Source organism: Clostridia bacterium, from assembly GCA_016887505.1.
Lineage (GTDB): Bacteria > Bacillota > TC1 > TC1 > UBA5767 > UBA5767.
In genome coordinates this window covers 519043-576713 of the sequence record CP069393.1, presented here as the reverse complement: position 1 = coordinate 576713, position 57671 = coordinate 519043, and the positions used below count along the sequence as shown (strand labels likewise).

Sequence of the window (57671 nt, the reverse complement as noted above, 5' to 3'; positions counted from 1 at the left end):
TGAGCACCATTTTTCAATTTTTTGTATTCACATCCTAGGGATGCTGCTCTTTTAATTAAGTCTTTAACCATTGGCATGGCATTCTCGTTAACACTAATCATTTTTTCACCTCATTTTTAAAAAGGGATGCCTAAGCATCCCTAATATTAAAGTAATTCTTCCGACCTTGCCAGAATCTCTTTTATCGCATTCAGGAAGCGAGCAGCTGGTGCGCCATTCACAATCCTATGATCGTGTGTCAAACTAAAGTTCATAACGTGGCTCATGAATATACCACCATCTTTTACAACTGGCTGTTCTACTAGTGTTCCAACACCCAGTATTCCGCTTTCAGGTGGATTCAGCACAGGTGTGAAGTACTTGATGCCAAACATACCCAAGTTGGTAATAGAGAATGTACTTCCACTCATTTCATCCATCGTTAAGGCATTTTCCTTGGCTCTCTTTGCTAAATCAGCCAATTCTACAGCAATCGCGCTCACACTCTTTTCATTTGCGTTTTTAATGCTTGGAACTACTAAACCGCCAGGAACATCAATGGCTACACCAATATTAATTTTATCCGTAGTCACGAACTCATTTCCAACGATGCTAGTTCTCAGAGATTGGTGCTCAATCATAGCCATCGCCACAGCCTTGATTAAAATAGCTGTGTAGCTAAGTTTCACATTGTTAGCCTTATAGGCCTCTTTGTGCGCTTTATAGGCTTTCACCATATTATTTACATCCATATCCATAGAAATGGTAGTCTGTGCTGTTTCTTGCAAACTACTCATCATGGATTTGGAAATTACTTTTTGCATTTCTGTCATCTTAACACGGCTGGCTTCAGGTTTTCCAAAGCTCATGCTTGGTAGGGATGTTTCTGCTGTACAAGCATTCAATTTACTTGCGGTGCCTGCTGCAATTCCAGCACGTATATCTTCACGTGTCACCATACCATGTCTTCCAGTGCCTTTTATGCTACGAATATCGATAGCCAATTCTTCTGCTAATACCGCCGCTTTGGGGGTAGCCTTCACATCTTCATTTAATGCCTTTGCAGTTGCAGGAGCGGGTTTTGCTGCTCCAGATGCAATATAATTTCTTACATCTTCCCTGGTGATATCGCCATGTCTGCCCGTTCCGACTATTGCCCGGTAATCGATGTTTTCTTTTTCTGCCAAATCCAAGGCCTTAGGTGTAATACGAACTTCACCAACAGGTTCTCTTGTTTCCACTTTTGCTACTGGTTTTGTCTCTTCTGCGGGAACTGCTTCATTCACTACAGGAGAGCCCTTTGCTTCTAATAAACCTGAAATATCCGCATCTTCATCAGCAATGATTGCAATGGGTTCACCACAGGCTAAGGTTTCTTCAGCTTGTGCCAAAATTTTTCTTACGACACCGCTGACTGGTGCTAGCAACTCATTGGACAATTTTTCGATGGCAATTTCACCGATCGCATCGCCTTCTTCTACTTCGTCGCCTTCATCCACAAACCATTCAGCTATGGTGCCTTCTTCCATATTGGCTCCATAACGCGGCATTTCTATGATTGTTCCGTCTGTTCCACCGTTTCCACTAGCTGTGGGAGCTTCACTTTTATTTGCATCAAAATCCGATACATCTACTCCGGCTTCACCAATTATAGCGATTGGTGCTCCACATACCAAGGTTTCTTCCGTTGCTGCAATCAGTTTAAGTACCGTACCACCAATCGGTGCCAATAACTCATTAGAGAGTTTTTCAATGGCAATCTCACCAATTGCTTCTCCCTCTTCAACTTCATCTCCAACTTCTACAAACCATTCTGCTACGGTGCCTTCTTCCATGTTAGCACCATAACGGGGCATTTCTACTACCACATAGTTTCCTGAACTAGTGGCCGTACTTGCCTCGTCCGCATTGTTGCCTAGTAGGCTTGAAATATCTTCATCTTCTTCACCAATAATGGCGATTGTTTCTCCACAGGCTAGTGTTTCTTCTTCTTTGGCTACAAGTTTTAGTACCGTTCCTGTAACGGGAGATTCTAGATCGTTTGATAATTTCTCGATAGCGATTTCACCGATAATGTCGCCTTCTTCTACGGTGTCGCCTTCTTCTACCATCCAGGAAGCCACGGTACCTTCTTCCATATTTGCGCCATATCTTGGCATAGTAATTACCGTTGCCATATTATCCTCCTTAATCAAGGAATCGCTAGCGGAGTTTTCCCGCCAGCGATTTACCTAATATCGTAAGGTTTGACCTTACATCAATCTATCTATCTTAAAATGTCATTACTTCGTGGCAAGCCTTGATTACTTCGTCATACTGTGGCAATACATAATCTTCTTGTACTGGTGCAAAAGGCACAGGTACATCCAAGGATGTTACACGTCTTATTGGTGCCTTCAGGTATTCGAAGATATCTTCTACTACCATAGCTCCGATTTCAGCGGCATAGCCCATTACTTTAGGTCCTTCTTGTACCACAACCAAACGTCCGGTCTTAGCAACGGAATCCACAATGGTTTCCTTGTCTAGAGGGAAGATGGTCAATGGATTAACGATTTCTACGCTGATGCCTTCTTTTTCTAATTCTTTAGCAGCTTTTTCTGCAAAGGCCATCATGGTCATAGCTGCGACCATTGTGATGTCAGTTCCTTCTTTAACCACTTTTGCCTTATATAACTCAATATCATAGAGTTCTTCAGGCACTTCAGCTTTTGTATTGTAAAGCAATTTATGCTCTAAGAATACTACTGGGTTCGGGTTACGGATTGCACTAACCAAGAGTCCTTTTGCTTCGTATGCGTTGGATGGTGCTACAATGACCAAACCAGGGATGTTCATCAACCAAGGTTCGATACATTGTGAATGGTGATAAGCACAACGAATTCCTCCGCCAGTTACCGCACGAACCACAATTTGTGCTGAAGCTTGTCCATCATACATATAGCAAAGTTTTGCTGCATTGTTGACTAATTGGTCATAACAAACACCAACAAAATCAGCAAACATCAATTCAGCTACTGGTTTAAGGCCACAGACAGCTGCACCATTACAAAGTCCTAAAATGGCTTGTTCTGAAAGAGCAGTGTCATATGCACGATGAGGCCATTTCAGCCAAATTCCTTTGGTAATACCAAAGTCACCGCCCATTTTAGCTACGTCTTCGCCTAAAATAAATACTGTTTCGTCCCGTTCCATCTCCTGATGCAGGGCTTCGTTTATAGCGCCGGAAAATGATATCTTTCTAGTCATTATCTTCCCTCCACTTCACGGTCCATGTAAACAAATTTCACTGCATCCTCAGCTTTGGGTGAGGGTGATTCCAAAGAGAATTTTACATAACCTTGAATTTCTTCTTCTACTTCAGCATGCAAAGCATCCAGCTCTTCTTCTGAATAACCGTGTACTTCCATCAGCTTTTTCTTGGCTAATACTAGTGGACATTTTTCCTTCCACGCTTCCAATTCGCCATCAGGTCTGTAGGCTGCGGGGTCTCCGGAGAAGTGACCCTGCCAGCGATAGGTCATAAATTCAATCAAAGTTGGGCCTTCGCCTTTTCTAGCACGTTCAGCAGCTTTTTCAACCACTTCGATTACAGCTTCGATGTCGTTTCCGTCTACTGTAAAGCTAGGAACTTCATAGCCTTCGCCCCAAGTAGCCAATTGCTTTTGTGGGTGTGATTCTGTGTAGTGTGTAGAAATTGCATACTGGTTGTTGATCAAGCAGTAAATGATTGGCAATTTCCAAGTAGCAGCCATGTTCATGGATTCGTGACAGGTTCCTTCTCCCAAAGTACCATCTCCCATGAATACTGCTGTTACATCAAGATCTCTATCGTCAGACTCCCAGCCTTCCATCTTGTTTGCTTTACGGTAATAAGAATCAAATGCTGTTCCTAAGCAAGTTACTACTGTTGAACCTTGAATGCCATTGAATCCCATATTTCTTGCATCCAAATCATTCACGTGCATTGAACCGCCACGTCCGTGGTTGATACCGGTTTCTTTTGCAAAAATTTCAGACATGCAGTTTTTTCTTCTCTCTTCTGGAGAAGAAAGAACGATAGCACCATGGCCACGGTGGTCAGGGAACTTGTAGTCAGTTTGCTTTAGTGCTTCTACTACACCAGCTTGTGCTGCCTCCTGTCCGATGGACAAGTGGATGAAACCAGGAATGGTTCCGTTTTGTGCGTACTTCTCAACTTCTTCCTCGAATCTACGGATTAGTACCATATCTCTATATACTTTCCATAGACGATCTTTTGTTAAAGCCATAACTTTACCCCTTTCTCTCTCTTTCTACTTAAGAAACGTCTCACGAATAACATCTTTGTTTAGCTTACCGCCAACAAAACATTTTCCGGTTCGAACATTGTGTATCTGTATTTTCGCAATGGAGTGGAAATCGTGATCAATATAGTAAAAATCTTTGCCTGCTGCTTCAAACACAGCCTCAAATGGTTCAGGATAATACGGCGAGGATGTATTGGAAACTAGTTGGTGTACAACCTTGGCAATTTCCACATCGTCTGCATCCACCCAAAACTCAACTTCTCCGCCATATAGAATAGCATCATTGATACGACCCATCGCTTTCACTTCATCATTTACTACTGGTGCGATGGGACCACTACCCCAACAATTTACAACTTTTTCTACAGGGAAACCCTTTTCATGCATTTTGTGACAAACCTGCTCTAAAATTCTAGCTGTGACCTGAATAGATCCAACCAGACAAGCGCTTGGCGCGAGTAGCAGATATACATTTTTAGGGTCTACACCACATTCTTTAGCAACTTCTTTCGCAATATCATCGGAAGGAAGTTTTATGTCCTGGATGCAAAGAACCACTTCTTCATTATGGTCTCTGTAATCTGTCATCTCAAAATACATATCACTTTCAACTACAGCCTGTGCTCTCGCAGGACCAGATCCTATGGTTGCAAACTCGCCTGAGCCCAACTGCCAACCCGCAATTTGTGAACCCAAGCAAGCGATGAGAGGGCTTTCGGTAAAAATTTCCAACCCTGCAAATGAAATCTCATCGTCTAGTCTCCAACGACCTAACTGTACTGTGGCCATATCTCCTGTGGTTACACGAGTAAACAGAAGTCCAGCCTCCCAGCTTCCTTTTACATTCAATCCCATGTCAATCAAAGTTGCACCACAATCCATCTTATGCACTTCAACACCAAGCTTTGCTTCGTAAGGTATTATTTCCTCTTTGACGATTTTAGCCGCCATTTGGTTGATACTTACTTGTTTAGCCATAATACCTCCTAGTAGTGGTTGCCAAATACGTCAATAGCTGCGCCTTTGATAGGAGCTGCTTCATCTGAAGCTAACCATGTAACTACTTTTGAAACTTCAGGTGGCTGCATCATATCTTCTAGAGGAATGGTCACAGATGCATGTTCATTCATTCTAGCACGAGTATACTCTGTGTTGGTCATGCCCAAATATATGGCATTCACATTGATGTTATCGAATTTAACTTCTTCTTGTAAGGTATGCGTAAAGCTTACCAAACCGCCTTTAGCTGCAGCATATCCACCAAATCCTGGGAAATATACTTTAGCAGATGCTGATGCAATATTAATAATCTTGCCATATTTTCTTTCAAGCATATAAGGAAGACAAGCTCTGGTACAATAGAAAGAACCATTCAAGTCCACATTAATCTGCAAGTCCCAGTCAGCTTTGCTCATCTCAGATACTTCTACTGCTCTATGTACAGCTGCATTGTTGATGAGAATATCAGCTGAGCCAAACTTAGCTACCACTTCATCCACCATAGCAACCACACCCTCGTAGTTGGTGATATCCAAGACATAAGTAGCAACTTTGCCACCTTGTTCTTCAATCTCAGATGCTACATTTTTTAAAGTGTCTGGATTCATATCCACAGCAATTACTTGTGCGCCGTCTGCAGCAAAATCCTTGGCATACTGAGCACCAAGTCCTTGTCCTGCTCCAGTTACGATTGCAACCTTACCATCAAACCTTTTCATACATACCTCCTCGTGGTTTCCCACTATTGTTTTTTTGCAAAAACTATTTAAGATAGATTTCGTGTGTCTTTAGGCAATTACAGACATGTCGTTCAAGAAATCCATCTACATCATCGATACGTTTTTGTTCTACTATTTTCAATAAAAGCTTGTGATCTTCTATAAGAGTGATGAGTGATTCAGGATTGCGTAACACGGATTCCTGATAATAGGCTTCGTGTATACTAATGCTTTCCATCACATCTAATAGCTTCGGCAAATCTGCCGCTCCATAAATATGATTGTGAAATTCATCAGATAGGCGAGCATACTCATCTACATCTTTATTTTTAATAGCCGATATACAATCATCCAAATTCTTATTCAAGGCTTCAGTATCAACCTCTGTTCCTTTTTGAATAATCTGTTGCAATGCCAGTCGTTCCAAAGCAGAGCTGATTAACAATATTTCATTGATTTCCTCAAAGGTGAGTTCCTTCACTCTAAATCCCACCGCGGGTAACATCATTAAGTACCCTTGTGAAGTAAGAATTTTCACTGCTTCACTTACAGGAGTTCTACTAACCTTCAATTCTTCAGCTATTTCAACAACAGTATACGTCTTATCTTTAACCATCTCACCAGAAAAAATACGGTCCTTCAAAACCCTATATACGTATTCACCTTTGGTCAGACAATGGATATTCGCAGTCATAATCATCTCCTCCTGTATGATGCATGCAACATACTGTATTAGCATTATACCGTAATTATCTCTAAATGAAAAGACCTCTAGAACAATAACAATCGTTAATTTTCCAATTATTGTTATATATTGCTTCGACTATTTCATCTTTTGAGCCACAACGGATCTACTCTTAAAAAGGCTCAAATCTTCCCTACACCAATCAACTAGTTGATCCCTTTTTCTTCCTTGTCAGAATCTAAATTTTTCCTAGCCTCATCCTTCCCTAGCGTGAATGCAAAAAGGCTAAGAATGATAATACCGGCACCTACAAACTGTTCTGGCAATGGCAACTCATCAAACAGGAAATAGGCTCCAATAATGGATACTACTGGAACAAATAGTAACATCGTAGCGGAGAAAGAAGCCTTTATGTATTTGAGTGACCAAGAAAATATGCTATGTCCTAGGAGTGTCGGAAAAATAGCCAAATATAGGAATATCAGGTAGTTGCTTTTGGGAAAACCTGTAAAGGTTCCTTCCATAATCATTGTACATGCTGCTAAAAAAATGGAACCAAAAAGATAGACTACAAAAGTATAGTTCAAATTGGAAATAGTACGCCGAACTCTTCTACCAATTAGCATATAAATGGATAAGGTCACTGATGACATCACCGAAAGTAGAATGCCTATATATTCATTTGATGCAAAGGATAAGGAACGGTAGGTTAAGAGTATTGCACCTACAAAGGTCGCCATCACACAGATTGTCTCTTTCTTCGTCATCTTGTCGTTTAGAAAAAGATGCCCTCCCAAAAGTGTAAAAACAGAACTAGCATCTACTATCACTGTAGCATTTGCCACAGTCGTATAATCCAGGGCGACAAACCAGCCAAAAAAGTGTACCCCCAATATTAGTCCACTCAATATGGATAGCAATAGTTCCTTTTGGGGAAAATATGTATTTCGGTTGTTTTTGGCTACCACCACGGGAAGCATAATAAGCACTGTAAAAAACAATCTAAAAAAAGCAGTTGTAATCAAAGGTGCACTAGCTGATTTTACAACAAGGGCCACCACTGACACAAACATCACACCCATTACTACCATCAATTTTACAAATTTAGTATCCATACCTTATCTCCTGCCTCTTTACAATTATGTCAAATAAATTTAGTCAAGCTTATCCTTCTTCAGCTCGTATCATTAAACAAACTTAATTCAATGTTCTATATCTTTTTTACAATATGCATATGGAATGCATCCGCAAATTCTAGGTATTCAGTATACCCTTCCACTATGGTGACCAACTGATGACCTGACTCAGCTAGAATTTTCTCATAATATTTTTCTCTTTCTTGCCCTTTTTGCATGAAATTACATAGAACTCCATCCGTTTTTAATTCCGATAAAATCCGTAGCAACAATTCTTTCTCTTTTTTTCGGTCTTTAGTATAAAAATGAAACATTGAATCTAATAGAACCATATCATAAGACTCATCAATACGATACGTGTAAACATCTCCAATTATTCCTCTTACTGCCAAATTTTCTAGCGCTGCCGTTCTATTCATTTGCGAAATGCCAACACTTGATATATCTACACCCGTTACTTGGTATCCCATACGAGCAAGCACAAGAGAATCTCTGCCCTGACCACATCCTAAATCAAGCACCCTGCACTTCGGTTCATAATTGGAAAAGAAATCCACTAGTCCCGAATAGGGTTTACCAAAATAGTTTTCATTCTGGTAATGCTTGTCATATACAACTTTCTTCATTTATTATCTCCCTATATCTCCGCAACATAAAAACTATCCTAGCTTTATCTTCGGTGAATTTGCTAAGCCTCCTTCAACTGTTTTATATATCTAAAAAAACCCCTTCCGAGGAAGGGGTAGACCTTTTGTGTTGCCACGATTCTATTCACTTGCTGTCAGTTATTGCATCTCTTCTCTAGTTCTTTCGATGATGCAACCAGCGTGGTCGAAAATACCGCCGAGTGGCGCACTGGGTTTCTTGACAGTTACGCTCACTTTAGAAGCTGGCGTATCAGCAAACACTTCTTCAATAATACGGTAGGCCATGCGTTGAATCAGCTTGTGTTCCTCACCTTCAACAACCTTCTTAGCTGCCTTAAACAGAGCCACATAGCTTATTTCCCAAACAAACTCATCTTTTTCACACATGTCGGTCATATCGATTATTGCTTCAATATCGATGATGAACTCTTGTCCAAGTTTGTTTTCTTCTTGAAAATAACCGTGTGTTCCCCAAAACCGCATATCTTTGACAAACAATACATCTTCTTTTCTCATTTCATTTTCCCCCTCATTGTTTTTTGCTATAATACCCATAGAACCTCAAAGGAGGACTTCATGAATATTCGTGAAATAGCAAAACTCGCAAACGTTTCCGTTGCTACTGTATCAAGAGCAATGAATAGACCGGAAAAGGTTAAGCCGGAAACTTTGTTAAAAATCAGAAAAGTCATGCAAGAAAACAACTATACAGGCAATCCATTCGCGAGAAACCTGATTAATAGCAGAACAAAAAGCATTACTCTTCTAATCAATAGCATCGATAACCAATTCATGATGGATATCACTCAAGGTGCAGAAAAAGTTCTGTTCGAAGCTGGCTATATGCTGAGCATCATCAATATCAGTAAAAGCATGGATAAGATGGCCAACTTTATGGATTTTCTACAAGAAAAACGACCCAACATTTTTATGGATGGTTTAATTTTAGCAGGTTCTTATCTACATGAAAAGGATTATTGTAGCTCAATACAAAGCATCCTTCAATGTCCTCTAGTAGTTATTGACAAGGGCCCCCTTGAAAATATCACAACCGTATATGTGGAAGAACGAAGCGCTATGAAACAAGTTGCATCCCATTTTGCCGAATCACAAGTTCAAAATGTAGCTATTATTCCTGGTGAAATGGAATTTTTATTCAGTAAACGCCGTTGTGACCTTTTGGTTGAGGAGCTCAAAAAGAAAAATATTACCGTACTACCAGAAAATATATTCTCTTTCCCTATGGAAGATCCTGAAAGTAGCCGAAAGGCTGTTCTTTCTATGAAAAATTCTATGCCACAAGGAATCTATGCTGCCAATGAGGCTTTGGCTATGGGCACACTAAGAGCACTGCATGAATTGGGCCTCCTTGTTCCAGATGAGGTTTCCGTTGTTGCAGGGGAAAATTCAAAGTATAACGATGTAATGATTCCATCCCTATCATCCATTTCATATCCCAATATTGAACTTGGTGAAATGGCTGCACATGAGTTACTTCTCTCCATTGAGGATGCATCCAAGGGATCTAGGAATATTGAACTTCCCACTCGCTTTATAAAACGCGAATCATAGCAAGTAACATCTTAACAAGTAACATCAAATCTGTTACGATTACTAAGATATCATATTGAGGAGGAAATAACATGTTGTATCAAAGTACGAGAGATGGCAAAGCGACCCACAGTGCCGCAGAAGCTATCCTGGCTGGTCTGGCCATCGATGGTGGACTTTTCACACCTGATAGCATTCCAAAACTCTCGCTTCAGCAAATAGACAAAATGAAAGATCAGTCCTATCAAGAAAAGGCTCTGTCCATTTTATCGCTTTTCTTAGATGACTTTCCTAAGGATGTACTTTCAAATTGTGTGCATAATGCCTACAATGAAAGATCATTCGATCATCCAGACGTTGCGCCTTTAGTCAAATTAACAGAAAAAATCAGCGTATTAGAACTTTACCATGGTCCTACCTGCGCTTTCAAAGATATTGCACTGCAAATACTACCCCATCTATTAATGAGTTCAGCCTCATTGCAAAATGATGATTACACCTATGTTATCCTTGTCGCAACCTCTGGTGATACTGGTAAGGCTGCTTTATCCGGTTTCAAAGATGTAGACCATACTAAAATTTTAGTCTTCTATCCTGATGCTGGGGTCAGTGAGATACAAAAGCTGCAGATGATTACCCAAGAAGGTGACAATGTAAAAGTCATTGCTGTCAAAGGCAATTTTGATGATACCCAGACTGGTGTTAAAAAGATTTTTTCAGATGAAAACTTGCGAGCTCAGCTAGAAGAAAAACAGTACCGTTTTTCTTCCGCCAATTCTATCAATTGGGGACGCTTAGCTCCACAAATCGTTTACTATTTTTCCAGTTATTGTGACCTCCTTAAACGTCAAGAAATTGAATTAGGGGAAGAAATAAACTTCGTGGTACCTACTGGCAATTTTGGTAATATCCTAGCTGGCTATTTTGCTAAACAGATGGGTCTTCCCATCCACCGCCTAGTCTGTGCTGCCAACAAGAATAACGTTCTAACAGATTTTATCAATACAGGTGTCTATGACCGAAACCGTGCCTTTAACAAAACTATTTCACCATCCATGGATATCCTAATATCCAGTAACCTCGAAAGGTTGTTATTCCTTATTTGCAAGGATGCAAACAAGGTTCGCGGCTATATGCAAGACCTGTCAGAAAAAGGCATTTATCAGGTAGATGACCAAATGAAGAAAACCATACAAGAACTTTTCTGGTCGGATTGTAGCAACGATGAAGAAACCATCCAAAGAATCAAAACTACTTATGAGGATAAGGGGTATTTAATGGATACTCATACAGGCGTGGCAATGGATATATATCACAAATATCAAGCCAATACTGCCGATGAACATAGAACTGTTATCGTATCGACAGCTAGCCCTTTTAAGTTCAATTCCTCGGTTGCCAAGGCAGTACTTTCTGCCGACTTAGTCAGAAATTCAGATGAAATTACGCTTTTGACAAAACTATCTGAAGAGTCAGGGATGCCCATTCCAGCTGGTCTCAAAGATCTGGATAAAAAGCCTATTCTGCACCAAGATGTCGTAGAAAAAGCAGACATGCAAAATAGTGTTTCCGGTTTTCTAGAAATATAAGATAAAAAAGCATAAATAAGAAAGAGACGTGGATTCCACGTCTCTTTCTTATTTATCCCCCCCTACTCAACAAGTGTTGAGTTTGTCGCACCTTAAGCGACTATTGTTAAACCTTACGGTTTTCAATCCTGTAACTGGAAAAATAAATATTTCATTTACTTTTTTATATTGTACACCTTGTCTCAAATTAATACAAATACCTAGCCCTTCAACTACTTTAAAAATCTAAGTAGTTTTGAGTTTCCGGGAAATATCCTTTACGAAAGCCCTTTAGCAATTTTGCGCAATAGGGATCTTTTGCCGTCAATGCCTCCGCAACCAAAGCATATCCTCTTACTCTTTCATCCAATACATTGGCAATACAGTAATCTAGTCCCTGCAAGATACACATAATCATAAAGGCATGATTGGTCATCTCATCAACTGGAATTCCATGGGATATATTACTAAGGCCAATGCTGAAATGCACCTCAGGATAACGCTCCTTGATGGCTCGGATAGCATCAAATACCTCCAACCCCGCAGTGTCGCCCGTTCCGATAGGCCGTACAATTGGATCAACTATGATGTCATCCGGTGATACGCCGGCACCTAGCAATGCAGGAATTAAGTTGTCTGCAATACGAATCCGGTCTATTGCACTAGCTGGCATCCCTTGATCATCAAGTAGAAGGCCTATCACCTTGGCCTTGTATTTACCAATCATCGGTATGATAGCATCCATGCGTTTCTTTTCTCCAGTAATGGAGTTAATGATAGGTTGCTTCCTGTTTTTTGCAAGCGAAAGCCCTCTTTCAATAACTTCTGGACTAGGGCTATCAATGCATAGTGGTAATTTACTAACTTCTTGAACCTGGTTCACCAACCATGTCATCTTCTCAACCTCGTCACCGATTCTAGTGCCACAATTAAGATCGATGTAACTAGCGCCAGCATTTTCAAGTTTTACAGCCAATCGTTTTATATAGTTGGAATCACCTTCCGCAACGGCTTCTTTGATGCGCTCAATACTAGTATTTATTGATTCAGCAATGAATTTCATAGCTCTGCATCCTCCTAGTTTTTATTATACTATACACCTATCCGGCTTAAGTAAACCACTTCTCCCCATATGTGCTAGGTTTGAATTCTTCAATGTATCGTAAAGCATCTTTGGAATCACTGGCCACATAGTAAAATTCCCGGCAGACTTCTTTGGCAAATTTAAGAGAAATAATCTGTTCAAAAAAAGACAGTAATTTGCCATAAAAATCATTGGTATTTAATATGACGATGGGCTTTTTATGATATTGGAGTTGTTTGAGAGTGATTACCTCCAACAATTCTTCAAGTGTTCCATAACCACCAGGCAAAGCGATGAAGGCATCAGCAGAGTCTTCCATAATGGCCTTTCTTTCCCGCATGGTCTTAGTCACGTGCAATTGCTGGCAGTTTTCAAATACAATCCCCTTGCGATTTAACGCTTCTGGTATCACTCCGATTACCTTGCCACCAGATTCAAAGGTGCTTCGGGCACAGGCCCCCATTAGACCTAAATCCCCGGCGCCGTAAACTAGGTCATATTGTTTTTCTGCTAGCAACTTACCTAAAATCTTAGCCTCCTGGAAATAGGATTCTTCCAATCCTTCACTAGAAGATGAATATACACAAATTTTCATCACCTAAACCTCCAAAAAAAGCCCGGTTTCCCGGGCTTGGTTTCTTATGAATGAATAGACATCCCATGAACTGCCTCAGCAGCTTCCATAACACTTTCCGACAATGTGGGATGTGCATGGATGGTTTTTGTCAGTTCTTCAACGGTAATACCTTTTTCTACAGCTAATACGCCTTCTGCAATCAAATCAGTTGCATGAGGGCCCATAATATGAACACCTAAAATTTTATCCGTAGCCTTATCTGCAATTATTTTAACAAAGCCATCATTGTGTCCAATACAAAGCGCTTTTCCACTAGCTTTGAAATCGAACTTACCGATAGCAATTTCGATGCCCTTCTCTTCAGCTTCTGCTTCAGAGATACCTACGGTAGCAATTTCTGGGCTGGTAAAGATACAGCTAGGAACTACATCGTATTTCATGGCTATTGCTGGTCCATCTTTAAACATATTTTCAACACAAACGATACCTTGGGCACTTGCTACGTGTGCTAATTGTATCTTGTTGGTTACGTCCCCAATAGCATAAATATTCTCAACATTGGTTTTTAAGTATTCGTCAACTACGATTTCACCACGCTGACCAATCTCAACCCCAGTTTCCTCAAGACCCAAACCTTTAGAGTTGAAGGTTCTACCGATGGAAATTAATGCTTTTTCAGCTTCTACTTCTTTACCACTTTCCAAAGTTGCTTTGATACTTCCATCAGCAACTTCAACGCCAGTAATAAGCTTGCCTGTAGAAATCTTGATTCTTTTTTTCTTGAGCATCGTAGTCATCCGTTTGGAAATTTCAGGATCTACCATAGGCAGGATTCTGTCCAAGGCTTCTACAATGGTCACTTTTACTCCAAGTTCAGCATAAATCATGGCAAATTCACAGCCAATGACGCCACCGCCGATAACCAACATACTTTTAGGAACCTCGGTCAGGCTTAATGCTTCCTTAGACGTAATTACATTTTTACCGTCATAGCTAAGCGCTTTAATCAAGGCAGCTTCTGAACCGGTTGCCAAGATGATATTTTCAGCTTCAACAGTTTGTGTACCATCTGGTGTAGTTACTTCTACTGCATTCTTACCAATCAATTTGGCTGTTCCATCAATTACATCAACATTGTTTTTCTTCATTAGAAATCCAACACCGCCAACCAATTGGCTTACAATCTTGTCTTTACGTTCCATCATCTTTTTGAAATCAAAGCCTACACCTTCCACTTCGATACCGAAGCTAGCTGCATTTTTGATGTCAGAAAGTACTGATGTGGATGCTACTAAAGCCTTGGTAGGAATACATCCAACATTCAGACAAGTTCCTCCCAACCATTCTTTTTCTATCAATACTACTTTTGCTCCCAATTGAGCAGCGCGAATTGCTGCAACGTAGCCACCTGGGCCACCGCCGACAACACATAAATTATACATCTTTTTTCCTCCTTATTTATCACATGACTACATGTATTATATGACAAGTAGCTTAAGCAAACAAGGAAGATTCATAATAATCTCTTGAGCTTAAATCCCAAATGGTCAGCAGATACCAAATGATACTGTACACCATGAAGCTCCCCCTCAAAAGCAATCCGAGTCATCGCACCGTGCAAATGCCCATATATGCAAATTTTCACACCATATTCTTCCAACAGTTTAGCAAATTCATTCGGTACACCACTTGCACTGACTGGTGGATAATGAAGCATGGCAATGATGGGTTTGTCCTTGTCTGCCTTGTCTAGTGACATTTTTAGACGCAATAGCTCCCGCATATAGACCTTACGGTCTTCAGGACTAAATTTGTCATCCATTGGTACACTCCAACCCCTTGTTCCACAGATTGTCCATTCATTGTAAACATAAGTATCATTCTGAAGAATATGCATACTGGGGTGCATTACAGCTAAGAGCTTTTTTTTACTTTGCCACCAAAGATCGTGGTTTCCCTTAATCAAAACCTTCTGCCCAGGCAATTTTCCAATAAAATCTAAATCGGGCACGGCTTCAGCAAGTTTCAACCCCCAAGAATGATCACCTGGCAGCAAGACCAAATCGTCATCGCTCACCTGCCCCAACCAGTCTGTTGCAATTTTTTGAGAATGATTCTCCCAATTATTTCCAAATATATTCATGGGTTTATCTGTCCCCAATGACAAATGTAAATCAGATATCGCAAATATTTTCATTATATTTCCCTAATTGCCCCTTCATGAAGCCAACTACTAAGTCTTTCCAAATCTTCAGTATATTTTGAAGCTAATGCGCGATTATATATCAGACTAGCAGGATGATACATGGCGTAAACTTGTCTATGAAGTATATCTGAATAAAGCATCTGTCCGTGAACATCCTTCATGGATATTGTTCTTCCCAAGCACCATTCCAAAGGTGTCTTACCTAGCGTTACAAGCAGCTCTGGTTCCAATATTTGTACTTCTTTTTCTAGAAAAATAGAGCATTCCTGCACTTCTTCCCTACTCGGCTTGCGGTTGGCATACAAACCATAACGAGGCCTCTTTGATGGCTTTACTGGGCGACATTTTACCAGATTACTAACATACAATACCTTACGTTCTAGATTAATAGTATGCAAAAAATCATCAAGAATTTCACCAGCCTGACCAGAGAATGGACGTCCAGAAATAGTAGCCTCATGGCCTCCTGGTGCCTCTCCAATCAACATAAGACGAATTGTATTTTCCGGTATATCATCAACCACCGGCATAACTCTCGTTTCACATAGACTGCATTTCCTGCATTCGCAGATTCTTTTATGTAGTTCCATCAATTCTTTCATACTCTTCTCCAAAAAAATACACGGACAAAGCCCGTGTATCCAATTACTAAATTTCTACAATGATGGGTAGAACCATCGGTCTTCTTCTAGTCTTTTCGTATAGGAATCGGCTCACTTGTTCTCTGACTTTATTCTTAATACCACTCCATTCGTAGACACCATCTTTTTTCAGATTATCCAGTGTCTCAACAATGCGTTTTTTAGTCTCATCCATCAGTTCTTCCGATTCGCGGACATAGACAAAGCCTCTAGACACTACATCTGGACCACTCATCAATTCAGACCCCTTCTTAGAAAGCCCAATCATAACGATGACAATCCCATCTTCTGAAAGCTGTTTGCGGTCCCTTAATACGATGTTTCCAACATCGCCAACACCCAAACCGTCTACCAATGTTCTTCCTGAAGATACACGTCCTGCAATACGCCCTTTTTCCTTGCTGAGTTCTATAACTTGGCCGTTGTCTGCAATGAAGATATTGTTCGGATCAACACCAGTTTGTTCAGCAAATTTTGCATGGGCTACTTGCATACGGTATTCTCCATGTACAGGTATGAAATATTTAGGCTTAATCAGGTTTAGCATTAGCAACAAATCTTCCTTGCTAGCATGTCCACTCACATGCATATCACTTGCTTTACCATAAATCACTTTAGCTCCTAGTCGAAATAGTTGATCAATCGTTCTCGAAACATATTTCTCATTACCAGGAATCGGATTCGCCGATATAATGACCGTATCCTTTTCGTTGATTTCTAATTGCCTGTGATCACTTAAGGCCAGTCTTGAAAGTGCACTTTTCGGTTCACCTTGACTTCCCGTTGTGATAATAGTTACTTTATTGGGTGGCAATTTTGCCACTTGTTCTACTTCAACATAAGTTTTCTTTGGTACCCTTAGATACCCTAGCTCTCTTGCAACTTCAAAAATATTGACCATACTACGACCGATTACAGCAACCTTTCGGTCAGTAGCAGCTGCGGCATTCACAATCTGTTGCACTCTATGCACGTTGCTTGCAAAACTAGCAACAATAACCCGGCCAGTTGCTTCCCGAAACGCTTCAAGTAGGTTCCTACCTACCTCTTTTTCGCTCATAGTACTACCGCTACGCTCTGCATTGGTGCTATCTGACATAAGAGCAAGCACACCCTGCTCTCCTAGTTTTGCCAACTTGGGCAAATCCATCAGTTGACCATCTACCGGCGTCTGATCAAATTTGAAGTCTCCAGTATGAACGATGATACCTTCTGGTGTGTGCACCACGATACCAACTGCATCTGGAATACTATGACTCACGCGGAAAAATTCAATCTTAAATGGTCCTTTTTTTACCATGCCCCTAGGTTTTACGGTATGAAGTTTTGCTTGTTCCAGCATCCTTCTTTCCTTCAGTTTTCCTTTAACCAGTCCCAAGGTAAAACGGGTCCCATAGACAGGCACCTGAATCTTATCCAATACGTACGGAAGCGCACCAATGTGATCTTCATGTGCATGCGTCAAGAAGATCCCCAACAGTTTGTCCCTATTTTCCTCCAGATAGGTTATGTCTGGAATGACAATATCGATTCCCAGCATGTCGTCCTCGGGAAAAGTCAATCCAGCATCTATCAGGATCATTTCCTCACCATATTTGATGACTGTCATGTTCTTTCCGATTTCACCCAGACCACCCAATGGTATTATGGAAACTTTATTTTCGTTTTTTGACACTCTAATCCTCCTAATTCATTATTTATCCGAACAGTTATCTTCATCTGATTATAAAGGATAGATGTCATAAACACAAGAAAAAAACAGGCCTAAGCCTGTTTATAGTAATTTATATTTTTCTAAAAGTTGTTTTACAAACTGCTTTGTATCTTCCTCTGGTCCTACGATTGGCAAGCGGTAATTATCCTCAAGCAAGCCCAAAAGACTAGCGGCATATTTAACAGGTATCGGGTTGGTATCGATAAACAAACCTCTAAACATTGGATATAGATTGAAGAATCTAGCCCTAGCTTTGTCTGACTCTCCCTTACGGTAGAGACTGACCATTTCTTGGATTGGTGATCCGATAATATTCGAAGCAACAGATACTACACCCCTACCCCCAACAGATAGGATAGGCAGAGTTAGTGAATCGTCACCTGAATAGATGGAAAAGTCTCCACTTGTTGCCATACGGATTCTAATAATATGATCTAGACAGCCACTAGCGGCTTTAAGGGCAATAATATTGGAAATTTTTGACAATTCAATTGTCGTTTCTGCGTCCATATTGATACCAGTTCTGCTCGGTATATTATAAAGCATACATGGCAATTTAGTTGATTCAGCAATGGCCTTAAAATGCTCATATAAGCCTTTCGCATTGGGTTTATTGTAATAAGGTACTACCAACAGTAAGGCATCAGCACCTGCTTCTTCTGCCATTTTGCTCATTTCTATGGTAGCTCTAGTATCATTACAACCTGTACCAATCATCACCGGAATTTTAACCACATCCTTGACAGTCTTTAGCAATGTAATTTTTTCCTCGCAGCTAAGAGTAGGACTTTCACCCGTAGTTCCTGCCACTAGAATTGTATCTGTACCTGTATTTTCAAGGTGTTTTGCCAATTTTCTAACCGCTTCAACGTCAAGCTTTCCTTGGGCGTCAAACGGCGTCACCATCGCGGTGACGACATTTCCGAAATCCAACATTATTCCTCTCCTTATAGCATGTTATATGCAATCAATTGTTCAGCAATCTGCACAGCGTTGGTAGCGGCACCCTTTCTTAGCTGGTCAGCGACCACAAAAAAGGATAAACCATTTTCAAATGCCAAGTCTTCTCGCACGCGACCTATGTAGACTTCATCTGTATCTGATGTAAAGTAAGGCATAGGATAAACATTATTTTCTGGGTCGTCTTGTAGAATAATTCCTTCAAAAGAATCAAATGCATCTTTTGCTTCTTGTGCACCAATTTTTTTCTCTGTGATAGCCAAAACTGATTCAGAATGGCTTCGCATAATTGGCACTCGTACTGTAGTCGCAGTAATACGCATATCTTCGTCGTGAAGGATTTTTCTAGTCTCATTGACCATCTTCATCTCTTCTTTGGTATAACCATTATCCCAAAATACATCAATATGAGGAATCAAATTCATGCCGATTTGGTGCTGAAATACCTGGACCTTTGGTTCTCTATTTTCCAATAAGTCACGCGTCTGATTCTCCAACTCATCCATGGCTTCTTGTCCCGCGCCTGAAACGGCTTGGTAAGTAGAAACTACTACACTCTTGATTCGCGAAATATCATATATTGGTTTTAAACCAACAACCATCTGTATGGTAGAGCAGTTGGGGTTGGCAATTATTCCCTTATGCTTTTTGATATCCTCTGGATTCACTTCAGGTACTACTAAGGGTACTTCTGGATCCATACGGAAAGAGCTTCCATTATCAATAACTACTGCTCCTCTTTTCACTGCTTCTTTTGCAAACATGGTACTCGCTTTGCCACCTGCAAAAAGAGCCAAATCAATATTTTCAAAAGAATCTGGGGTAGTTTCTTCAATTACATAATTTTTCCCTTTAAAAGTCATGACCTTACCCGCCGAACGGCTGGTTGCCAACAACTTCAGGTTGTCTACAGGAAAATTTCTTTCCTCCATAACTTGTAAAATGGTTGAACCTACTGCTCCTGTTCCGACAACCGCAACATTATAACCCATTTTTCTATATCTCCTTAATCTTTACTATAATTTATACTCTGATTCATCTTCGATGACTACCGGAAAGGCTATGCCGCCGGTATCATCTCTAAAACGCTTGCTGATTTTTCTTTGAGCAATCAGGGGTAGATCTTTAAACTCTCGATAATCAAAAGATGTCCCATCCTTGGTCAACTGTTCTTTTAGAGCTTCACATTTTGAGCAATTTTTTAGACCTACTACTACCATCCTAATTCCTCCTATAATAGTTTTTCTAAACCTACAATCAATTCTTCTTTGTTACATACTTCTCGAATGCCCAATAAAACACCTGGCATAAATGATTCTCTATTTATACTGTCATGCCGTATGGTAAGAATCTGTCCTAAACTGCCAAAAATAACCTCCTGGTGCGCAACTCTGCCAGGTAATCGTACCGAATGAATCGGTATGCCATCATAGTTAGCTCCTCTTGCTCCTTCTAACAATTCCTTTTCTTCTGGGTGGCCTTGCTTATGACTCTTTCGAACTTCTGCAATGGCTTTTGCCGTAGATAAAGATGTTCCAGAGGGTGCATCCAACTTCTTGTCGTGATGATATTCAATAATTTCCACATCCTGCATATAGGCAGCTGCTTTTTTACTAAACTCCACCATCAGAATTGCTCCAATCGCAAAATTCGAAGCCAAAAGGCCGCCTAATTTTTTTTCTTCCATGCGATTGGAAAGATCCTCTGTCTGTTCTTTACTAAGTCCTGTAGCTCCAATCACAGGGTGAACACCCAAATCGATGGCTGTCGAAACATTTTGGTAAACCACTTTAGGATTGGTAAAATCAACCATAACATCTGGCTTGGTGTCCTTGATTGCTTGCGCCAAGTCCCCGGTGATGATAACTGAATCATCTCCTGTTAAATCAATCAAACTTTTTCCAATATTCTGGGTATCAACTGCAGCTACAACGGACATATCTTCCGCAAGTGTAACCGCTTGAATAACCTGCTGGCCCATTTTTCCCATTGCTCCACATACGAGCACGCGTATATCTTTCATTCGTTCCTCCAATAAAAAAACACAAGCATAAGCCTGCGTTCTCAACAGTTTATGCTCATCTAATGCACTCCACCTAAGGTGACAGCACTACACCTATTCGATGTAGAACCAGCAGATTGTTTGCACCAATCCACTTCGGCAAAGTCACCTTTTCTAAAAGTATCAACGCTTGCGGCTCCACTTTCGTACTAATTGACCTTGCTCCTCAAAAAATGAGAACTCGTTATTCATTTAAAAGTATCAAATATGCTTTAGACTGTCAAACCCTTTTTAGGTTTTCTTTATAGACTTGGCATCGAATATCTTCCTCTGTTTCTAGCCGGTAGAGCGTGCAGAGTTGCATTACGCGTGAGCTAGTCCTTTCATCCAAAGCCTCCGCTAAACCATCAACAGATAAATTGGATGTAATTATGGTAGATAAATTATTACTTGCCCTATAATTGATTATATTATAAATTCTACCTGCTGACCAATCAGTATATGTATGCGCTCCCAAATCATCTAAAATTAACACTCGGACATTTCTAACTTGATTCATTAAGTCCATTTCTTGATTTCCCTTTTGGTTAAAGGTAGCTTTAATTTCATCCAAAAAGTCTGGTACAGATATGAACAGCAGTTCGATATTATGTTCTAGCAAACGATTAGCAATACAACTTGTTAGAAGCGTCTTCCCACTTCCGACAGTGCCGTAAACATACATTCCTTTATGTTTTTTCTTATTAATGACACTATCTGTAAAAAGTTTAGCCGCTGTTAAACACTGGGTTGCTAATTGGCGGTAGGTGACATTGCTGTTTGTATCAATGCGATATGAACTATAATACTTTATTTGAAAATCATCAAAGCTCTTATGCAAGTATTCACCAGCCAACCTAGCATGTTTGAATTGGTTTTCAAAGCGTTTCTTATTTACACAATTGCATATATAGGCTTGCCCATCTTTATAAATCAAGCCCCTATCTTTGCAAATCGGACATTCGTACTGTACTTCCTCTTTTTCTTTTGGGCTATTCTTTATGGTTTCGCGCAATTCTTGAATTTTTTTTTGCAAAATATCTTTCATGCCTACTCCATCATGTTAACGACCAAATGATCATATTTGGACTTCGCTTTTTCCTCAGTAAAGTTCTTACTAACCCGGTTACTTTTTGTCTTTTGTCTACCACGAGTTTTCTGATCTTCCATTCTAGCCTGCTTTGCAGTTCGAATACCTTTTCTCTCCCAATCTCTTAAAATAGTATCAATATATTTAAAATTCAGCTTGTCTCGAGAGACAGAGCTTCTAAGTGCTTCTAGGACTAGATTTTCTGTAAATGCATCTCCCTTGATCCACTCAACAATATAGGCTCGTTCTGTATTGGTAAGAAGCCTACCGAATTCTTCCTCAAAAACTGTGAAAATATCTTTTTCTTTGGGCTCTCGACTAGGATGCTCTTTATTGATTTCTTTTTCTGCTAGCTCTTTAAGAAGTCTTTCTTGATAGATTTCCCGTTTTTTTTCATTTACGGCAGAAATATGTCTGCCCAATTTTTTGAAAAGTGGGTCACAAGAAAATATCGGAAAAAAAGTTTGTTCTTCCAATGAATACTCTCGTTCTATTGAAAGACATTCTTTTTCCATCAGAGAAGCAATCAGTCCCTGTACTTCCTGCATATCTTTTTCCATTAAATCGGCAACATCTGCCAAATCCGGATAAAAATCATTCTTTTTTTGCCCAAAGGCAAACAGAAGCATAAGAACGACTAGTTCTTCTTCGGTAAGACCAATTTTTTTATAACTCCAAATTAGATCATTTGGAATGCCGATGGTACCTTGTCTAACCACTCTGTTGAAAACGATATCTTTCATCTTAATCACTCCCTATTTCATATTATAACACGCTTTTTTCAAGAGTGAACTACACGAATTTCAATACTGCATAAAAGGCGAAAAAAAAGGTTTCTCATAGAGAAACCTTGGCTGGGCTGGCTGGATTCGAACCAACGAATGCCGAGACCAAAACCCGGTGCCTTACCGCTTGGCGACAGCCCAATGCTTGGTGGAGGAAGCAGGATTCGAACCTGCGAAGGCGTTGCCAGCAGATTTACAGTCTGCCCCCTTTGGCCAGCTCGGGAATTCCTCCACATTATGGAGCCGACGATGGGACTCGAACCCGCAACCTGCTGATTACAAATCAGCTGCTCTTCCAGTTGAGCTACGTCGGCAAAGATATTAAGTTTTTGTTACTTTGGTCGGGGCAAAGGGATTTGAACCCCCGACCCCCTGATCCCGAACCAGGTGCGCTACCAAGCTGCGCTATGCCCCGACGACAAGATACATTATAAGGAGTTTGCTTAGCTAAAGTCAATAACTTTTATTGAAAATTTGAACTCTGTTACAAAAAAACACCCTAGGGTGTTTTGGCTGGGCTGGCTGGATTCGAACCAACGAATGCCGAGACCAAAACCCGGTGCCTTACCGCTTGGCGACAGCCCAATGGTTGGTGGAGGAAGCAGGATTCGAACCTGCGAAGGCGTTGCCAGCAGATTTACAGTCTGCCCCCTTTGGCCAGCTCGGGAATTCCTCCACGTGCAGCTCCGATAATCGGAAACTTTATTATATTTTATTTTAAAAAATGGCGACCCCGATCGGATTTGAACCGACGATCTTCGGCGTGACAGGCCGACGTGTTAACCACTACACCACGGGGCCGCGATTTTGGTGACCCGTAGGGGAATTGAACCCCTGATACCGCCGTGAAAGGGCGGTGTCTTAACCGCTTGACCAACGGGCCATATTATAATGTGGTCGGGGCAGAGGGATTCGAACCCCCGACCCCCTGGTCCCAAACCAGGTGCGCTACCAAACTGCGCTATGCCCCGACGACAAGACTTATTATATGGGCATAACTAAGCAATGTCAATATCAATTTTCACTTTTAGAAAAAATTGCTAATTCCGCTCTCCATTATTGATAGATTCACCTCTCGGTCTTCCTTAGAATCATAGGGCAACCATTGTATCCTGGCATCTCTTTTAAACCAGGTATACTGTCGCTTAGCATACCGCCTAGTATCCCGTTTCATCAGCCTTACAGCCTCATCCCAATCAATTATTCCATCCATAAACTGTAGCATATGTCGATATCCTAAAGTATTCATAATCTTATGTTCTCTGGGCACACCTCGCATCAAAAGCCCTTTCGTTTCTTCTAAAATTCCTTGTGCTAACATTTCCTCTACTCTCGCATCAATGCGTTTGTAGAGTACCGTTCTATCAACTTGTAGGCCATACCCTAGAACATGATAGTATGGCTCAGACTTTATTTCATCCACTGTAGCATAATCCATCTCTAAACGCACTAAAGCCCGGATTACCCTTCTTACATTGTTTTGGTGATAGGTTTTAGCAGCCTCAGGGTCTTTTGCCGCCAAAAGGCGATGCATTGCTTCCTTACCCTGTTCATCCAATAATTTCAAATATTTATTTTGTATCTCAATTTGCTTCTCATCTGGCTCATTTTCATAATGATAATCATCTACAACACTCTTGAAATAGAGTCCAGTCCCCCCACAAAGAATGGGGATTTTTTCGCTTGCAATCACAGCCTCAACTGCTCTTCTCGCAGACTTCTGGTAATCATAGGCCGTGAATTCGTCAACTGGGTCACAAACATCCAACATATGATGGACAATCTTTCGACCACTTGAAGCAATTTTTTCTCTCTCCGTGACTTTTCCAGAACCAATATCCAAGCCACGATATAGCTGCACGGAATCACAAGAAATAATTTCTCCGCCCACTCGATCTGCCAATTCAACTGCCAAATCACTTTTTCCTGAGGCTGTTGGCCCCAGAATTGCAACAACTTTATTCTTCATCTCATCAATCCCTCAGGAATAGCTTCGCCAATTCCTCTTTACCTAACTTTATCACAGTCGGTCTACCATGAGGACAGGTGTATGGATCTTCAAGTTTACTCATCTCTTTAAGCAAGACCGATACCTCATCCAAACGAATGGAATCACCAGCTTTGATAGCTCCCCTGCACGAAGCCATCTCCAGCATTCTCTCTTTAATGCTTTCCTGGTCGTTTTCTAAGGCATCTAGAAGCTCTTCAAATAGCAATTGGTAGTCCATCCCCTTAAGACCTGCTGGAACCCCTCGTAGGAGGAATTCATCCTCTCCAAACAGCTCCACCACGACTCCTAAATCAGAGAGTCTATTAATTTGTTCCAACATCCGCTCTTTTTGATCGTAACCAAGAATCAACACCACTGGTTCCAGTAGAAACTGAGCAGTAAGTTTTTCAGCACAATAAGCCTTTTTTAGAGACTCGTAACGCACCCTCTCGTGAGCAGCATGCTGGTCTAATAGATATAACTGATCATTCTTCGTCAGCACCACATAGGTTTTAGCTATCACACTAAGAACCCTCATGCCTAAAAATTCATCATGCAAAGGCAAGTCTATACTCTGCGTTCCAGAATTTGCTACTCTAACATAGGGGTTTGGGAGTGCTTTTTCAAATACCATTTCTTCTTGTACTTTAGGCTTTTCCGGCACCAATCTAAATTCTTTTGCAGGCTCTTTTGAAAAATCTTTTTTTGCTAGTTCATTCAAATCGGTCGTGGTTGGCATGATCTCTTCATTAGCCTGTATGAGAGAGCTGTTTTGACCTAAACCTCGTATTTCACTTTCATGTGTCAACGTTTTTTGAACACAAAGAGATAGCTCTTTTTTTAGAGCTTGTTCCATAGAGAATTTAACTTCCATCTTGGAGGGGTGAATATTCACGTCTAAGGCTGCAGGATTCATATTTATAGATAATATCCCTATAGGGTACTTTCGTATTGGTATACGATGTCTATAAGCCTCCTCAAGTGCATTCTGCAGTACCTTGGAACGCACATATCGTCCGTTTACAAAAAAGATTTCCATATCCCTGGTTGCTCTATACAAATAGGATGGAGCAATTAGGCCTCGAACACTAAAATAATCACTATCTTCTTTTACCTCAATCAATTTACGAGATAATTCTCCCGGAATTAAATACGCTAGAGTATCTCGCAAGTCACCCGATCCTCTCGTTTTGAATAAGGTTTTTCCATCAGATACAAGCGTAAAAGCAATGTCGGTATGGGACATAGCCAATTTCTGAACCAAATCTACTATTGCACCTTTTTCAAGGTGGGGTGACTTCATAAATTTTTTTCTGGCAGGTGTATTAAAGAAAAGGTCACTTACGGTTATACAGGTTCCATGCGACATGGCAATCGGCTTCGTTTTAATACTCTTACCACCATGTAGCTCAATACAGTTTCCCTTGGCTTCCCCTTGCACTTGAGAACATAAGCATATCTTAGAAACGGAAGCAATACTTGGAAGAGCTTCTCCCCTAAATCCCATCGTTGTAAGTTCAAAGAGGTCCTGGGCCTGGCGTATTTTACTAGTAGCATGTCGCTTAAAAGCGAGTGATATGTCCTCTTTTTCCATACCTATCCCGTCATCTTCCACTTCAATTTTGGACAAACCACCTTCCTCGATTTCAACACGGATACTTTGAGCACCTGCATCCATTGCATTTTCCACGAGTTCTTTCACAACAGAGGCCGGTTTTTCTACCACTTCACCTGCCGCAATCTGGTTCGCAATTTCTTCTCCTAATATATATATCTTACCCATGCCGGCTCACTCACCCTTCACTGCGTTCTTTTAGTTCATACAAAACATCCAATGCTTGTCTAGGGCTTAAAGCTTCAGGATTAATTTCTTTCAGAAGTTCTATAGCTGGGTTTTCCTCTTTCCATTCAAGTTGTTCACCATTTACATGCATACTTTTAATCTCGCCCTGCTCCAATTGTATCAGCTTCTCACTAGCCCTATTTATCACTGCAGAAGGTAAACCAGCCATGCGTGCCACGTGAATTCCATAGGACCGATCTGTCCCGCCTCGTACTACTTTTCTAAGAAACAGCACGTCATCGTCCTTTTCCTCCACCGACATCGACAAATTGACTATACCTTGGTAAATTTCCTCTAAGGCAACCAACTCGTGATAGTGAGTAGCAAACAGGGTTCTAGAACCAATTTGGCTGTGGATGTACTCACTAATTGACCAGGCAATAGCCAGACCATCAATGGTTGAAGTACCTCTTCCCACTTCATCTAAGATAATCAAGCTTTTGTTTGTAGCATTCTTCAAAATATTGGATACTTCTTTCATCTCAACCATAAAGGTGGAGTCACCACGTGCCAGATCATCACTTGCACCCACGCGAGCAAAAACCCTATCTACCAGTCCTAGTTCCATAGCCTTTGCAGGTACAAAGCTACCAGCCTGAGCCATGATGCATAGGATGGCAATCATACGAATATAGGTGGACTTGCCGGCCATATTAGGACCTGTAATAATCCCCATCATTTCCTGATTGGGTGCAAGGCTACAATCATTGGGTATAAACCGTCCTTCTGCTAGCAGTTGTTCCACTACTGGATGTCGTCCTTCCACTATCGTAAGGACTGATTCCTCAACTAGTGTCGGTCTTACATAATCCCCAGCAACTGCTACCTCGGAAAAAGATAGGAAAACATCAAGCATAGCCAATTCTTCCGCTAGTTTCTGAATTGTTGCACAATGAGAACGGACTTTTTCTCTAATTTCTGTAAATAGCGTATACTCCAACCAATACAGTTTATCCTTAGCATGTAAAATCTTGTCTTCTAGTTCCTTCAATTCTTCCGTGATATAGCGTTCTGAATTGGTCAGTGTTTGTTTGCGTATATAGCGGTCCGGCACCTTATCAATATGTGACTTGGTTACATCAATGTAATACCCAAATACCCGATTGTATCCAATCTTCAAAGACTTAATCCCGGTTTCTTCTTTTTCCCTTTTTTCCAAAGAAGCCAAAATATTCGTTGTTTGGGTCGATATCGTTCGTAGTTCATCAACATCGGCATTGTAACCTTCAGCAATAATGCCACCTTCTTTTAAAGATATTGGTGGATCTATGGAAATACTTTCTGCCAATAGCGCACACAAGTCTTCAAGGACTTCCATCGCTTCTGCATACGCTTGGAATGGTTGTCCCGCTTCAATGAGTCTATTTTTTACATTCAACGCTGCTTTTAAACTAATCTGCATAGCTAGAAGATCACGGGCATTCGCTCGTTCATACGCCACTCGTGTTAAAATCCGTTCTAGATCGTACACTTCTTTTAATACTCTGGCCAAATCTTTTCTTAAAAACACATCATCCACCAATTGGCTCACGTATTCCTGCCTTCTATGAATGGCCTCTAAAGATAGGAGTGGACGTTGAATGACTTCTTTTAGTTTACGTCCTCCCATGGCTGTTTTGGTTTTATCCAATACGCTAACCAATGAGGTTTTTTGATCGGCTGTTCTTAGGCTACGGACTATTTCCAAGTTTCTTCTGGTGCCCACATCCATCTGCATGGCCTCTGCAAGCGTGTATACATGGAGTGTATTCATGCTCCCCATACCCATTTTTTGTGTATCGTTCAAATAAAACAAGAGTACAGCAGCCGCCTTATGTGCACCCAAATGATCCCACAAGCTCTGTTCTGCATTGCTGATTTTTTCAATTTGTCGATGCAGTGATTCGTGAAAGGCACCTCTTAATTCGGTACAGTAATATCCCATTGTCTTTATTTCCTGCATCCTGTCTTTGGTAAGACTATCTGCATCCAAAATAATCTCAGATGGCGCTATTCTTGCTAATTCATCCCGCACTTCGTTCCATTGAGATAAGAGATTAACCTCAGTGGCATAAAAGCTACCCGTACTTACGTCGCAATAAGCAATTCCCAGCCGATTTTCTTTGGCCGACAAACAAGCAAGATGGTTGTTTTCCTTTCCTATCAGAGCATTTTCCTCTAGGACAGTACCCGGTGTGATAATCCGAATTACCTCGCGTTTCACAAGGCCTTTCGCGGTTTTGGGGTCTTCCACTTGTTCACATATTGCTACCTTATGACCAGACTGGATAATTTTATGTATATAATTATTAGCACTATGATAGGGCACACCGCACATTGGGACTTTTAGGCCTTCACCGCCACTTCTAGCAGTAAGAGCAATTTGTAGTATTTCCGATGCTTGAATCGCATCATCAAAAAACATCTCATAAAAATCCCCCATGCGGAAAAAGAGAAACTCATCCTTGAATTTCTCTTTGATTTCCTTATATTGTTTAAACATGGGTGTAAGTTTTGCCATTCTACTCTCCCTGTCTGATTTTTCCACGCAAGCTCCAGGTCTTAGCTCCAGTAATTTCTACCATTCGTAGTTGATGAATATCGGATGGCTCACCAGCAAAATTGACTACCTTGCCACCTCTTGTTCGACCAGTTAGAATTTTTTCGCTGGTCTTACTAGTTCCCTCAACTAACACTTCATATACCTTACCCAACATTGCAGTGTTTTTTTCAAGAGAAATTTGGTTTTGTAAGGCCAGCAAACGATTAAAACGCGCCATCTGTATATCATGCGGTACCTGATTTTCCATGCTAGCCGCCGGTGTACCTTCCCTTGGTGAATATAAGAAGGTATACGCTAGGTCATATCTAGCTTTTCTCACCACGTCCATAGTATCTTCAAAGTCTTTTTCAGTCTCTCCAGGAAATCCTACAATGATATCGGTGGTAATTACCGGTTCATCAAACCGCTTGTATATTTCTTCTACTGTAGCCAAGTAACTTTCCTTCGTATATCCGCGATGCATTTTTTTTATTATTTGGTTGCTGCCAGATTGAAGAGGAAGATGAAACTGTTCGCAAACATTTCGTGAATTTGCAATAGTCTCAATTAATTTTTTAGAAAAGTCCCTAGGATGAGAGGTCATATACCGCAGGCGATAATCTCCCAAGGTATCCAAGTGATTTAGCAAATCGCTAAAGTCTGGCTTGTCTTCTAGTGTTTTACCAAACGAGTTTACATTTTGCCCCAATAGCATAATATCCTTGTAGCCTTGATCTAAAAGGCCTTTCACTTCCTTACTGATATTCTCTATACTCCGGCTTCTCTCTCGGCCACGAACATAGGGAACAATACAGTATGTACAAAAATTATTACATCCATAGATAATATTTACATAAGCCTTAATTTTGTCTTCACGTGCTGCAGGCATGGTCTCCTTAATCCCATCGTATTCATCCCAAACTTCCATGATGGAGTATCTAGAGCGCTTTGCTTTTTCTACCAATTCTGGAAAGCGGTGAATATTATGAGTACCAAAAATAATATCCACTCCCTTAAAATGCTGTTTAATATATTTCGCGACAGATTTTTGTTGAGTCATACAACCGCCGACAGCCAATATAAAATTAGGATTATCCTCTTTTATTCTTTTGAGAACCCCTATTCTAGTGAGCACCTTGGCTTCTGCCTTTTCTCGCACACAACACGTATGCAATACCACCAAATCGGCTTTTTCTGACTCATGTGTCCGTTCGTATCCCATCGCTTCAATCATTCCAGCCAGTGTTTCCGCATCATGCTCACTCATCTGGCATCCCCAAACTTCTATGTTATATAGCACTGTATTTTCCCCTTAGCTTCCTTAGTCTCTTCCTACGATTATATAATAAGTAAGTCTAGTTCTAAAGTCTAAACCACAATGTTTCTTCACCCATTATTCAGTAGTTGACTTTTCTACTACCAAATCATGATTCTTGCTCCTATAAATAGTAATAGCAAGGCATGTACTATGGCCTTTGTTGCTACGACCACTTAACTAAAAAAGGCACAGTCGTATAACGACTGTGCCGAATATTTGAAAATAAGACGAATCCCATCTACAACGTAATATGCTACTGTTTTCTGTAGTTTGGAGATTCTTTGGTAACGTAAACATCGTGAGGATGGCTCTCAATAAGACCAGCACCAGTAATACGGATAAACCGGGAGTCTTTTTTAAGACTTTCAATAGTAGCACAGCCGCAATAGCCCATACCAGCTCTAAGTCCACCAACCATTTGGTATAGCGTTTCAGATACATATCCTTTATAAGCTACTCGTCCCTCAATGCCTTCCGGTACCAGTTTTTTAGAATCAGTTTGGAAATAACGATCCTTACTACCGCTTTTCATAGCTGCGATAGAGCCCATACCTCGGTATGATTTAAAGCTTCTTCCTTGATAAATTTCTATCTCGCCCGGGCTTTCTTCCGTTCCAGCCAGCATACTACCTAGCATTACCGTCGAAGCACCTGCAGCCAACGCTTTAACAATTTCTCCTGAATATTTAATGCCTCCATCGGCAATGACAGGCACACCATATTTTGCTGCCTCTGTAGCACAATCATACACGGCAGTAATCTGAGGAACACCAATACCTGCAATTACCCTAGTTGTACAGATGGAACCTGGACCAATACCTACTTTTACCGCGTCGACCCCTGCTTCAATCAAGGCTCTGGTTCCTTCCGCCGTAGCCACATTACCAGCGATCAGTTGAATCTCTGGATAAGCCTTTTTAAGTTTAGTCACCAATTCCAAGATACCACGGGAATGTCCATGAGCTGAATCAAGGACAATCACATCAGTTCCTGCATTGACTAATGCCTCCGTACGTTCCATCACATCGTTCGATACACCGACTGCAGCACCGACACGCAGCCTACCTCTTTCGTCTTTTGCAGAGTTAGGAAATTTAATGGCCTTTTCGATATCCTTAGTAGTAATAAGTCCCATTAAAACGTTATCATCATCAACCAAGGGCAGCTTTTCAATCTTGTACTTTTCCAAGATCCTCTTAGCCTGTTCAAGATTGGTACCAACAGGAGCTGTAACCAAGTTTTTTGAGGTCATGGCATCCTTCACCAAAGTCTCATAGTCATCCACAAAACGCATATCTCTATTGGTAAGAATACCAACCAACTTTTTGTTTTCATCTACGACTGGAACACCCGATATCCTATATTTCGCCATCTGATTTTCCGCTTGCTGTAAGGTATTATCTGGATTAACGAAAATTGGATGCGTAATTACACCATTTTCTGATCTCTTAACAATATCCACCATGGTCGCTTGCTCTTCAATTGGCATGTTCTTGTGAATGATACCAATACCACCTTCTCGTGCCATAGCAATGGCCATACGAGCCTCAGTCACTGTATCCATGCCAGCACTCATGATTGGCATATTCAGCTGTATTGTTTTTGTAAGTTTCGTTTTAACATCTACCTCGTTGGGTAGAACATCCGACTTGGCTGGAACAAGAAGGACGTCATCGAATGTCAATCCCTCTTTTGCAAATTTATCATCAAACATCTTCTTCCCCCCATTTTCTATATTGTTGTAATTATAGCAGGTATCGCAACAGATTCAAGGAGTATTTAACTCGTTGAACCGATTCCACCTTCACGTTCATATTGCAATGGCTCGTCATCCTCCGTTACGAGGTACTTAATAAACATGGACTGTGCGATTGCCTTGCCCTCGGGCAGAAAGAAAGATTCCTCCCCATTGTTAACCATCGATACCAGAATATGTCCCTCATTGCTAGGGTTGTCGACATAATCGGCATCAATCCATCCTTGGATATTTCTAAGCCTGATTCCATGTTTAAAACCGTGTCCGCTTCTAGAATTAACCAGTAAAACCTCATCATCTTCCATATATACCTTTATCCCAGTAGGAACAACCACCTTTTCACCTGGTTCAATATATACATCTATTGGAGAATACAAATCATAGCCTGCAGATTTACTTGTGGCACGTTTTGGAAGTTGAATTTTACCATAAGATGTACCCGGTACCTGCTTTTCCCAAGACTCCGGACTTATTTTGCTAAATCTTCTCATTTCATTTCCCCTTCTGCTCGGCAAACCAGCGTTCTATCATTTTTTTATTCTCATTAGAGCCAATAACAGCAAGTGCGTATTTAGCAGGGTCTAATAGCTTTGTCGCCATACTTTGAACATCATCGAAACTCACTTTTTCTAAATTGCTAATAATCTCATCTTCCTCAATGATACGTCCTTGCTCCACAAGATTACTTCCAATCCGTTTCATCTTTGAGGCAACGGATTCATTGCCCATGATGATATGGGCCCGTATTTGGCTCTTGGTACGGTCATACTCACTTCTTTCAATACCATTTTCCATCATATCCCGTAACATACCATACATCAGTTGAAGTACTTCCATAGCATTCTTATGCGAAGTGCCAGCATAGATACTCAACACACCTGCATCTTGAAAGGATTGATTATATGAATAAATTGAATAAACCATGCCTCTTTTTTCTCTAATTTCTTGAAATAATCTAGAAGAGCCACTTCCGCCCAATATACTATTTAGAATAATCAAAGGATAATATTCCGGATCTTCCTTTTTAGCACTTAAGACACCCATGCACATGTTGGTTTGTTCAATTTTTTTAGTCTGATAGATTAACCCATCGCGCACTTGGGAAAGTGGTTCAAAACTTCTTTTGTATTCACCACGTTTGTCTCCAAATAAGGCTTCAATTAATTGGATGATTTTTTTCTCATCTACATTTCCTGCTACCGATACTACGATATTATCGGAACAATAATAGCGGTCGTAATACCCTCTCACCTGTTCTTGGCTCAAGCGTTCAACGCTTTCAACTGTACCCAAAATACTTCGACCCAGTGGATGACGGGGGAATATTTCAGCCAAAAGCAAATCGTGCACTGAGTCGTCTGGCGTATCCTCATACATCGCAATTTCTTCTAAAACCACTTTCTTTTCTCTATCCAAATTTTCTTGTGTGATTGTAGAATGATAGGTCATATCACTAAGAATATCCAATAGCAAATCTAGATCTTCCAGTAAGACCTTTCCATAAAAGCAAGTATATTCTCTAGATGTAAATGCGTTGAGTGACCCTCCCTTCTCTTCAATTTCTTCCATAATTCCCATTGCAGAACGTCGCATCGTCCCCTTAAAAAGCATGTGCTCAATTAAATGAGCAATCCCATTTTCTTCTGGCCGTTCCCAACGAGAACCTGTTTTTACCCATATTCCAACAGAAACAGTCTTCGCTGTTTCCACTTTTTCCAGTCCGATGCGTAATCCGCAATCACTTTCATATAGTCTTATCATGTATTTCCTCACATTCTATTCATTGTTTTCATCTTAGCACGAAGCCTACATCTTTTCTAGCATAGTTGTACTTGCTACAGTATAGTTCATACGATACAATAATTGGTAGTCAACAAAAGAAGAAGGAGAAAGATTATGCCGATTATTGAAGTAAATATCAGAGAACAATCCTACGAGACTAGAAAAGCGATTGCGAAACGGATTACGGATGTTATTGTGGAGGAAACCAACCACCCGGCTCATGCCGTTACTGTACTTTTTAAAACAGCAAACCCTGACTATGTATCTAGCGGTGGTGAGATGTTGGATGAAATCCTTAAAAAGCAAGGCTAATGACTCAGAATAATTAGTTTAAAACGAAGCCTATATCCTTTCGGATATAGGCTTCGTTATTCATCTCTTCAAATTTCAACCGTATCTGTTTATCAGGGTTGTTCAATTCATTCACAATAAAGGAAAAGCGAACCAACGGTTCGCTTTCATTCTTATGCTTCTTCTGCAACACCAGTATCAAATACAGGCTGTACTGCTTCTTCCACATCAGTTTCTTCTTCAGCTGAAACCTTGTTGTAGTAAGCTTGTACTACAGTCTCTTCTCCATCAATTAAGGATTCGATGGTATCTGGTAATTTCAAATCGCTAACTAGAAGTGGTACGTGCACTTCTAAGGTAGCTGCATCGATATCAATACTTTGAATGATATCTTTGGGCAAGCAACTCACTTCAAGTTCGTTGATGTTCTGACCCAAAAGAATTCCATCTTTCGTCAAAGCTTCCACGTTGGTGATGTTGATAGGAATGCGGATTTTAACTTTCTCACCAGCAATCAGGTGATGGAAGTCCACATGTGTAATTTTCTGTGTCAAAGGATCTCTTTGCACATCTTGAATATAGGTAGGTACTGTTTCATCTCCCAATGACATAGTCACCATGGAATTAGGGCCATATGCCTCAATCACCTTATCGATATTCTTGCGTGGCATTTTTATGCTTCTTGTTACTTCTCCACGTCCGTAAAGAACGGCAGGCACTATGCCTTCCCTTCTAAGTTGTCTGGAACCAGTTGTTCCGGATTTTTCTCTTAATTCTACATCAATCTTTGGTACTGCCATATGTATTTCCTCCTTTGTGGTTAGCTCCTGCTAAGCCGCGGTATAAATTGAATGGCGGTCTGCACTCTATATTACTATTCTTTCATCTTAAATTCAACCGTTTTGCATGTTTTTCCGCGCAACGGACAACATCAGTTTCAAACGATTGAGTTGATTGACCTTGCTTGCACCAGGATCGAAGTCGATCGGTGCTATGTTTGACATTGGATATCTACGACGAAGTTCTTTGATCATACCTTTACCTGTGACATGATTCGGTAGGCAGGCAAAAGGTTGAATACATACTATATTGTTTACATCGTGATTCAGCAATTCTACCATCTCTGCTGTTAAAAACCATCCTTCACCAGTGCGATTTCCCAAGGATAATATTGGAGAAGCGCCTTTGGTTAATTCCTCTAAATTTGTAGGAGGATCAAATCTTTCACTAGCCGCTAGAGCCTTGCGCATGCTCCTACGATACAATTCCATCAAAGCCACACCCATCATCGCTAGATTACGATCTTTCTTCGTCCCAGCTAGTTCCTCATAATCATACACTTTGCCATGTAGGGAGTATAAAAAGAAATCTAATAAATCTGGCACGATGGCTTCGGCGCCTTCATCTTCAATACTTCGCACAATCTGGTTATTCGCGTAAGGGTGAAACTTAACCAATATTTCCCCGACTACACCGACTCTCGGTTTTTTCTCATCGGTAATTGGAATAGAATCAAAATATTTCACAATTTCCTTTATATCACGCGTGAACCTAGCAATATTCCCTTTTTTTAAAGTCTTTTCTGCTTTTTTACTAAACCGTATGACCGCTTTATCTGTTTCTCCCTTATTCTTTTCATATGGGCGGATACGATTCGATACACGCATCAACAAATCTCCGTAAACTACTGCAATAATCATGCGATGTACCATCGGCAAGGTTAGCTTAAAACCGGATGATTTTTCCAAACTTCCAGATGCATTTAATGATATAACCGGTATTTTTCCTAATCCTGCATCCTGTAATGCTTTTCGGATAAAAGCGATATAGTTGGTTGCCCTACATCCGCCTCCTGTCTGTGAAATGATAACGCTGGTCTTATCTAAATCGTAGTCTCCAGACAATAGTCCTTCCATAATTTGACCCGTCACCATAATAGATGGATAACATGCATCGTTATTTACATACTTAAGACCTAGTTCCACTGCTTCTGCATTAACAGGAGGAAGTCTTTTGGCTCGATAACCTGAATCCTGCAAAGCTGCTTCCAATAGGCCAAAGTGAATCGGGGACATTTCTGGAACCAAAATCGTATGTGTATCCTTCATTTCTTTGGTAAACGCTGCATACTCTACCTTCGGTTTAACCCGGTGAGGGACAAAATCAATCTTTTTCCTTTCCTTCATAGCTGCGATGAGTGAACGAATCCGGATCCTTGCTGCACCCAAGTTATTGATTTCATCAATCTTCACAACCGTATATATTTTCCCAAATTCTTCTAAAATTTCTTGTACTTGATCCGTAGTAACTGCATCCAGTCCACAACCAAATGAGTTTAACTGCACCAATTCTATACTTTTATGATCTAGTGTGAAACTAGCAGCGTTGTATAACCTAGTGTGGTACATCCATTGATCAACGATTCGCAAAGGCCGTTCCACCCTGCTTCTATGAGCAACGCTATCTTCACTTAGAACAGCAACACCCAATGTATTAATCATCTCAGGAATACCATGGTTTACTTCAGGGTCAATATGATAAGGACGTCCTGCCAACACAATCGCTGGCAATTGGTTTTTCTCAATCAACTCAACAGCCCGGTCTCCTTCAAGGCGTACATCTTGGTTATAGTTTTCTAATTCAGCATAGGCTAAATCCGTAGCTTTATCTATTTCTTCAGCACTTAAAGCAAATCGTTCACCCAAACTTTCCAACAATCGTTTCTTCATTCTTTCCGGATGAAAGATTGGCAGGAATGGATGAATAAAATCAACATTTTTTTCTCTCAAAAGGTCCATATTGTTGTCAATAAGTTCAGGGTATGAAGTAACAATTGGACAGCTGAAACGGTTATCTGCATGCATATCCTCTTTTAAGTCGAATGGTATGGATGGATAGAAAATGAAATCCACCTCTTTTTGTACCAAATCTGTAATATGTCCATTGGTCAATTTAGCCGGATAGCAAAGTGATTCTGATGGAATGGTTTCCATGCCCATTTCATAAACTTCTTTTGACGATCTTCTAGACCGAACCACCCGGAATCCCAGTTCTGTGAAAAATGTATGCCAAAAGGGATAATGTGAATACATGTTTAGTGCTCTTGGCAAACCGACAGTACCTTTTTTTGCCTCATCTGGAGACAAAGATCGATAGGCAAATAGCCTTTTATACTTGTATTCATATAGGTTGGGTAATGTATCTTTTCTCTTGTCTTGTCCCGCCCCGCGCTCACAACGGTTGCCCGTGATATATTCTGACCCATCGCTAAAACTATTCACTGTTAATAGACAGTTATTACCACATAATCCACAACGTCGCATACTCGATTCATATGTGAATTGTTCTAGGTCTTCTTTAGATAGCATTTGGGTCGTTTCACCCTCTATCCAACGTTCTTTAGCAATAAGGGCTGCACCAAAAGCGCCCATGATGCCAGATATATCGGGGCGTACTGCTTCACGGCCTGTAATCAATTCAAATGCTCTTAGAACTGAATCATTGTAGAAGGTTCCGCCTTGAACTACAATCTTATCTCCAAAATCTTCTGGGCTACGCACCTTGATTACCTTATATAGTGCATTCTTGATTACTGAATAGGAAATTCCAGCAGAAATATCCTGCATAGAAGCGCCTTCTTTTTGAACCTGCTTGATTTTGGAATTCATAAAAACGGTACAACGTGTACCCAAATCTACCGGCCTTTTACTGGTAATCCCTGCTTTACCAAATTCCTTAACATCCATATTTAATGACTTGGCAAAGGTTTCAATAAAGGAACCGCATCCTGAAGAACAAGCTTCATTCAATTTAATGGAATCAATCACACCATCGCGGATCATCATGCACTTCATATCTTGGCCGCCAATATCTAAAATAAAGTCCACACCTTTTAGAAAAAAGCTTGCAGCCTTTTGATGAGCAACTGTTTCAATCTCACCAATATCCATATGCAAAGCCGCCTTGATGAGTCCTTCACCATAACCAGTTACTGCCGTCTTCGCAATTTTGACATTTTCCGGTAGTTTTGAAAACATATCCTTTAAGATACGCACCGTATAAAGAAGTGGAGTACCCTCATTGTTTCCATAATTGGAATAAAGCAGCTGACCTAATTCATCCACCAAAGCAATCTTGCTAGTCGTGCTACCCGCATCGATTCCTAGAAAGCAATATCCTTCCGCTTCCTCTGGACGTACTTTGATAACCTTCGTTTTTTCATGTCTAGCTACAAATTCTTCATATTCTGCTTCGTCTTTGAACAAAGGTCTTAAGACTAGGTTTTCATTAGAATCTTGATTCATCAGTTCTTCAAGCTTAGGCAGTAGGTCTTTGAAGTTTACTTCAACTTCCTTTCTTGAAGTTAAGGCCGTACCAATGGCCACAAAATACTGTGAATCCTGTGGAAAGACCACTTGTTCTTCTGTCAACTTTAAGGTTTCAATAAAACGTGCCCTTAGTTCACTTAAAAAGTACAATGGTCCACCTAGAAATGCTACATTGCCTTTGATTGGCCTTCCGCACGCTAGCCCAGAGATGGTCTGGTTGACCACAGCTTGAAAAATAGAACGAGCTATATCTTCCTTTGCTGCCCCTTCATTTAAGAGGGGTTGAATATCGGTCTTCGCAAATACACCACATCTCGATGCAATGGGATAAATTTGTTTGGCATCAGCAGACAATTCATTTAATCCATTCACATCTGTCTTTAAAAGGATTGCCATTTGGTCAATAAATGCTCCTGTACCTCCGGCACAGGTTCCATTCATCCTTTGTTCCATGTTGGTTCCAAAATATGTGATCTTGGCATCCTCACCACCCAATTCAATGGCTACATCAGTTCTAGGTATCAGTTCTTCAACTGCTTTTGAGCAAGCAATGACTTCTTGAACAAATGGAATATTCAATCTCTCTGCAATGGACAGTCCTCCCGAACCAGTCATCATCAAGGTCAACTTATTTCCTTCTAGAAGTTCTGTGTTATCTTTATATGTATCGTGCAGTAGCGTAACTACGGTCTCACGAACATTGGCAAAATGCCTTCTATATTCTTTGTATAGTGTTCTACCTGTTTCATCTAGTAAAACAATCTTGACGGTAGTAGAACCTACGTCGATTCCTCCGTGAATCTTTTTCATGTATATTCCTCCATCCTCTTTCATCAAACGAACAACGAAAGAACATGATTGCTATAATCCAGTCCTTTATTTGTTAAACGAAAATGCCCTTCTTCATATAGTCCTAAGCCCATTTCTAAAATTTGAGATGCTTGCTCACTATAATAAAATTGGAAAGCAGCACCATGTCTATTTTTGAATTCCAAAAGATCTAGTCCTGCAGTTAGGCGCAATGCTAAAAATACTGTTTCCTCGCGCTCCATTTTCTCACTAATTTTTTCATTTGTCACGTTGAAATGATATTGTCTGAAATCTGCTTGTAAATAGTCTGCCAATGAAGTTCCATTGGTGGACCGAATACCATCATATCTTGAAGTAGCTGCTACACCAATTCCTAAATATGGCTGATTCTTCCAATAGACCGTATTGTGTCTAGAATGATAACCTCTTCGAGCATAATTGCTTATTTCATAGCGCTCTAGGTGGCTTTCCTCAATTAATTGACGTTTAATATTATCGATACTTTCCATTTCCGGTTCTTTTGGTAGCAAAAGTCTTCCTTCCTCATTCATACTATAGAAGGGTGTATTCTTTTCAACTTTCAAATCATATATGGACATATGGTTTATGGGTAAGACCAGCAACTGACGCAACGACGATTCAAAGCTTTTTGCCGTCTGTTTAGGTGTATTACACATCAAATCTGCCGAAACAGAAAAATCCAATTCAAGCAATGCGTGTAAAGTCTTGATTGCCTCATTTGCGCTGTGAATACGTCCCATCTCCTGAAGCTCTATATCGTTTAGAGATTGGACCCCCAATGAAATACGGTTTACGCCCAGTGATTTCAGATTATTCATGCGTTCTAGACTTAACGTTCCAGGATTGGCCTCAATGGTTATTTCCGCATTTTCGCACAAGGTAAGACGTTCCTGCAGTTCTTGAACCAACCATTCCAAACCGCCTTTGTATAGGGCAGTCGGGGTTCCTCCTCCGATATAGAGCGTTTGGAGAGGTTCTTCAAGAAACTTGTGCCGTTCATCAAGTTCTCTAAGGAGTGCACTTAAATAAGCTTCTTGATTTTGCAATTCGCATCCTGCGAATGAAACAAAATCACAGTAGAGACATTTTTTTTGGCAAAACGGAATATGTACATATAACGATCTTGCTTGCTCTTTCAAAATCTAATCCTCGTCTCCAATGGATAAAACGGACATGAATGCTTCTTGGGGCACATCTATTCGTCCTACTTGCTTCATCCTTTTTTTACCCTTTTTCTGTTTTTCCAACAATTTCCGTTTTCTAGAAATATCGCCACCATAGCATTTTGCCAAAACATCTTTGCGCATTGCTTTAACACTCTCACGAGCAATAATCTTATTGCCAATGGCAGCTTGTATGGCTACTTCAAACATCTGCCTAGGTATGATTTTTCTAAGTTTTCGAACCAATACGCGGCCTCGTTGGTAGGCATGTTCTTTATGTACAATGCAAGACAAAGCATCCACTACTTCACCTGCCAACAACACATCCAACTTAATCAATTTCGATTCTTGATAGCCAGCCAGTTCATAGTCCAAAGAAGCATATCCTTTGGTTCTGGACTTTAATTGATCAAAAAAGTCATATACAATTTCTGCGAGTGGTATGGAATAATGTATGTTTACCCTTTCAGTGGTGATGTAGTCCATGTTGAGAAAATTGCCGCGTTTATCCTGGCATAATTCCATCACTGCTCCTACATACTCACTCGGTACCATGATACTAGCCTTAATCATTGGTTCTTCAATTTTTTCGAGCTTTGTAACATCCGGCATCAGAGAAGGGTTATCAATTTCAGTCACGGTGCCATCGGTAAGTGTAATCAAATATCCTACACTAGGGGCTGTAACAATTAGGTTGATTCCATATTCTCGTTCAAGTCTTTCTTGGATAATCTCCATATGAAGAAGTCCTAAAAATCCACAACGAAAACCAAATCCCAAAGCTTGTGAAGTCTCGGCTTCAAAAACCAAAGAAGCATCATTTAATTGAAGCTTTTCAAGAGACTCTTTCAAATTCTCGTACTGGTTGTTTTCCACTGGATACAATCCACAGAACACCATAGAAGTTGCTTCACGGTACCCTGACAAAGCTTCCTGAGCTGGATTATCTAACAAGGTAACGGTGTCGCCTACCTTGGTATGTTTTACATCCTTAATAGAAGCACAGATATATCCTACTTCCCCTGCAGAAAGCTTACCTATCGGCTTCATGGCTGGGGCAAAAATGCCCACCTCAGTCACATCAAAAACACCCTTGTTTTTCATCATGGTGATCCGATCACCTTTTTTGACGGAACCTTCAAATACTCTTATGAATGGTATTGCACCACGATAGGCATCAAAATATGAGTCAAATATCAAGCCCTTCAATGGAGCATTCGCATCTCCTTTAGGTGCTGGTACGAAATCACAGATGGCATCGAGTATTTCCTTGGTACCTTGGCCTGTTTTGGCTGAAGCCATGATTGCATTGCTGCAATCCAATCCGATTACTTCTTCTATCTCTTTTTTGACCCTCTCCGGCTCAGCAGAAGGCAAGTCAATCTTGTTGATGACCGGAATGATCTCTAGGTCATGTTCAAGCGCCAGATAGACATTCGCTAAGGTTTGAGCCTCGATACCTTGAGCAGCATCTACCACCAGCAAGGCACCTTCACACGCCGCTAAACTACGGCTGACCTCATACGTAAAGTCCACATGTCCCGGGGTGTCAATCAGATTCAGTTCAAACGTTTCCCCAGAATCTCGGTTGTAAAGCATTTTTACAGCCTGCAATTTTATAGTGATTCCCCGTTCCCGTTCCAAATCCATGGAATCCAACAACTGAGATGTCATATCTCTTGATTCAACGGTTCCTGCATATTCTAAAAGTCGGTCAGCAATCGTAGATTTACCGTGGTCAATATGGGCTATAATGCAGAAATTTCTAATGTTTTTTTGCATGGTAATCCTCTCTTAACTATTTATTCCTTTTAAATCGATTGGTCACTATTTGTCTTACTTGGATTTCTTCTTCCATCTTGAGCAATCGTGCTAGCAGCATAAATACCATAAAACCTGCTGTTACTCCAACAACGGCAACGAGTGCCTGAGATGATTTATTACTTATATCTAACCATGTTTCCAAGATGCTATTGCTAGTCCAAATTACAAGGGCCATCCCAGCACTTGCGATAGCTGTGTTCTTTAGAGTTTTTAGCATCACTCGACCACCTAGCGGCCCCGATTTGCGTCGCAAGAAAAGCAACATTACGCACATATGCAAAGTCCCAGTCATCGAATAAGCAAGCGCTAGACCTCCGTGTCCCATGGGTCCAATTAATAATAAACTAAACCCTAGATTTACCAGCATAGAGAAGGAAGAAATAATCACAGGCGTTTTGGTGTCTTCTAAAGCATAGAAGGCTCTAGACAATACGTGAATAGCACTATAAGCCAAAATCCCTGCTGAATAAAAAACCAACGCGATCGTCGTGGCCTTTGTTGCAGCGGCATCAAAAGCACCTTGTTGATACATCATGCGAATTAGTGGCTTACCCATAATAGCCAAACCTACAGCAGAAGGCAAGGCGAGAAATATCACGTTGTTCAGCGTTTTAGTTAGGCTACTGTGGTATCTTTTCATATTCCCGATAGCTACATATTCCGTTAAATTGGGAAATAAGGCAACGGCCATGGATATTCCTACCACAGCAATTGGCAATTTCATAAGACGCTCAGCCAATTTTAAGGCTGCAATCATACCACCATCTAAACCACTTGCTAGATTCTGCGTCACGAAAAGATTTAAATAGATCACTGATTGTCCTAACAAAATGGGAACAATCAAGGCTAAAATTTTCTTGACCCCGGGATGGCTCAAGTTCAAGCTTCGTATATAACGTACACCTTTCTTTTTAAGAACAGGTATTTGAACCAATAAATTGACTAAAGAGCCAGCAACTACGCCTATACTAAAACCTATTATACCCAGCTTACGCACCAGTAAGGCACCAACCAAAATAATTGCCACATTGTATAACAAGCTACCGAGTGCCGGCATCTTGAAATGCTTGAATGAATGCAGTATTCCTTGTGCCATGCCAGCCATGGACATAAATATTACTTGCAAAAACATAATTCTGGTCATTCGTATTGTTAGTTCCATATACTCTGGTTCAAATCCTGGAACTATTAATGCAACCAATTGAGGTGCTAACAAATATCCAATACCAACACCAATCATTAGTAGCAAAAGAATAAAGTTAAATAAAATGCTGGCAACTTCCCAGGCTTCCTCCTCTTCTTTTCTTGCGATATAGCCTGAAAACACAGGAATAAAGGCAGAAGAAAGAGCCCCACCAACCAGAAGCATATATAAAAAATCCGGAATGGAAAAGGCCGCATTATAAGCATCTGTTATACGGTTTTGGCCAAAATATGAGTAGATAATAATGTCCCGTAAATACCCTAGAATCCTTGACAAAACCATGATAATCATTAGGAATCCAGCGGTTTTAGCAACTTGTTTTTCTTTCGTCAAATGATCCCCCCCACTTTCTCCTAATCATTATATCCATACGGTATCTCTTCTACAAGAAATACCTTTTATCCACGTTCTATCATTAAGTATAAACGCGGTTAATCAAAATTATATCAAAAAATTCTCCACAATAGATAGTTAATTCGCACTACATAAGAAAAGAAGCCACTCATCTATTCCTTCTATTCCCAAGCACCATTGCGACTTGGTTATTGGGGGAATGTGGTGCTTCTTTATCTAATTAAAACCCTGATGTCCAATATCTAAATTATAACAACTCCACCACATATCTTAGGAGCCAATGATAGAAGCTCTCAATAGATTGCGTCTTATGAAATTCTCATTATTCGTTCCGCACGGGGGATAAATTTTGCTTGATGCTACCATTTATCTAGATTGAAGTAAAAAGATTCATTTGTTCTTCTTGCATTATACTACACATAGTGATAAAATACCTTTTGTTGAACAATAAATGTAAATAGGAGGTGAGAGGCGTGCCGAACATTAAATCAGCGAAGAAGAGAGCTTCTCTTGCAAACGAAAAACAACTGAAAAATGCATCTGCGAAAGCTAATATGCGTAACCGTATTCAGGCATATCGCGATGCAGTAGCTAATGATGCAGACAACAAACAGGAGCTATTGGTGAGCGCTATCAGCTCTATCGATAAAGCAGCCAAAAACAAATTGATTCATAAAAGAACTGCTGACCGCAAAAAATCAAGACTAGAAAAAGCATTAAATGCTTAGAACAAAAATAGCACCTATTGGTGCTATTTTTTTTGTCTTTTATTCAAAGCTTGAATCGTCATCCTTTTATACAAATCTGCTCTCACTGCCCAATTTAGAATCTGGTCCAATGATGCCTCATCAGAATTGTCCCATTCCTGCTGCCAAGTATCAGAAACTTCCTTTTGCACTTTGCAAAACAAAGCATAAACCTGTTCAAAATCCTCTTGCCCAGTTTCCTGCTTCAGTAATTCCATGAAATCCTTAATCTGATACAGCGACATAACATTTTTCAAGCTATAGAGAAGTATCATCTGCATCATCTGATTCTTACCATACCGTTTTTTATGTGGTTTTTCGACTACCCCTGATTTCACATAATTGTTAATCATAGTCTTAGTAAGTACAGAATCCTTATCCTCACCAGCTAGATGTCCCAACTTGTCATTCAATAATCCTGTTACCTGATCCATATATAAATCAATATCTGGCAATTCGTTTATTTCTACGGTGAGCATTCTTTCTTTCTTTTCTTGTTTCTCCATACTACCTCTCTTTCAAACATCATTATACTATAAATTTTCAATAACATGGAATTTTATTCTATCTATTGACTTATTGGTTTCTTTATACCATTATATTCATATGATTACATCTAGTTTTAATTACTAGTTATACGAAGGGAGTATAATAAATTGAGAGAACCAATCAACAGCCTAACCCATCTAGCCGGAGTATTTTTATCTCTTCTAGGTGCAATTCTGCTTTTAATAAAGGCATCTAAAAGTACTATTCCTTTTTCCGTAACTTCTGCCATAGTATATAGCTTAGGTTTGTTGCTCCTTTATGGTGCGTCTAGTTTATATCATGCCTATACAGGTAAAAAGGAAAACCTAGAGAAGCTTCGCATCTTAGACCATAGTATGATTTATGTACTTATAGCAGCTAGCTATACTCCTCTTTGTTTAGTCGGTATAAGAAGTACGATGGGTTACATTCTACTTGCCTTCATTTGGGTTAGTGCATTGGCAGGTATCATCCTTAAATTGACCTATTTCTCAGTTCCACGTTGGTTATACACTGGAATCTATTTAGTCCTTGGTTGGTCAGCCGTCATTCTCGTCCGTCCTCTATACCAGAAACTTCAACTTGCAGCCGTAGTATTCTTATTAGCAGGTGGAATCTCCTATTCTATTGGAGCCATAATCTATGCCCGCAAAAATAAGCGAATCCAAATCGCTGGGTTTGGTTTTCATGAGATATTTCATTTATTCATACTTCTGGGAAGTATTTTACACTATATAACCATCTATGTTTATACCTATTAAGGGGCATTACTCCCCACTTAAAGAAGTGGTGGCTTCTTGAGTAATATCGGTAATGTAAAAATTGATTTACTCCCCTTTTGCTTCTCATTTATAAGTTGAGAAAGCTAAGTTAAGGGAGACTTCTCAATCAATACGTCAAAAGAGCCATCATTTTGATGGCTCTTTGTATAAATTCCCTATTTTCTTACTTTCTTTAGCTATGGCTTTTCGGAGTCCTTCCGGTTCTAAAACCTGCACTGTTGAACCCATACTGAGTATCCATGCTACTATTTCCTGTTGACCTCTCATGGTTGCCTTAAACAAGATTGCTCCTTCATCCGCTACTTCCTCAATAATCTGAGTATCAGAATAAATCGTCTCCCTTACTATTTGTGCCATAGGACCCCAAATTTTAAGTATCAACTTTATTTCTTCCCCTTTGAATATCCCTATACAATTCTTCATATAATCTGACACTGAGAAACCATCCTTTGGCGTAAAGGTTTCATCTAGTAATTCAATATGGTTAGCCCGTCTTAATTTAAAATCCCGAATATCCTTTCTCAATTCACAGTATGCAACTAGATAGATTTCACCTCGATAGGTATACGTACTGTAAACATGAAGGATCCTACGATTTGTGGTTCCACTTAGAGACTTATAGTTAAGTGCGATCTTCCGCTTTTCACGTTTCGCCTTAATAACACAAACCAACTTTTCTCTTTCCTTATCCGGATTGATATTTGGCCTAGCTCCACTTACAATATGACTGCTTTGAACTATGGGTTCACTTTCTGCATGTCGTCTTTTTTCCTCAACAAGTTGAAGTTTTCGCAATAAGGAACTTATGTTTTTAGACTCCACATGGTGGCTACTTCTAAGTTCTCCTTCCACCAATTCCAGAGCTAACTTTTCTTCATCATTAAGATTCAAACCCAACAAGCTATTTTGAAAGTCTCTGGGCAAATAATAGCCTCCATACTTGCCACGCTTTTCCAATACATAAATACCAGCTCCATCTAGGGCATCTCTATAAATTCGAATCGATTTAGAGCTTACCTCAAGCATCTCCGCCAATTCTCTAATTTTGTAGGTCTTTCCATTACTCAAGATGAACAACATATTTAGTGCATTCGTCACCGTTCCCATTGATTTCTCCTCAACTTAAGATATATATAATAATACCACACAAGCGCACTAATTTAGAATAGCTAGGAACAAGTCCTGTATGGGCTAAGCTACCTTTGTAGTCTCATCAGATGTTCCGTATTGTAATAACAAAAAAACTATCTCCATCTGGAAATAGTTTTTCATTTTAAAATTCTTCCAACTCAAAAAGGTAGGTATCCCCGTCTTGAATTTTTTGGTTATCTACACCATAGAGTCCGTATTCTCCATTTACATAAATTGCCCAATACTCAGATGCGGGATCTGCTTCAAGTCCATTCATAGCTGTGATAAATTTGCCTAGTCCCGTAACTTCGTATTCAAACAGGTCTTGCTCAATTAGAACGTCCGATAATACTTCCGCTTGCGTCTTACATTCAACCAAGGCAAGCTCCTCACCCTGTAAATTTCTAATCTCAATACTAATACTTTTTTCTGCTTGGGCAGGGGCTTCTTTTGCACAAGCTACCATCGTTACAGAAAGTGCAACAACAAGCAATACTTTAGCTAATTTTCCTATATGCTTCATGTAGATTCGTCCTTCTCTCTAGAATTTTCACGAGTAAAGTACCAATGATTAGGCCAGACACCACACCACGTACTACGAAAAAACTACCTGCAATTAAATAGGCCCATAGTGATACTCTTAAAATCAACGATGCTACCACAGCATCTACTAAGCTGAACGTTAGAAAGGCTAAGCCAGCTGCTAATCCATACGATTTGGGTCTGTAGTGTAGGACCAAAATAACACTCAACGCTGCTACTTCCCAATTCAGAACCAACGTCCAATACATGCCCAAACCAAAGATAACATCGATTAGGCTATATATTAAAGTGGCTGACAAAAGTACCCTATACCCACAATATACAAAGCAAACTACCATAAATGCGGTTACAACTTGGAAGTTATAAACAGATATAAAATCACCCAAAGTAAACAAAGAAGCAAATAATGCTGCAAAAGCTACTTCTTTCGCTTCCATACTACACCTCCTAATACTTACCAATCCAGATTAGAAATTACCTGTGTCATTTTATTGTATACGCCATTATGCTCAGAACTCTTTGCCTATCTATCTCAAGAAGAAATGCATAAAACATCAACCGCAACAAAGCTTATTTAACCGATTAGCCAAAATAAAAAGGCCACCTAGGGTAGCCCGAAGTCTAACCCTAGAGATAAATATGAGCAACTTGCGTTTTCCGACTATAACGGTAGCTAGGACTGTAAGGGAATCACACCCTTTTTCCGGAAGTGCCTCTTCTATTATTTTTATTATACATCAGGTTTAATCCGTTGGGTAGCATAGTACTGAAAGAAAATCTTTATTCCTGGTTTATTATCTATACAAAATACCAGATAAATCTACCTCATCTTCATAACGGGACTAGTTCAAATCAAGATTTAGCCAGAAATATCAACTATTCACTTTGCTCTTTCCATTCGTTCTGGGGCACACTATATGCACATACCAGTATAAAGCTCCGACAAAGCACACACCGCCAACAATATTTCCCAATGTAGAAGCGATTAGATTAAACCTTACGAAGCCTAATGCATGCAGATTGGTCAGATCAACCTCCGGGTATAGCACGCTATACTTGGTAATTATTTGGGGTGAATTTTTTAGTACAATTCCGAACGGAATATAAAACATATTGGCTATACAGTGTTCAAATCCAGAAGCCACAAAAGCTGTGATGGGAAAAATCACAGCAACAACTTTATCAATCAAAGTTCGACCGCTGAAACTCAGCCAAACGGCTAGTACTACTAACATATTAGCCAAAATGCCTCTCACAAATATCGTAGAAAAGTCAAGGTTCACTTTTGAAGCTGCAATATTAATCGCATGGTAAGCAAATTGTTCCTTTCCTCCAATCCAAGGACGCGCATAAACGATTAGGGCTACCAAGATTAACGAACCAAGGAAATTTCCTAAATATACTATGCCCCAGTTACGCAAAAGCTCCTTTAGACTAATTTTTCTACTTAAAAAAGAAATGATTAACAGGGTATTTCCAGTAAAAAGTTCCGCACCTGCTATTAGCACTAAAATCAGTCCTAGTGAAAAAACAAGACCACCAAGTAGTTTTGTCAAGCTATCATTGAGACCAGTATCAAAAGTCGCAATAATGTTAAACTCGGATGCCAAACCAATGAATATTCCCGCCATAATCCCCAAGACCAACAGAACTATGCCTTTTTCCTTACCCTTACTTACGCCCACAGAAGCTGCCATTTGGGTTATTTCACAAGGTGACAATAAGTCAAATCCACGTTTAATCGCCATATTTTACATTTCCTCCCAATAATTTATTAACATACAAGTATATTGAAATCAAAAATAATAATATTAGGTATAGGTCATTCTTCTATCACAGACCCATTTGTTTTGGCTTTGCCTGATTGTGAAATTTTTCATATATTATTCTATCATCTTGTGAAATAAATAGCAATCTTCATAGATGCTGATACTCACTTATTATCGCCCCTTTTTTTACTTTCTCTATACCTGTATAGCGATCGTATACAATTAAATGCGCAAAAGTGATTAATAAAAAGGAAAGCCATCAGTAAACTCCGAATTAGGTAAGTGACGAAACTATCCGAAAAGGAGATCGACTGATGACTCATCTTAATTCTAATCTACCCTTCGAAAAAATGCTACTCAAATTCATGACTACTGAAGATCCTATGCTCGCGATGCTTACTTGGCTTTGCGATCAACTCATGCAAGTTGAGTTTGCAGAAGAAATCGGTGCTGGCAAATCTGAGCGCACCGAGACTCGTAAAAAGTATCGCGCAGGATACCGCCCAAGACGTTTTGACACCAGAATGGGCAGCATGTACTTGATGGTACCCAAACCACGTAAGGGAGGCTATATCCCCTTCTTCGTGACTGAACGGAAACGATCCGAAGTGGCTCTGATCAATGTTATACAAGAGGCATTCATCAACGGAGTTTCCACTAGAAAAATCGAGAAGCTTGCCAAGAGCCTGGGTATTGAATCTATTTCAAGGAGCCAGGTCAGTAACATCACCAAGGAATTACAGTCTCAGGTAGATGCATTTCTGAACCGAGAACTGGATAAGGAATATCCCGTACTTTGGGTTGATGCCCTTTACGAAAAAATTCGCGTTGATGGGCATGTTGCCAATATGGCAGTCCATGTTGTTTGTGGTCTTAGAACCGATGGTACCAGGGATATTCTGGCTGTTGAACCCATGTATGAAGAGTCCAAGGCCAGCTACAATCACATGTTTGACTCTCTGAAGGAACGTGGTCTGGAGAAGGTCTGGTTGGTTGTCAGTGATGCTCACAAAGGGCTTGTAGCTTCTGTAAAAGAATCGTTCATCGGTACCACCTGGCAGCGATGCAAGGTTCACTTTATGAGAAACATCTTGGCATATATACCAGCAAAGGAAAAGAAATCCTTTGCTGCGAAACTTAAAAACATATGGCTTCAGCCGGATGAACAAGCTGCACGGTCTTATGCGAACCTGGTTATGGACGAGTACGAATCCCGATTTCCTAAAGCGATTAAAACACTGGAAGAAGGGCTTGAAGACTCAATTAGATTCTACGAATTCCCTCGCATTGACTCTCGAAAGATTTCATCTACAAACATGATTGAGAGACTCAACCGAGAGATCCGACGTCGCTCCGGTGTTGTAGGTGTTTTTCCTACCACTGATTCCTATGTCCGTCTAGTTACCAGTTACCTTATTGAGTACAGTGAGGACTGGTCTACTGGCCGCTCTTATGTTAAACCAGAAACTCTTGAGCTGACTGCTTCCGAACGACAACAAGCAGCTTGACCGGCACAATGCCTAATTCAATACTGATGAAATTGCGCACTTAACTTGACACTAACTGTATAGCAATTATAGCTGTTTAATATTGTCAAGAAAAACAAAAAAAGCTGATATTACATCAGCTTTAGAAATACCATATAATACCCTATAACACTGGTCATATTTTCCTACGATTTGGGCTGCAAATCACGTCTTTTTCGCAATTGTTCTAACCCTCTAGCTGAATTAGGATTCGTTAGAGCAAAAATCTAAAATCAGTTGTTCTAGTAAAACCCTAGGCTCGCCTTTTCCACTTTTCATATCCCAATCTAGCTTTTGGGATTTAAAAAAGTACTCTTCTAAAATAGATTCTGAATAACGATCCACAAAGGGCTCCGCCTTTTTCCAAACGTATGGGTTCACTTTCATTTTTGACGCAATATCTTGACGTAGCACACCACTTCTTTTTAGTTGCTTTCCTTGTAAGAGAATGCGGAATTGCCTAGCAATCATGAAATTGATTTTTACTTCAGGTTCTTTCATTTTCAATAGATTATCCAACTTATTTAGACATGCTACTCCTTGTTTGGCGCATAAAGTATCTATAAAATCAAAGATGCCTGCTTCTGCACTTGCAGAAGATAGTTCTTCTACCATAGACAAGGGGATATCCTTTTGGGTTCCAGCATAAAGACAAATCTTTTCAATCTCATTATCAAGAAGTGCCTGAGAATCTCCTACTAAAGCCAAAAGAGCTTCTGCCGCTGTTGGATCTATGCGTTTTTTTCGAATAGCAAACCGTTTTTTTATCCAAGCAGGTAACTCCCATGGTTTCAAATTATCACAAAAAATCATGCTTCCCTTTTTTGTAAACCACTTGAAAGATTTCTTTCGTTTATCAGCTTTAAATTCCCAAACGATTACGACCGTTATACCGGGTACGGGATTCTCAACCCACTGCATTAATTCATCCAATTCTTCCGCTTTCTTCAGCCAAACTGGATTACGCTGTATTATTACCTTTCCGGTGCCAAAAAGAGAAAGCATATTAGCACTTTCAACCAAGACCTCTAACGGTTCATTCTCAGCCAACTTTTCTACTTCCCGGTCTAACCGGATACAGTCTAAAAGCTCGCGTTCATTTTCATTACGTAAAAATCCATTTTCACCTGCAATAACATATAACGGCTTAGAACCATTTTTACTCAACCAATCTTCAATTTTATCCATTTCATTACCTCATCTTCATTCTCTGAATAGTTTACCACATACAAATCAGTTTTCTAAGAATAATGCATTATCAACATAGCGAAAGAAAAGTTCACCTTGCTCATCCGTTCGGTAAACTGGTACTGCTCGTTGCTGCCAATACTCTATTACTTCTTTATGTGGATGACCATATCGATTGTTTTTCCCACAGGAAACGACAACCAAATCCACATCTAACTGATTAAAAATCGTTTCATCGAATGATCCTCTCGAACCATGATGCGGTGCTTTCATAAGAAATATATTTTCATCTTGAATTGGTTCCAGCAAATTTTCAAGCATAGTGCCTTCCATATCTCCTGTCATTTGAATATACATATTTTCAAACCGAACGGCTAATACCAAAGACCCTTCATTAGACCCCAATTCCTTTTGACAACTTTTTCTATTTGGTGAAATAGTTTGAATCAACAGCTCCTTAATTCTCCACCTGTCGCCACTTGCATGGTAACCGTAGGGAATGCGCTTCTCTTCTAGTTTCTCTAACAGCTCCGTCTCATCTAACATAAGTTCATTTTTAGAAGCAAAACTAAAAGCAACATAATCCACTTCAACACTATCTAGAAGCCTAAGTGCACCACCAATGTGATCTTGATCTGGATGCGTCAGTACTAATAGATTTATATGTTCTAACTTTTTACTCCTTAAAAAGGGAACAACAGCATATTGACCAGCTTGTCTTGTTCCAGTATCCACCAGCATACTGAAATTTCGGTACCGTATCAAAGAAGCATCACCTTGTCCTACATTGATAAACACAATTTCCAAGCCTCTTGCCGGTACCGGAAGGCTCAAAAAAAGAACCAGTAAAAGGATAATGCAGCTAGTGAGTATTTGTTTTTTTCTCGTATACTTTTCTAGCATCTGTGTGCCCAGCCATAATAAAATAGCCAAGCAAGCATAATAGAAGACCATTCTGGGTAAGGATGTTAACGGAAAGCAAAGAATTGTATTTTCCAAAAACCAAGAAAGAATATCTACGTGTTCAAAGACATGAAGTAGAAATCCAAGCAACTTCAAGACTGGTTTTAGACCAATTAGAATTACATTTGCTAAGAAACAAAAGTCCAATATATAGGCACAAAAAACACATGGTAGAAATAGGCTTAAAAACAGTGAAAAAACTGGTGTGAATATGATTCCGATCCAAGAAACACCATAAAAAACAGATTGAAATGGTAAAGAGCCGAGCCATGCACTTAATCCGACCCCCAGTATTCTCATCCCAAACATCTTCTTAAAAAATGGATACAGATACTGAATGCCAAAGGCGGCAGCAAAGGATAACTTGTAACCCACACTATATATCAGATATGGATTCCATACTAATAGTACCATGCCCGCCATGGCTAGAGAAGTCGCAAAGCGTTTCTCCCATTCCAAATTTTCCATAGCAAGGTATATAAAAAGAACTAGGCTTGCCCGCAAAGTTGAAGCACTATAACCCGTTAGTAGACAAAAATACACCAAGCCTGTCGTAATTACTATTGTTCTAGGCCAACCTTTACAGCCTATGAGTGCACAGAGCATCAGAAGTAGGCAATAGTATATGCCAACGTGAAACCCGGATACTGCAAACAAATGTCTTAAGCCTAACGAGGTCAGTAGTGCTAAATCCTCATCCGTGATATTTTCAGTATCGCCAAATACCATCCCCTTCAATAATCCTGCTTGCTCACCAAAATATGAATCTAGCTTTCTGTAAAAACGTTGTTTATGTTGTTCGATTCGGATGGCTAGTGGCTTTTTAACCTGTTCTACCCTTAGGTACTCGTTTTGAGCCAGATTTCCTTGGAGCAAAATATGTTTACTAAAATTATAGCCCCTAAAGTCAATTTGTCCTGCACCCGCGCTAGGTTCAGGTATTTCCAGTTTTTGAGGATCAACGGCAATCTGTTGTCCTAAATTCAATGATTCAGGCAAATTAAGCGATACCTTGAAGTTATGCTCACAATCTTCGGTTTTAAAGATACCACTATAGTATTGCGAACTCCCTTGAAAACTATTTCTAGTTTTTTCTTGCATAGGTTGGGTTAAATACAGCAATATATACTCTTCTTTAGCTATCTTAGATAATTGGCTCATTCTATTATTGCTATAGTACTCTGCATATTTTCCTGAAACCAAAGCAACAATCATGCTTACCAATAGTACAAAGAGCAAGCCGATACATTTTTTGTTGAATCCTTTTTCGTTTGTATCCCATTTTTTATATGTTGTTAATAGTACACTCAAACCTATTGTTAGCACTAGGATTAATAATACGACTGGCATGCGAATTCCATATTTTAATGCTGCCCCAATGCCAATCAACATTGAAAAAAATACGATCTCAAAAAGTGACATCAGTAGACACAGACCAAATCTTTCAATTCTGCCAATTTACCTTCACCAAATCCATCGATTCGCAACAAGTCTTCTATCGCATAAAATGGACTCACATCTTCACGGTATCGAATTATCTTTCGGGCAGTAACCTCACCAATGCCAGGAAGTGTCTCCAATTCTCCTTGGCTTGCTGTGTTTAGATTAACCCTACCATCTAAGTGTTGGTTTCCCCTAGTGGGAACAAAAATCTTTTGTCCATCTGTTACATACATAGCCAAATTCAATCCATCCAAGTATGCTGTGTCTAAGGGTTCCGCCAATTTGATGGCATCATCTACCCGACTGCCCTCGGCCAAATAGTAAACACCAGGAATTGATACTTCTCCTCCAACATGTACCGCCAGTAGGACTTCTTCTTTTTCAATACCCTCGCTATAAGCAATTGATCCACTTTCTGTCTCACCTTCATAGACAATGGCTTGTTCACTCCCCTTCACAAGTTTCACACTCAGTGAGCCTAGACCTAGCAGGGTAATACCTACAACGACGACTACGACTTTCTTCACCTTCCAATCAAGCTGTGATAACATATGAATTTCTCCTTTCTGTCATAGATTCATAAACGAAAAGAAAAATCCTAGTTGGTTCGAATACTAATCGCAATTTTAACCAAAAAAAAGTGAGCGCAGTCAAGTCCACATTTGTGTGTAAATTCCTCGGTAGTTTAGATTAGGCGACTGCAGCAGCCTTTGCAGAATTCTTAGATTCAGAAAACGTCTGGTAGTAAAGATCCATCTCAAAATACTTGCGGCCAGTCTGCCATTTCTCGTCCTGTTCCATGAGTAGGGCGCCAATGAGACGGATAACCGAAGCCTCATTCGGGAAGATCCGTATGACTCGCTCTCTACGGCGAATCTCCTGGTTTAGTCGCTCAATGCCGTTGCTGGTTCGGAGCCGTTTCCTGTATTTTAAGGGAACGCTGAGAACAGCTGTGACATCGGCAAAGGCTTCATCTAGAAGATTCATTGCACGTGATGCTTTGGTTTCGTACTTGTCTATAATCTCATCACGAACTTTGGTGGCACTTTCTAGATCAACAGCTTCATAGAGCCTACGTAGATGTTCTTTCAGTTCTGGCTGCAGTGACTTTGGTGTCAAGTCCAGCACGTTCCTTGAAAAGTGTGTTTGGCATCTCTGCCAGGTAGCGCCCTGGAAATGTTTCCTGATGGCGTTCACAAGTCCTCTGTGGCTGTCCGAAGTGACCAGATGTACATCTTTAAGACCTCGGTCCTTCAAGGATGAGAAGAACTCTCTCCAGCTTGTTTCGGACTCTGTGTCTGCCACCCTGAAACCGATGATTTCACGGTAACCTTCTTGGTTAACAGCCACAGCTACAAGTAGTCCTTTGGAACGGACTCGGTTATCTTCGCGTACCTTGAGGTAAAGGGCATCCACCACCAGGAAGGGATAATGCTTTTCGAGCGGACGGTTCTGAAAATTCTTTACGATGGGATCCAACTTTTCGCACAGTTTAGAAACCATAGACTTGGAGAACTTCCTGCCACAGAGTTCATAGGTGATGTCTTCCACCTTCCTGGAGGATACACCGCTCACGACCATTTGCATCATGGCCAGAAGCAGGGCTTGCTCGCTGCGTTGGTAACGCTCAAAAAGTTCAGTGCTGAAGTCGCCGTTACGATGTCTTGGGACGTGCAGCGTCAGTGTTCCCACCCTGGTGGTCAACTGTCGGTCCCTGTATCCGTTACGGTAAGCCTTCCTTTCGTCGGTGCGTTCGTATGGGGCAGCACCAATTTGGTCATTAGATTGAGCAACCAATACTTGGTTGAATATCTCTTCCAATAGGTTAGAAAAAGCTTCATCTTTTCCATCTGAGACGAAAAGACCGTGCAAGAGTTCTTCGGTTAGGGTAATATTGTACTGAGCCATGATTCACACTCCTCGGTTTAGTATTTGCTAGCACATTTATTGTAACCGAGTTGTGAGTTTTTGGCTCATTTTGTTTTGTCGAGTAGATGCAGGCCTCCTGATAACTCAGTTGAACCTACACCCCTCCCAGAACCGTGCTTGCGCTATTTACGCACACGGCTCCTCATCATAAGATTGACCTTGTTTGCAAAAGCTATTAAATGATACTGATGTATACCTTCGGTCCTGGCAAAGGATTTGTTCTTAAAAACATTTCAAAATTCTCCCACGTATAACTGTTGCGTTGACTTCGCCGATTAATCCACTTAAACATGAGCCATGTAACCCAATACTGATATTTCGAAAGCATTGGACTGTTGTCTGTGATGCCATAATAACGGTAGTGTCCTAAGAGTCTTATCCTGACGCCTTGCAAGATATCACGAATTGGCAAGTTTCGATGCTGCTTAAGCCAATCCTTCATTCTTGCAATAGCTCCCCAGAACTTTTTCTTCTCTGTTTTACGTTTTACTCGGAACTTACCGTTACGACTTCTACCACAGTAATGGGTAAACCCTAGAAAATTGAATGTAGCAGGCTTACCTAATCCTTTCTTTTGTCTGTTTGCATGGGCATATCTACCAAACTCGATGATGCTCGTTTTATTATGCGCTACCTCAAGACCGAATTTTCTCAATCTTTCTTGTAGTTGCTGATAGAATTGCTTCGCTTCATTTTCATATTGAAAACAACACACAAAGTCATCTGCGTACCGAACCATCTCCGTTTCACCTCTATTATGCTTCTTGATACTTTTCTCAAACCACAAATCCAAGATGTAATGAAGATAAATATTCGCTAATAGTGGTGAAATAACCCCGCCTTGCGGGGTGCCAACCAAAGTACTTTGTCTTACGCCCTGCTCCATGATGCCGCTTTTCAGCATGCGCATGATAAGTCTAATGAGTTGTTTATCCGCAATTCTTACTTCCAAAGCTTTCCTCATCCATTGATGGTCAACATTGTCAAAGAATCCTCGAATATCTGCATCCACTACCCAGTTGGTCTTCTTAGTAACCAAGATGGTATTGAGTCCCCGTATTGCGTCATGACAATTCTTGCCTGGACGAAACCCATAGGAGAAATCTAAGAAATCCTGTTCATAGATAACTGTCAAAATCTTATTGACCGCCAACTGAACAATTTTATCCTCATGGGTTGGTATACCCAGTGCTCGCTTCTTATGACTTCCCGCTTTGGGAATATAAACTCGTTTTACTTCCTGGGGT

51 protein-coding genes and 9 tRNA genes (2 of these 60 only partly in view) are annotated in these 57671 nt (G+C 40.3%); 6 read left to right on the top strand and 54 right to left on the bottom strand.

Annotation, left to right across the window (positions count from 1 at the left end):
• From JR334_02830 to folB, 10 genes are all read right to left on the bottom strand, one after another.
• A protein-coding gene (locus tag JR334_02830) for a methenyltetrahydromethanopterin cyclohydrolase (protein QRN86175.1) crosses the window boundary here: on the bottom strand, positions 1 to 101 show its start. The gene continues 868 nt to the left of window position 1, outside the view; only the first 101 of its 969 coding nucleotides appear in the window; the start codon lies at positions 99 to 101; its stop codon lies off the left edge, out of view.
• A gap of 45 nt (positions 102 to 146) precedes the next feature.
• Entirely contained in the window at positions 147 to 2156 is a 2010-nt protein-coding gene (locus tag JR334_02825; GenBank protein ID QRN86174.1) for a 2-oxo acid dehydrogenase subunit E2, read from the bottom strand.
• 94 nt (positions 2157 to 2250) lie between these two features.
• Positions 2251 to 3228, bottom strand: coding sequence for an alpha-ketoacid dehydrogenase subunit beta (locus tag JR334_02820; GenBank protein QRN86173.1), 978 nt, complete (start codon positions 3226 to 3228; stop codon positions 2251 to 2253).
• The gene (locus JR334_02815; protein QRN86172.1) at positions 3228 to 4250 is read right to left on the bottom strand and encodes a thiamine pyrophosphate-dependent dehydrogenase E1 component subunit alpha; all 1023 of its coding nucleotides are present in this window, start codon (positions 4248 to 4250) and stop codon (positions 3228 to 3230) included. The genes JR334_02820 and JR334_02815 overlap by 1 nt, the downstream gene beginning before the upstream one ends.
• A 24-nt stretch (positions 4251 to 4274) precedes the next feature.
• Entirely contained in the window at positions 4275 to 5246 is a 972-nt protein-coding gene (locus JR334_02810) for a methenyltetrahydromethanopterin cyclohydrolase (protein QRN86171.1), read from the bottom strand.
• 8 nt (positions 5247 to 5254) lie between these two features.
• Positions 5255 to 5986, bottom strand: coding sequence for an SDR family oxidoreductase (locus tag JR334_02805; GenBank protein QRN86170.1), 732 nt, complete (start codon positions 5984 to 5986; stop codon positions 5255 to 5257).
• Between the two features lie 43 nt (positions 5987 to 6029).
• Positions 6030 to 6680, bottom strand: coding sequence for a GntR family transcriptional regulator (locus JR334_02800; protein ID QRN86169.1), 651 nt, complete (start codon positions 6678 to 6680; stop codon positions 6030 to 6032).
• A 197-nt stretch (positions 6681 to 6877) separates the two neighbouring features.
• Positions 6878 to 7786: an EamA family transporter gene (locus JR334_02795; protein ID QRN86168.1), complete on the bottom strand. Its 909-nt coding sequence runs from the start codon at positions 7784 to 7786 to the stop codon at positions 6878 to 6880.
• 95 nt (positions 7787 to 7881) lie between these two features.
• Positions 7882 to 8433, bottom strand: a complete 552-nt coding sequence (locus JR334_02790) for a methyltransferase domain-containing protein (protein ID QRN86167.1) — start codon at positions 8431 to 8433, stop codon at positions 7882 to 7884.
• Positions 8434 to 8592: 159 nt separating this feature from the next.
• Positions 8593 to 8970, bottom strand: a complete 378-nt coding sequence (gene folB, locus JR334_02785; protein ID QRN86166.1) for a dihydroneopterin aldolase — start codon at positions 8968 to 8970, stop codon at positions 8593 to 8595.
• A 60-nt stretch (positions 8971 to 9030) separates the two neighbouring features.
• On the opposite strand from folB, the gene JR334_02780 reads away from it, so the two are divergent.
• Positions 9031 to 10026, top strand: coding sequence for a LacI family DNA-binding transcriptional regulator (locus tag JR334_02780; protein QRN86165.1), 996 nt, complete (start codon positions 9031 to 9033; stop codon positions 10024 to 10026).
• 71 nt (positions 10027 to 10097) lie between these two features.
• The gene (locus tag JR334_02775; protein QRN86164.1) at positions 10098 to 11594 is read left to right on the top strand and encodes a threonine synthase; all 1497 of its coding nucleotides are present in this window, start codon (positions 10098 to 10100) and stop codon (positions 11592 to 11594) included.
• A gap of 217 nt (positions 11595 to 11811) precedes the next feature.
• Here JR334_02775 and JR334_02770 read toward each other — a convergent pair whose 3' ends face one another.
• From JR334_02770 to JR334_02635, 28 genes are all read right to left on the bottom strand, one after another.
• On the bottom strand, positions 11812 to 12636 hold the full coding sequence (locus JR334_02770) for a dihydropteroate synthase (GenBank protein ID QRN86163.1): 825 nt from the start codon (positions 12634 to 12636) through the stop codon (positions 11812 to 11814).
• A gap of 46 nt (positions 12637 to 12682) precedes the next feature.
• Entirely contained in the window at positions 12683 to 13255 is a 573-nt protein-coding gene (locus tag JR334_02765) for a TIGR00730 family Rossman fold protein (GenBank protein ID QRN86162.1), read from the bottom strand.
• A gap of 41 nt (positions 13256 to 13296) precedes the next feature.
• Positions 13297 to 14676 (bottom strand): dihydrolipoyl dehydrogenase, encoded by a 1380-nt coding sequence (lpdA, locus tag JR334_02760; protein ID QRN86161.1) that lies wholly within the window; start codon positions 14674 to 14676, stop codon positions 13297 to 13299.
• A 71-nt stretch (positions 14677 to 14747) separates the two neighbouring features.
• Complete coding sequence (locus JR334_02755) at positions 14748 to 15431, bottom strand: metallophosphoesterase (GenBank protein ID QRN86160.1); 684 nt, start codon at positions 15429 to 15431, stop codon at positions 14748 to 14750.
• Positions 15431 to 16042 (bottom strand): uracil-DNA glycosylase, encoded by a 612-nt coding sequence (locus JR334_02750; GenBank protein QRN86159.1) that lies wholly within the window; start codon positions 16040 to 16042, stop codon positions 15431 to 15433. Before JR334_02750 ends, JR334_02755 begins: the two co-directional genes overlap by 1 nt.
• A 46-nt stretch (positions 16043 to 16088) precedes the next feature.
• Complete coding sequence (locus tag JR334_02745; GenBank protein ID QRN86158.1) at positions 16089 to 17756, bottom strand: ribonuclease J; 1668 nt, start codon at positions 17754 to 17756, stop codon at positions 16089 to 16091.
• Between the two features lie 99 nt (positions 17757 to 17855).
• Positions 17856 to 18731, bottom strand: a complete 876-nt coding sequence (dapA, locus tag JR334_02740) for a 4-hydroxy-tetrahydrodipicolinate synthase (protein ID QRN86157.1) — start codon at positions 18729 to 18731, stop codon at positions 17856 to 17858.
• A gap of 11 nt (positions 18732 to 18742) precedes the next feature.
• Positions 18743 to 19747 (bottom strand): aspartate-semialdehyde dehydrogenase, encoded by a 1005-nt coding sequence (locus JR334_02735; GenBank protein ID QRN86156.1) that lies wholly within the window; start codon positions 19745 to 19747, stop codon positions 18743 to 18745.
• A 24-nt stretch (positions 19748 to 19771) separates the two neighbouring features.
• Positions 19772 to 19975 (bottom strand): hypothetical protein, encoded by a 204-nt coding sequence (locus JR334_02730; GenBank protein ID QRN86155.1) that lies wholly within the window; start codon positions 19973 to 19975, stop codon positions 19772 to 19774.
• A gap of 11 nt (positions 19976 to 19986) precedes the next feature.
• The gene (locus JR334_02725; protein ID QRN86154.1) at positions 19987 to 20778 is read right to left on the bottom strand and encodes a 4-hydroxy-tetrahydrodipicolinate reductase; all 792 of its coding nucleotides are present in this window, start codon (positions 20776 to 20778) and stop codon (positions 19987 to 19989) included.
• Positions 20779 to 21037: 259 nt separating this feature from the next.
• Positions 21038 to 21844, bottom strand: a complete 807-nt coding sequence (locus tag JR334_02720) for an ATP-binding protein (protein ID QRN86153.1) — start codon at positions 21842 to 21844, stop codon at positions 21038 to 21040.
• 2 nt (positions 21845 to 21846) lie between these two features.
• On the bottom strand, positions 21847 to 22629 hold the full coding sequence (locus tag JR334_02715) for a DnaD domain protein (GenBank protein ID QRN86152.1): 783 nt from the start codon (positions 22627 to 22629) through the stop codon (positions 21847 to 21849).
• 108 nt (positions 22630 to 22737) lie between these two features.
• Positions 22738 to 22812: transfer RNA gene (locus JR334_02710), tRNA-Gln, on the bottom strand.
• A gap of 5 nt (positions 22813 to 22817) precedes the next feature.
• A tRNA-Tyr gene (locus JR334_02705) sits at positions 22818 to 22903 on the bottom strand.
• Positions 22904 to 22909: 6 nt separating this feature from the next.
• A tRNA-Thr gene (locus JR334_02700) sits at positions 22910 to 22985 on the bottom strand.
• 24 nt (positions 22986 to 23009) lie between these two features.
• Positions 23010 to 23086, bottom strand: a tRNA-Pro gene (locus tag JR334_02695).
• A 95-nt stretch (positions 23087 to 23181) separates the two neighbouring features.
• A tRNA-Gln gene (locus tag JR334_02690) sits at positions 23182 to 23256 on the bottom strand.
• Between the two features lie 5 nt (positions 23257 to 23261).
• A tRNA-Tyr gene (locus JR334_02685) sits at positions 23262 to 23347 on the bottom strand.
• 49 nt (positions 23348 to 23396) lie between these two features.
• Positions 23397 to 23472, bottom strand: a tRNA-Asp gene (locus tag JR334_02680).
• A gap of 7 nt (positions 23473 to 23479) precedes the next feature.
• Positions 23480 to 23554, bottom strand: a tRNA-Glu gene (locus tag JR334_02675).
• Positions 23555 to 23565: 11 nt separating this feature from the next.
• Positions 23566 to 23642 (bottom strand) — tRNA-Pro (locus JR334_02670).
• A gap of 56 nt (positions 23643 to 23698) precedes the next feature.
• Positions 23699 to 24640 (bottom strand): tRNA (adenosine(37)-N6)-dimethylallyltransferase MiaA, encoded by a 942-nt coding sequence (miaA, locus tag JR334_02665; protein QRN86151.1) that lies wholly within the window; start codon positions 24638 to 24640, stop codon positions 23699 to 23701.
• Between the two features lie 4 nt (positions 24641 to 24644).
• Positions 24645 to 26444 carry a DNA mismatch repair endonuclease MutL gene (gene mutL / locus JR334_02660; GenBank protein ID QRN86150.1) on the bottom strand — a complete coding sequence of 600 codons (1800 nt, stop codon included), beginning with the start codon at positions 26442 to 26444 and terminating at the stop codon, positions 24645 to 24647.
• A 10-nt stretch (positions 26445 to 26454) separates the two neighbouring features.
• The gene (gene mutS / locus JR334_02655) at positions 26455 to 29004 is read right to left on the bottom strand and encodes a DNA mismatch repair protein MutS (GenBank protein ID QRN86149.1); all 2550 of its coding nucleotides are present in this window, start codon (positions 29002 to 29004) and stop codon (positions 26455 to 26457) included.
• 1 nt (position 29005) lies between these two features.
• On the bottom strand, positions 29006 to 30292 hold the full coding sequence (miaB, locus tag JR334_02650; protein ID QRN86840.1) for a tRNA (N6-isopentenyl adenosine(37)-C2)-methylthiotransferase MiaB: 1287 nt from the start codon (positions 30290 to 30292) through the stop codon (positions 29006 to 29008).
• A gap of 304 nt (positions 30293 to 30596) precedes the next feature.
• The gene (guaB, locus tag JR334_02645) at positions 30597 to 32057 is read right to left on the bottom strand and encodes an IMP dehydrogenase (protein ID QRN86148.1); all 1461 of its coding nucleotides are present in this window, start codon (positions 32055 to 32057) and stop codon (positions 30597 to 30599) included.
• A 65-nt stretch (positions 32058 to 32122) separates the two neighbouring features.
• Entirely contained in the window at positions 32123 to 32590 is a 468-nt protein-coding gene (locus JR334_02640) for a dUTP diphosphatase (GenBank protein ID QRN86147.1), read from the bottom strand.
• 1 nt (position 32591) lies between these two features.
• Positions 32592 to 33860: an insulinase family protein gene (locus tag JR334_02635; GenBank protein ID QRN86146.1), complete on the bottom strand. Its 1269-nt coding sequence runs from the start codon at positions 33858 to 33860 to the stop codon at positions 32592 to 32594.
• Between the two features lie 135 nt (positions 33861 to 33995).
• On the opposite strand from JR334_02635, the gene JR334_02630 reads away from it, so the two are divergent.
• Positions 33996 to 34193, top strand: a complete 198-nt coding sequence (locus tag JR334_02630) for a tautomerase family protein (GenBank protein ID QRN86145.1) — start codon at positions 33996 to 33998, stop codon at positions 34191 to 34193.
• Between the two features lie 13 nt (positions 34194 to 34206).
• On the opposite strand, the gene JR334_02625 is transcribed toward JR334_02630, so the two are convergent.
• The 6 genes from JR334_02625 to murJ form a co-directional block, all read right to left on the bottom strand.
• Positions 34207 to 34365 carry a hypothetical protein gene (locus tag JR334_02625; GenBank protein QRN86144.1) on the bottom strand — a complete coding sequence of 53 codons (159 nt, stop codon included), beginning with the start codon at positions 34363 to 34365 and terminating at the stop codon, positions 34207 to 34209.
• Positions 34346 to 34972 (bottom strand): 50S ribosomal protein L25, encoded by a 627-nt coding sequence (locus JR334_02620; protein ID QRN86143.1) that lies wholly within the window; start codon positions 34970 to 34972, stop codon positions 34346 to 34348. The genes JR334_02625 and JR334_02620 overlap by 20 nt, the downstream gene beginning before the upstream one ends.
• Positions 34973 to 35065: 93 nt before the next feature.
• A complete protein-coding gene (locus JR334_02615) occupies positions 35066 to 39310 on the bottom strand; it encodes a 2-hydroxyacyl-CoA dehydratase (protein QRN86142.1) in 4245 nt (1414 codons plus the stop codon).
• A 23-nt stretch (positions 39311 to 39333) separates the two neighbouring features.
• On the bottom strand, positions 39334 to 40470 hold the full coding sequence (gene hemW, locus JR334_02610; GenBank protein ID QRN86141.1) for a radical SAM family heme chaperone HemW: 1137 nt from the start codon (positions 40468 to 40470) through the stop codon (positions 39334 to 39336).
• A gap of 3 nt (positions 40471 to 40473) precedes the next feature.
• On the bottom strand, positions 40474 to 42276 hold the full coding sequence (lepA, locus tag JR334_02605) for an elongation factor 4 (GenBank protein ID QRN86140.1): 1803 nt from the start codon (positions 42274 to 42276) through the stop codon (positions 40474 to 40476).
• 16 nt (positions 42277 to 42292) lie between these two features.
• A complete protein-coding gene (gene murJ, locus JR334_02600) occupies positions 42293 to 43855 on the bottom strand; it encodes a murein biosynthesis integral membrane protein MurJ (GenBank protein QRN86139.1) in 1563 nt (520 codons plus the stop codon).
• A gap of 494 nt (positions 43856 to 44349) precedes the next feature.
• Here murJ and rpsT point away from each other — a divergent pair, with 494 nt between their 5' ends.
• Positions 44350 to 44604 carry a 30S ribosomal protein S20 gene (rpsT, locus tag JR334_02595; protein QRN86138.1) on the top strand — a complete coding sequence of 85 codons (255 nt, stop codon included), beginning with the start codon at positions 44350 to 44352 and terminating at the stop codon, positions 44602 to 44604.
• Positions 44605 to 44627: 23 nt separating this feature from the next.
• Here rpsT and JR334_02590 read toward each other — a convergent pair whose 3' ends face one another.
• Positions 44628 to 45128 carry a DUF1836 domain-containing protein gene (locus tag JR334_02590; GenBank protein QRN86137.1) on the bottom strand — a complete coding sequence of 167 codons (501 nt, stop codon included), beginning with the start codon at positions 45126 to 45128 and terminating at the stop codon, positions 44628 to 44630.
• Positions 45129 to 45278: 150 nt separating this feature from the next.
• Here JR334_02590 and JR334_02585 point away from each other — a divergent pair, with 150 nt between their 5' ends.
• Entirely contained in the window at positions 45279 to 45911 is a 633-nt protein-coding gene (locus tag JR334_02585; GenBank protein ID QRN86136.1) for a hemolysin III family protein, read from the top strand.
• A gap of 147 nt (positions 45912 to 46058) precedes the next feature.
• Here the strand turns inward: JR334_02585 and JR334_02580 are convergent, their stop codons facing one another.
• The 4 genes from JR334_02580 to JR334_02565 form a co-directional block, all read right to left on the bottom strand.
• A complete protein-coding gene (locus JR334_02580) occupies positions 46059 to 47039 on the bottom strand; it encodes a WYL domain-containing protein (GenBank protein QRN86135.1) in 981 nt (326 codons plus the stop codon).
• A gap of 166 nt (positions 47040 to 47205) precedes the next feature.
• The gene (locus JR334_02575) at positions 47206 to 47586 is read right to left on the bottom strand and encodes a DUF4430 domain-containing protein (protein QRN86134.1); all 381 of its coding nucleotides are present in this window, start codon (positions 47584 to 47586) and stop codon (positions 47206 to 47208) included.
• The gene (locus tag JR334_02570) at positions 47561 to 48043 is read right to left on the bottom strand and encodes a hypothetical protein (protein QRN86133.1); all 483 of its coding nucleotides are present in this window, start codon (positions 48041 to 48043) and stop codon (positions 47561 to 47563) included. Before JR334_02570 ends, JR334_02575 begins: the two co-directional genes overlap by 26 nt.
• A gap of 435 nt (positions 48044 to 48478) precedes the next feature.
• Positions 48479 to 49354, bottom strand: coding sequence for a formate/nitrite transporter family protein (locus JR334_02565; GenBank protein ID QRN86132.1), 876 nt, complete (start codon positions 49352 to 49354; stop codon positions 48479 to 48481).
• 335 nt (positions 49355 to 49689) lie between these two features.
• Between JR334_02565 and JR334_02560 the strand changes: the two genes are divergently transcribed.
• Positions 49690 to 50883, top strand: a complete 1194-nt coding sequence (locus JR334_02560) for an IS256 family transposase (GenBank protein QRN86131.1) — start codon at positions 49690 to 49692, stop codon at positions 50881 to 50883.
• A 222-nt stretch (positions 50884 to 51105) separates the two neighbouring features.
• Here the strand turns inward: JR334_02560 and holA are convergent, their stop codons facing one another.
• The 5 genes from holA to ltrA form a co-directional block, all read right to left on the bottom strand.
• Positions 51106 to 52089 (bottom strand): DNA polymerase III subunit delta, encoded by a 984-nt coding sequence (gene holA, locus JR334_02555; GenBank protein QRN86130.1) that lies wholly within the window; start codon positions 52087 to 52089, stop codon positions 51106 to 51108.
• A gap of 45 nt (positions 52090 to 52134) precedes the next feature.
• A complete protein-coding gene (locus JR334_02550) occupies positions 52135 to 54474 on the bottom strand; it encodes a DNA internalization-related competence protein ComEC/Rec2 (protein ID QRN86129.1) in 2340 nt (779 codons plus the stop codon).
• On the bottom strand, positions 54474 to 55046 hold the full coding sequence (locus tag JR334_02545; protein QRN86128.1) for a ComEA family DNA-binding protein: 573 nt from the start codon (positions 55044 to 55046) through the stop codon (positions 54474 to 54476). Before JR334_02545 ends, JR334_02550 begins: the two co-directional genes overlap by 1 nt.
• 139 nt (positions 55047 to 55185) lie before the next feature.
• Positions 55186 to 56403 (bottom strand): IS256 family transposase, encoded by a 1218-nt coding sequence (locus tag JR334_02540; GenBank protein ID QRN86127.1) that lies wholly within the window; start codon positions 56401 to 56403, stop codon positions 55186 to 55188.
• A 196-nt stretch (positions 56404 to 56599) separates the two neighbouring features.
• Positions 56600 to 57671 carry the 3' portion of a group II intron reverse transcriptase/maturase gene (ltrA, locus tag JR334_02535; protein ID QRN86126.1) on the bottom strand. The gene runs 227 nt beyond the window's last position, so only the last 1072 of its 1299 coding nucleotides appear in the window; the start codon falls outside the window, past its right edge; the stop codon is at positions 56600 to 56602.

Coding starts and splice junctions, on each gene's coding strand:
- JR334_02755 (QRN86160.1), bottom strand. CDS start 15,431: ATGAAAATATTTGCGATATCTGATTTACATTTGTCATTGGGGACAGAT.
- miaB (QRN86840.1), bottom strand. CDS start 30,292: ATGAGTGAGCATGATGCGGAAACACTGGCTGGAATGATTGAAGCGATG.
- lepA (QRN86140.1), bottom strand. CDS start 42,276: ATGCAAAAAAACATTAGAAATTTCTGCATTATAGCCCATATTGACCAC.
- JR334_02725 (QRN86154.1), bottom strand. CDS start 20,778: ATGAAAGATATACGCGTGCTCGTATGTGGAGCAATGGGAAAAATGGGC.
- JR334_02780 (QRN86165.1), top strand. CDS start 9,031: ATGAATATTCGTGAAATAGCAAAACTCGCAAACGTTTCCGTTGCTACT.
- JR334_02815 (QRN86172.1), bottom strand. CDS start 4,250: ATGGCTTTAACAAAAGATCGTCTATGGAAAGTATATAGAGATATGGTA.
- folB (QRN86166.1), bottom strand. CDS start 8,970: ATGAGAAAAGAAGATGTATTGTTTGTCAAAGATATGCGGTTTTGGGGA.
- JR334_02630 (QRN86145.1), top strand. CDS start 33,996: ATGCCGATTATTGAAGTAAATATCAGAGAACAATCCTACGAGACTAGA.
- miaA (QRN86151.1), bottom strand. CDS start 24,640: ATGAAGAATAAAGTTGTTGCAATTCTGGGGCCAACAGCCTCAGGAAAA.
- JR334_02615 (QRN86142.1), bottom strand. CDS start 39,310: ATGAAAAAGATTCACGGAGGAATCGACGTAGGTTCTACTACCGTCAAG.
- JR334_02720 (QRN86153.1), bottom strand. CDS start 21,844: ATGAAAGATATTTTGCAAAAAAAAATTCAAGAATTGCGCGAAACCATA.
- JR334_02550 (QRN86129.1), bottom strand. CDS start 54,474: ATGTCACTTTTTGAGATCGTATTTTTTTCAATGTTGATTGGCATTGGG.
- JR334_02545 (QRN86128.1), bottom strand. CDS start 55,046: ATGTTATCACAGCTTGATTGGAAGGTGAAGAAAGTCGTAGTCGTCGTT.
- JR334_02805 (QRN86170.1), bottom strand. CDS start 5,986: ATGAAAAGGTTTGATGGTAAGGTTGCAATCGTAACTGGAGCAGGACAA.
- JR334_02640 (QRN86147.1), bottom strand. CDS start 32,590: ATGAGAAGATTTAGCAAAATAAGTCCGGAGTCTTGGGAAAAGCAGGTA.
- JR334_02590 (QRN86137.1), bottom strand. CDS start 45,128: ATGGAGAAACAAGAAAAGAAAGAAAGAATGCTCACCGTAGAAATAAAC.
- guaB (QRN86148.1), bottom strand. CDS start 32,057: ATGTTTGATGATAAATTTGCAAAAGAGGGATTGACATTCGATGACGTC.
- JR334_02635 (QRN86146.1), bottom strand. CDS start 33,860: ATGATAAGACTATATGAAAGTGATTGCGGATTACGCATCGGACTGGAA.
- JR334_02775 (QRN86164.1), top strand. CDS start 10,098: ATGTTGTATCAAAGTACGAGAGATGGCAAAGCGACCCACAGTGCCGCA.
- JR334_02750 (QRN86159.1), bottom strand. CDS start 16,042: ATGAAAGAATTGATGGAACTACATAAAAGAATCTGCGAATGCAGGAAA.
- JR334_02565 (QRN86132.1), bottom strand. CDS start 49,354: ATGGCGATTAAACGTGGATTTGACTTATTGTCACCTTGTGAAATAACC.
- JR334_02790 (QRN86167.1), bottom strand. CDS start 8,433: ATGAAGAAAGTTGTATATGACAAGCATTACCAGAATGAAAACTATTTT.
- JR334_02715 (QRN86152.1), bottom strand. CDS start 22,629: ATGAAAGATATCGTTTTCAACAGAGTGGTTAGACAAGGTACCATCGGC.
- JR334_02730 (QRN86155.1), bottom strand. CDS start 19,975: ATGGTAGTAGTAGGTCTAAAAAATTGCTCAAAATGTGAAGCTCTAAAA.
- lpdA (QRN86161.1), bottom strand. CDS start 14,676: ATGTATAATTTATGTGTTGTCGGCGGTGGCCCAGGTGGCTACGTTGCA.
- JR334_02620 (QRN86143.1), bottom strand. CDS start 34,972: ATGGCAGTACCAAAGATTGATGTAGAATTAAGAGAAAAATCCGGAACA.
- dapA (QRN86157.1), bottom strand. CDS start 18,731: ATGTTGGATTTCGGAAATGTCGTCACCGCGATGGTGACGCCGTTTGAC.
- JR334_02795 (QRN86168.1), bottom strand. CDS start 7,786: ATGGATACTAAATTTGTAAAATTGATGGTAGTAATGGGTGTGATGTTT.
- JR334_02770 (QRN86163.1), bottom strand. CDS start 12,636: ATGAAATTCATTGCTGAATCAATAAATACTAGTATTGAGCGCATCAAA.
- JR334_02570 (QRN86133.1), bottom strand. CDS start 48,043: ATGGAAGCGAAAGAAGTAGCTTTTGCAGCATTATTTGCTTCTTTGTTT.
- holA (QRN86130.1), bottom strand. CDS start 52,089: ATGGATAAAATTGAAGATTGGTTGAGTAAAAATGGTTCTAAGCCGTTA.
- JR334_02575 (QRN86134.1), bottom strand. CDS start 47,586: ATGAAGCATATAGGAAAATTAGCTAAAGTATTGCTTGTTGTTGCACTT.
- JR334_02735 (QRN86156.1), bottom strand. CDS start 19,747: ATGGGTTATAATGTTGCGGTTGTCGGAACAGGAGCAGTAGGTTCAACC.
- JR334_02560 (QRN86131.1), top strand. CDS start 49,690: ATGACTCATCTTAATTCTAATCTACCCTTCGAAAAAATGCTACTCAAA.
- mutS (QRN86149.1), bottom strand. CDS start 29,004: ATGGCAAAACTTACACCCATGTTTAAACAATATAAGGAAATCAAAGAG.
- JR334_02540 (QRN86127.1), bottom strand. CDS start 56,403: ATGGCTCAGTACAATATTACCCTAACCGAAGAACTCTTGCACGGTCTT.
- JR334_02810 (QRN86171.1), bottom strand. CDS start 5,246: ATGGCTAAACAAGTAAGTATCAACCAAATGGCGGCTAAAATCGTCAAA.
- JR334_02820 (QRN86173.1), bottom strand. CDS start 3,228: ATGACTAGAAAGATATCATTTTCCGGCGCTATAAACGAAGCCCTGCAT.
- JR334_02825 (QRN86174.1), bottom strand. CDS start 2,156: ATGGCAACGGTAATTACTATGCCAAGATATGGCGCAAATATGGAAGAA.
- mutL (QRN86150.1), bottom strand. CDS start 26,444: ATGGGTAAGATATATATATTAGGAGAAGAAATTGCGAACCAGATTGCG.
- JR334_02580 (QRN86135.1), bottom strand. CDS start 47,039: ATGGGAACGGTGACGAATGCACTAAATATGTTGTTCATCTTGAGTAAT.
- JR334_02800 (QRN86169.1), bottom strand. CDS start 6,680: ATGACTGCGAATATCCATTGTCTGACCAAAGGTGAATACGTATATAGG.